The organism is Aeromonas sp. S18(2024) (genome assembly GCF_041402525.1).
GTDB lineage: Bacteria > Pseudomonadota > Gammaproteobacteria > Enterobacterales > Aeromonadaceae > Aeromonas > Aeromonas enteropelogenes.
The window spans coordinates 115,344-173,014 of the sequence record NZ_JBGLQV010000003.1 but is presented as its reverse complement, the minus strand read 5'-3'; the positions used below and the strand labels follow the sequence as shown (position 1 = coordinate 173,014).

48 protein-coding genes and 1 tRNA gene (1 of these 49 only partly in view) are annotated in these 57,671 nt (G+C 61.2%); 21 read left to right on the top strand and 28 right to left on the bottom strand.

Annotated elements, in window-relative coordinates:
• Nucleotides 1–522: 522 nt before the first annotated feature.
• The 11 genes from hybO (at nt 523) to ACB034_RS06960 (ending at nt 11,616) form a co-directional block, all read left to right on the top strand.
• The gene (hybO, locus tag ACB034_RS07010; RefSeq protein WP_042026457.1) at nt 523–1,656 is read left to right on the top strand and encodes a hydrogenase 2 small subunit; all 1,134 of its coding nucleotides are present in this window, start codon (nt 523–525) and stop codon (nt 1,654–1,656) included.
• A 2-nt stretch (nt 1,657–1,658) separates the two neighbouring features.
• Entirely contained in the window at nt 1,659–2,684 is a 1,026-nt protein-coding gene (gene hybA / locus ACB034_RS07005; protein WP_042026456.1) for a hydrogenase 2 operon protein HybA, read from the top strand.
• A complete protein-coding gene (gene hybB, locus ACB034_RS07000) occupies nt 2,677–3,864 on the top strand; it encodes a Ni/Fe-hydrogenase cytochrome b subunit (RefSeq protein WP_026457707.1) in 1,188 nt (395 codons plus the stop codon). Before hybA ends, hybB begins: the two co-directional genes overlap by 8 nt.
• Nucleotides 3,861–5,564 (top strand): hydrogenase 2 large subunit, encoded by a 1,704-nt coding sequence (hybC, locus tag ACB034_RS06995; RefSeq protein ID WP_342009788.1) that lies wholly within the window; start codon nt 3,861–3,863, stop codon nt 5,562–5,564. The genes hybB and hybC overlap by 4 nt, the downstream gene beginning before the upstream one ends.
• The gene (locus ACB034_RS06990) at nt 5,564–6,094 is read left to right on the top strand and encodes a HyaD/HybD family hydrogenase maturation endopeptidase (RefSeq protein ID WP_371172455.1); all 531 of its coding nucleotides are present in this window, start codon (nt 5,564–5,566) and stop codon (nt 6,092–6,094) included. Before hybC ends, ACB034_RS06990 begins: the two co-directional genes overlap by 1 nt.
• Nucleotides 6,076–6,609 carry a hydrogenase-2 assembly chaperone gene (gene hybE, locus ACB034_RS06985; RefSeq protein ID WP_342009790.1) on the top strand — a complete coding sequence of 178 codons (534 nt, stop codon included), beginning with the start codon at nt 6,076–6,078 and terminating at the stop codon, nt 6,607–6,609. Before ACB034_RS06990 ends, hybE begins: the two co-directional genes overlap by 19 nt.
• A gap of 108 nt (nt 6,610–6,717) precedes the next feature.
• Nucleotides 6,718–8,328, top strand: a complete 1,611-nt coding sequence (locus tag ACB034_RS06980) for an ABC transporter substrate-binding protein (RefSeq protein WP_371172454.1) — start codon at nt 6,718–6,720, stop codon at nt 8,326–8,328.
• Nucleotides 8,313–9,317, top strand: a complete 1,005-nt coding sequence (locus tag ACB034_RS06975; RefSeq protein ID WP_371172453.1) for an ABC transporter permease — start codon at nt 8,313–8,315, stop codon at nt 9,315–9,317. Before ACB034_RS06980 ends, ACB034_RS06975 begins: the two co-directional genes overlap by 16 nt.
• Entirely contained in the window at nt 9,307–10,119 is an 813-nt protein-coding gene (locus ACB034_RS06970) for an ABC transporter permease (protein WP_201979095.1), read from the top strand. The genes ACB034_RS06975 and ACB034_RS06970 overlap by 11 nt, the downstream gene beginning before the upstream one ends.
• Nucleotides 10,120–10,189: 70 nt before the next feature.
• The gene (locus ACB034_RS06965; RefSeq protein WP_026458563.1) at nt 10,190–10,978 is read left to right on the top strand and encodes an ATP-binding cassette domain-containing protein; all 789 of its coding nucleotides are present in this window, start codon (nt 10,190–10,192) and stop codon (nt 10,976–10,978) included.
• On the top strand, nt 10,978–11,616 hold the full coding sequence (locus ACB034_RS06960) for an ATP-binding cassette domain-containing protein (RefSeq protein ID WP_371172452.1): 639 nt from the start codon (nt 10,978–10,980) through the stop codon (nt 11,614–11,616). The genes ACB034_RS06965 and ACB034_RS06960 overlap by 1 nt, the downstream gene beginning before the upstream one ends.
• 328 nt (nt 11,617–11,944) lie before the next feature.
• On the opposite strand, the gene hypB is transcribed toward ACB034_RS06960, so the two are convergent.
• From hypB to ACB034_RS06870, 18 genes are all read right to left on the bottom strand, one after another.
• The gene (hypB, locus tag ACB034_RS06955) at nt 11,945–12,820 is read right to left on the bottom strand and encodes a hydrogenase nickel incorporation protein HypB (RefSeq protein ID WP_371172588.1); all 876 of its coding nucleotides are present in this window, start codon (nt 12,818–12,820) and stop codon (nt 11,945–11,947) included.
• 220 nt (nt 12,821–13,040) lie between these two features.
• Nucleotides 13,041–13,382: a hydrogenase maturation nickel metallochaperone HypA gene (gene hypA / locus ACB034_RS06950; protein ID WP_371172451.1), complete on the bottom strand. Its 342-nt coding sequence runs from the start codon at nt 13,380–13,382 to the stop codon at nt 13,041–13,043.
• A gap of 9 nt (nt 13,383–13,391) precedes the next feature.
• Nucleotides 13,392–14,396, bottom strand: a complete 1,005-nt coding sequence (gene hypE, locus ACB034_RS06945; protein ID WP_371172450.1) for a hydrogenase expression/formation protein HypE — start codon at nt 14,394–14,396, stop codon at nt 13,392–13,394.
• Nucleotides 14,397–14,481: 85 nt separating this feature from the next.
• Nucleotides 14,482–15,594 (bottom strand): hydrogenase formation protein HypD, encoded by a 1,113-nt coding sequence (gene hypD / locus ACB034_RS06940; protein WP_371172449.1) that lies wholly within the window; start codon nt 15,592–15,594, stop codon nt 14,482–14,484.
• Entirely contained in the window at nt 15,588–15,839 is a 252-nt protein-coding gene (locus tag ACB034_RS06935) for a HypC/HybG/HupF family hydrogenase formation chaperone (RefSeq protein WP_026458475.1), read from the bottom strand. The genes hypD and ACB034_RS06935 overlap by 7 nt, the downstream gene beginning before the upstream one ends.
• A gap of 144 nt (nt 15,840–15,983) precedes the next feature.
• Nucleotides 15,984–18,383: a carbamoyltransferase HypF gene (gene hypF, locus ACB034_RS06930; RefSeq protein WP_371172448.1), complete on the bottom strand. Its 2,400-nt coding sequence runs from the start codon at nt 18,381–18,383 to the stop codon at nt 15,984–15,986.
• Nucleotides 18,380–20,278 (bottom strand): selenocysteine-specific translation elongation factor, encoded by a 1,899-nt coding sequence (selB, locus tag ACB034_RS06925; protein ID WP_371172447.1) that lies wholly within the window; start codon nt 20,276–20,278, stop codon nt 18,380–18,382. Before selB ends, hypF begins: the two co-directional genes overlap by 4 nt.
• 4 nt (nt 20,279–20,282) lie before the next feature.
• Nucleotides 20,283–21,695, bottom strand: coding sequence for an L-seryl-tRNA(Sec) selenium transferase (gene selA / locus ACB034_RS06920; protein WP_371172446.1), 1,413 nt, complete (start codon nt 21,693–21,695; stop codon nt 20,283–20,285).
• A 215-nt stretch (nt 21,696–21,910) separates the two neighbouring features.
• Nucleotides 21,911–22,002: transfer RNA gene (locus tag ACB034_RS06915), tRNA-Sec, on the bottom strand.
• Between the two features lie 192 nt (nt 22,003–22,194).
• Nucleotides 22,195–22,686 carry a hydrogenase maturation peptidase HycI gene (gene hycI / locus ACB034_RS06910; RefSeq protein ID WP_371172445.1) on the bottom strand — a complete coding sequence of 164 codons (492 nt, stop codon included), beginning with the start codon at nt 22,684–22,686 and terminating at the stop codon, nt 22,195–22,197.
• Nucleotides 22,686–23,099 carry a formate hydrogenlyase maturation HycH family protein gene (locus ACB034_RS06905; RefSeq protein ID WP_329268564.1) on the bottom strand — a complete coding sequence of 138 codons (414 nt, stop codon included), beginning with the start codon at nt 23,097–23,099 and terminating at the stop codon, nt 22,686–22,688. Before ACB034_RS06905 ends, hycI begins: the two co-directional genes overlap by 1 nt.
• Complete coding sequence (locus tag ACB034_RS06900; RefSeq protein WP_005301886.1) at nt 23,092–23,907, bottom strand: NADH-quinone oxidoreductase subunit B family protein; 816 nt, start codon at nt 23,905–23,907, stop codon at nt 23,092–23,094. The genes ACB034_RS06905 and ACB034_RS06900 overlap by 8 nt, the downstream gene beginning before the upstream one ends.
• Nucleotides 23,907–24,464, bottom strand: a complete 558-nt coding sequence (locus tag ACB034_RS06895; protein WP_371172444.1) for a formate hydrogenlyase complex iron-sulfur subunit — start codon at nt 24,462–24,464, stop codon at nt 23,907–23,909. Before ACB034_RS06895 ends, ACB034_RS06900 begins: the two co-directional genes overlap by 1 nt.
• Before the next feature lie 9 nt (nt 24,465–24,473).
• Entirely contained in the window at nt 24,474–26,192 is a 1,719-nt protein-coding gene (locus ACB034_RS06890) for an NADH-quinone oxidoreductase subunit C (RefSeq protein WP_226031825.1), read from the bottom strand.
• A gap of 80 nt (nt 26,193–26,272) precedes the next feature.
• Nucleotides 26,273–27,226, bottom strand: coding sequence for a respiratory chain complex I subunit 1 family protein (locus ACB034_RS06885; RefSeq protein WP_371172443.1), 954 nt, complete (start codon nt 27,224–27,226; stop codon nt 26,273–26,275).
• A 1-nt stretch (nt 27,227) separates the two neighbouring features.
• The gene (gene hyfB, locus ACB034_RS06880; protein WP_371172442.1) at nt 27,228–29,099 is read right to left on the bottom strand and encodes a hydrogenase 4 subunit B; all 1,872 of its coding nucleotides are present in this window, start codon (nt 29,097–29,099) and stop codon (nt 27,228–27,230) included.
• The gene (locus ACB034_RS06875) at nt 29,099–29,764 is read right to left on the bottom strand and encodes a 4Fe-4S dicluster domain-containing protein (protein ID WP_371172441.1); all 666 of its coding nucleotides are present in this window, start codon (nt 29,762–29,764) and stop codon (nt 29,099–29,101) included. Before ACB034_RS06875 ends, hyfB begins: the two co-directional genes overlap by 1 nt.
• Before the next feature lie 386 nt (nt 29,765–30,150).
• Nucleotides 30,151–31,899, bottom strand: a complete 1,749-nt coding sequence (locus ACB034_RS06870; protein WP_371172440.1) for a DUF6119 family protein — start codon at nt 31,897–31,899, stop codon at nt 30,151–30,153.
• A gap of 632 nt (nt 31,900–32,531) precedes the next feature.
• Here ACB034_RS06870 and ACB034_RS06865 point away from each other — a divergent pair.
• The 5 genes from ACB034_RS06865 to fdhD all read left to right on the top strand — a co-directional run bounded on the left by ACB034_RS06865 (nt 32,532) and on the right by fdhD (nt 39,136).
• Nucleotides 32,532–33,137, top strand: coding sequence for a 4Fe-4S binding protein (locus tag ACB034_RS06865; RefSeq protein ID WP_371172439.1), 606 nt, complete (start codon nt 32,532–32,534; stop codon nt 33,135–33,137).
• 44 nt (nt 33,138–33,181) lie between these two features.
• On the top strand, nt 33,182–35,326 hold the full coding sequence (gene fdhF, locus ACB034_RS06860; protein WP_371172438.1) for a formate dehydrogenase subunit alpha: 2,145 nt from the start codon (nt 33,182–33,184) through the stop codon (nt 35,324–35,326).
• A gap of 99 nt (nt 35,327–35,425) precedes the next feature.
• Nucleotides 35,426–35,842, top strand: coding sequence for a hypothetical protein (locus ACB034_RS06855; protein WP_026458725.1), 417 nt, complete (start codon nt 35,426–35,428; stop codon nt 35,840–35,842).
• A gap of 369 nt (nt 35,843–36,211) precedes the next feature.
• Nucleotides 36,212–38,308: a sigma 54-interacting transcriptional regulator gene (locus tag ACB034_RS06850; protein WP_371172437.1), complete on the top strand. Its 2,097-nt coding sequence runs from the start codon at nt 36,212–36,214 to the stop codon at nt 38,306–38,308.
• Between the two features lie 12 nt (nt 38,309–38,320).
• The gene (gene fdhD / locus ACB034_RS06845) at nt 38,321–39,136 is read left to right on the top strand and encodes a formate dehydrogenase accessory sulfurtransferase FdhD (protein ID WP_342009807.1); all 816 of its coding nucleotides are present in this window, start codon (nt 38,321–38,323) and stop codon (nt 39,134–39,136) included.
• A gap of 258 nt (nt 39,137–39,394) precedes the next feature.
• On the opposite strand, the gene asd is transcribed toward fdhD, so the two are convergent.
• The 5 genes from asd to ACB034_RS06820 all read right to left on the bottom strand — a co-directional run bounded on the left by asd (nt 39,395) and on the right by ACB034_RS06820 (nt 44,547).
• Nucleotides 39,395–40,507: an aspartate-semialdehyde dehydrogenase gene (asd, locus tag ACB034_RS06840; protein WP_223377571.1), complete on the bottom strand. Its 1,113-nt coding sequence runs from the start codon at nt 40,505–40,507 to the stop codon at nt 39,395–39,397.
• 308 nt (nt 40,508–40,815) lie between these two features.
• Nucleotides 40,816–42,081: a D-amino acid dehydrogenase gene (locus tag ACB034_RS06835; protein ID WP_371172436.1), complete on the bottom strand. Its 1,266-nt coding sequence runs from the start codon at nt 42,079–42,081 to the stop codon at nt 40,816–40,818.
• Nucleotides 42,082–42,438: 357 nt separating this feature from the next.
• The gene (gene cdd / locus ACB034_RS06830) at nt 42,439–43,332 is read right to left on the bottom strand and encodes a cytidine deaminase (protein WP_371172435.1); all 894 of its coding nucleotides are present in this window, start codon (nt 43,330–43,332) and stop codon (nt 42,439–42,441) included.
• 175 nt (nt 43,333–43,507) lie between these two features.
• The gene (locus ACB034_RS06825; protein WP_124238175.1) at nt 43,508–44,194 is read right to left on the bottom strand and encodes an LrgB family protein; all 687 of its coding nucleotides are present in this window, start codon (nt 44,192–44,194) and stop codon (nt 43,508–43,510) included.
• Entirely contained in the window at nt 44,191–44,547 is a 357-nt protein-coding gene (locus ACB034_RS06820; protein ID WP_026457331.1) for a CidA/LrgA family protein, read from the bottom strand. The genes ACB034_RS06825 and ACB034_RS06820 overlap by 4 nt, the downstream gene beginning before the upstream one ends.
• Before the next feature lie 168 nt (nt 44,548–44,715).
• On the opposite strand from ACB034_RS06820, the gene ACB034_RS06815 reads away from it, so the two are divergent.
• The gene (locus ACB034_RS06815) at nt 44,716–46,425 is read left to right on the top strand and encodes a glycoside hydrolase family 36 protein (protein WP_371172434.1); all 1,710 of its coding nucleotides are present in this window, start codon (nt 44,716–44,718) and stop codon (nt 46,423–46,425) included.
• Between the two features lie 69 nt (nt 46,426–46,494).
• Here ACB034_RS06815 and ACB034_RS06810 read toward each other — a convergent pair whose 3' ends face one another.
• From ACB034_RS06810 to ACB034_RS06790, 5 genes are all read right to left on the bottom strand, one after another.
• On the bottom strand, nt 46,495–46,995 hold the full coding sequence (locus ACB034_RS06810) for a hypothetical protein (protein WP_124238540.1): 501 nt from the start codon (nt 46,993–46,995) through the stop codon (nt 46,495–46,497).
• A gap of 144 nt (nt 46,996–47,139) precedes the next feature.
• Nucleotides 47,140–48,567, bottom strand: coding sequence for an exodeoxyribonuclease I (sbcB, locus tag ACB034_RS06805; RefSeq protein ID WP_061477435.1), 1,428 nt, complete (start codon nt 48,565–48,567; stop codon nt 47,140–47,142).
• Between the two features lie 336 nt (nt 48,568–48,903).
• Entirely contained in the window at nt 48,904–49,674 is a 771-nt protein-coding gene (locus tag ACB034_RS06800) for an ABC transporter substrate-binding protein (RefSeq protein WP_061477437.1), read from the bottom strand.
• Nucleotides 49,675–49,725: 51 nt separating this feature from the next.
• Nucleotides 49,726–50,541, bottom strand: coding sequence for a carbon-nitrogen hydrolase family protein (locus ACB034_RS06795; protein ID WP_371172433.1), 816 nt, complete (start codon nt 50,539–50,541; stop codon nt 49,726–49,728).
• Between the two features lie 8 nt (nt 50,542–50,549).
• Nucleotides 50,550–51,701: a methionine aminotransferase gene (locus tag ACB034_RS06790; protein ID WP_371172432.1), complete on the bottom strand. Its 1,152-nt coding sequence runs from the start codon at nt 51,699–51,701 to the stop codon at nt 50,550–50,552.
• A 115-nt stretch (nt 51,702–51,816) separates the two neighbouring features.
• Between ACB034_RS06790 and ACB034_RS06785 the strand changes: the two genes are divergently transcribed.
• The 4 genes from ACB034_RS06785 to ACB034_RS06770 form a co-directional block, all read left to right on the top strand.
• Nucleotides 51,817–52,707, top strand: coding sequence for a LysR family transcriptional regulator (locus tag ACB034_RS06785; RefSeq protein WP_371172431.1), 891 nt, complete (start codon nt 51,817–51,819; stop codon nt 52,705–52,707).
• A gap of 148 nt (nt 52,708–52,855) precedes the next feature.
• Nucleotides 52,856–53,278, top strand: coding sequence for a CBS domain-containing protein (locus tag ACB034_RS06780; protein WP_342009817.1), 423 nt, complete (start codon nt 52,856–52,858; stop codon nt 53,276–53,278).
• A 213-nt stretch (nt 53,279–53,491) separates the two neighbouring features.
• On the top strand, nt 53,492–57,391 hold the full coding sequence (gene hrpA / locus ACB034_RS06775) for an ATP-dependent RNA helicase HrpA (protein WP_371172430.1): 3,900 nt from the start codon (nt 53,492–53,494) through the stop codon (nt 57,389–57,391).
• A 96-nt stretch (nt 57,392–57,487) separates the two neighbouring features.
• On the top strand, nt 57,488–57,671 hold the beginning of the coding sequence (locus tag ACB034_RS06770) for a hypothetical protein (RefSeq protein ID WP_371172429.1). It continues 665 nt past the right edge of the window; 184 of the gene's 849 nt are visible here — the first part of the coding sequence; its start codon is at nt 57,488–57,490; the stop codon falls past the right edge of the window.

The window sequence follows — 57,671 nt, the reverse complement described above, 5'->3', positions numbered from 1 at the left end:
CCCTTGTGGTTGCCACTTAATATCTACTATTCATGGTTGTCGCCCTCATCTGGAGCAGTTTGTTAGAGGGCGAAAAGTCGTGCCAGGATGCGCTGAATACCAGGTTTGGCAAGGCCTTAGGCGCTGTCCGTCAGCCATGGAGTGAGGAGGTACAAGCCTTGGCTGCGGGCGGTGGCATATATGCAGCATAATGGCTAAAGGTATATATCATTAGCTAGTTATGGCAAGAAAACAGTCTGTTAAATAAGCCTGTTTGAACCACTTTTCGATGTGTTAAATAAAATAAAAAAGAACAAGTTTTGCCTCTTTGATTAATTAATTAATATCCAATTAAAATTATAAAAACCACGAGGTATTGAGTATCCCTTTGGGGGTAAATGAGGTTATTTGTGATGTAACTCGCCCGGAATATATGGGTAACCCCAAGGGAATTGATGGAGATCAATATAGCAGAGGGAGTGAATCCTTAGCATTTCCGTTACTAAGCATTTAAACAAGTGCTCACAAACGGGAATAAGAAGAATGGTCGAGGATAATTTTTTATCGGCTCATGGAATTAGTCGCCGTGATTTTATGAAATTGTGCGCCGGGATGGCCGCAACCCTGGGATTAAGTCAACATGCGGTGGCCCAGATGGCCACGGCACTCACCAGCCCCGAGCGGCCACCGGTGATCTGGATCGGCGCGCAGGAGTGTACTGGTTGTACCGAATCGCTGCTCCGTGCCACTCACCCCACCATAGAGAACCTGATCCTCAACACCATTTCGCTCGAGTATCACGAGGTGCTCTCGGCGGCCTTCGGTCATCAGGCGGAACAGAACAAGCACAACGCCATCGAGCGTTACAAGGGCAAGTACGTGCTGGTGGTGGATGGCTCCATTCCGCTCAAAGATGGCGGAATCTACTGCATGGTGGCCGGTGAACCCATCGTCGATCACATTCGCCGCGCCGCAGCCGATGCGGCCGCCGTCATCGCCATCGGCTCCTGCTCCGCCTGGGGCGGGGTACCCGCCAGCGGTGGCAACCCCACCGGTGCCGTGAGCCTGGAAGAGGCCCTCGGCAATATCGGCACTCCCATCATCAATATTCCGGGTTGCCCGCCCAACCCCCACAACTTCCTCACCACGGTGGCCTACTACATCACCTACGGCAAGCTGCCGGCGCTGGATGCCAAGAAGCGCCCGTTGTTTGCCTACGAGCGGCTTATCCACGAGAACTGCGAGCGTCGCCCCCACTTCGATGCCGGCCGCTTTGCCAAGGAGTTTGGCGACGAGGGTCACCGTCAGGGCTGGTGTCTCTATCACCTGGGCTGCAAGGGCCCCGAAACCTACGGCAACTGCTCGACTCTGGAGTTTTGCGACATCGGCGGCGGCATCTGGCCGGTGGGTATCGGCCACCCTTGCTACGGCTGCAACGAGCAGGGGGTGGGTTTTAGCAAGGGGATCTTCCAGCTTGCCAAGGTGGAAAATCCCACCCCACGGGCAGAGAAGCCCGATGTGGCCATCCAGGAAGGGGGGCACATCACCCCGACGGCCAGCGGCCTCATCGGTGGCGCCCTCGGGGTGCTGGTCGGGGTGAGTCTGATGACGGTGCGTGAACTCGGACGCCAGCAGAAGCGCCACGAAGCCGGGCAGCACCCATCACGGGAGGAGTAACCGTGAACAGACGCAATTTCCTCAAATTCGCCTCAGTCGGTGCACTGGCGGCGGGCACCACCGTTTCCGGCAACGCCCTCGCGGGCGCCCAGAACAACCCGCCCATACCCGGGGCGCTGGGCATGCTGTACGACTCCACCCTCTGCGTCGGTTGTCAGGCCTGCGTGGCGGAGTGTCAGCGCCTGAACGGCAACCCGGCCAATCCGGCCGGCGATCAGATCTGGTCCAACAACGACAAGCTGACCCCCTACACCAACAACATCATCCAGGTGTGGCGAAGCGGCACCGGGGAGCACAAGGATCAGCTGGTGGATGGCTACGCCTACATCAAGAAGCAGTGCATGCACTGCGTCGATCCCAACTGTGTCTCCGTCTGCCCGGTGCAGGCCCTGAAAAAGGATCCCAAGACCGGCATCGTCCACTACGACCCGGACGTCTGTACCGGTTGCCGCTACTGCATGGTGGGCTGCCCCTACGACGTACCCAAATACGAGTACGACAACCCCCTGGGCGCCATTCACAAGTGCGAGCTGTGCAACCAGAAGGGGCTTGAGCGGATCGATCAGGGCAAACTGCCCGGTTGTGTCGAGGTGTGCCCCACCGGCGCCGTTATCTTCGGTACCCGTGAAGAGCTGCTGGCCGAGGCCAAGCGCCGTCTGCTGGCGCCCCCCGGCAGCGAATACGCCTATCCACGCCAGACCCTGCAGGCCAATGACCCTTACCTGCACCAAGTGCCCAACTACCAGCCCTACGTCTATGGCGAGAAAGAGGGCGGCGGCACCCAGGTGCTGGTGCTGGCCGGCGTGCCCTACACCAAGCTCGACATGCCCGATCTGCCGGAGCTCTCTTCCGGCGCCCGCTCCGAGCATATCCAGCACACCCTCTACAAGGGGATGGTGCTGCCCATGGTGGTGTTGACCGGCCTCTCGGTGCTGATCCGCCGCAATACCAAGAAGAACGGCCACGATCACCATCATGATGCAGGCCACGATCAGGGTAGTGACAAGGGAGGCAAGGATCATGAGTAATCACAAGGCGCATCCGCTCGGCGGCAAGCTGGTCAGTTGGCCGGTGCTGGTGCTGGCGCCCTTCGCCGTGCTGTGCGGCATGCTGATCTTGAAGCGACTGTTTTTCGGGCTGGGCTCGGTCACCGATCTCAACGGGGGCTACCCCTGGGGTCTGTGGATCTCCTTTGATCTGCTGATCGGCACCGGTTTTGCGTGCGGTGGCTGGGCGCTGGCCTGGGCCGTCTACGTCTTCAACCGGGGCGAGTATCACCCCCTGGTGCGTCCGGCGCTGCTGGCGAGCCTCTTTGGTTACTCCCTGGGGGGGCTCTCCATCACTATCGACGTGGGTCGTTACTGGAACTTGCCGTACTTCTACCTGCCGGGTCACTTCAACACCTCCTCGGTGCTGTTCGAGACGGCGGTCTGCATGACCATCTACATCGGGGTGATGGCCCTGGAGTTCGCTCCCGTGCTGCTGGAGAAGTTCGGCTGGAAGACCTCCATGGCGCGGCTCAACAAGATCATGTTCTTCATCCTGGCGCTCGGGGCCCTGCTGCCCACCATGCACCAGTCCTCCATGGGCTCATTGATGATAGTGGCGGGGGAGAAGATCCATCCGCTCTGGCAAAGCTACGAGCTGCTGCCGGTCTTCTCGCTTCTGACCGCCTTCATCATGGGCTTCTCTATCGTCGTGTTTGAGGGATCCCTGGTGCAGGCGGGACTGGCGGGGCGCGGCCCCAACGAGAAGCCGCTCTTCTACAAATTGACCCAGGTGATCGACATCTTCCTGATCCTGTTTGTGGCCCTGCGCTTTGCGGAGATCGTCATCCACGACAAGTCGGAGTATCTCTCCGAGTGGAGTCGCTACTCCATCATGTTCTGGAGCGAGATTGCGCTGATGATCTTCCCGCTGCTGGTGTTCCACTGGGACAAGAGCCGCCGCGACTCGCGCATGTTGTTCCTGGGGGCCCTCAGCATGTTGCTGGGCTCGGCCCTCTGGCGACTGGATTACTCCCTGCTCGCCTTCAACCCCGGCAATGGCTATCACTACTTCCCCAGCACCGAGGAGGTGCTGATCTCCCTTGGCTTCGTTGCCATCGAAGTGTGTGCCTATTTGCTGCTGATCCGGCTGTTGCCGGTACTGCCATCACTTGAACGTGTTCACCAAGATTATCAGGCCCGAGGGAAAGCCAACGTATGAGCCAACGTATCACCATAGACCCCATCACCCGCATCGAGGGGCACCTGCGTATCGACTGTGAAATCGAAGGCGGAAAAGTGACCAAAGCCTGGTCATCCGGCACCATGTGGCGCGGGATGGAAGAGATCGTCAAGGGCAACGACCCGCGCGATGCCTGGATGATAGTGCAGCGCATTTGCGGGGTCTGTACCTCGATCCACGCCATCGCCTCGGTGCGGGCGGTGGAGAATGCCATCGGCGCCAAGGTGCCGGTCAATGCCCAGTACATCCGCAACCTCATCATCGCGGCTCACAACATTCACGATCACATCGTTCACTTCTACCAGCTCTCCGCGCTGGACTGGGTGGACATCACGGCGGCCCTGCAGGCCAACCCGCAGAAGGCGGCGGACATGCTCAAGGGGGTATCGACCTGGTCCCTCAACAGCGCCGATGAGCTGACCAAGGTGCAGGACAAGATCCGCGCCCTGGTGGCGAGCGGCCAGCTCGGCATCTTTGCCAACGGCTACTGGGGTCACAAGGAGATGAAGCTGAGCCCGGAGGTGAACCTCATCGCCGTGGCCCACTACCTGCAAGCCCTGGAGTGCCAGCGCGATGCCAACCGCATTGTCGCCATCCTGGGGGGCAAATCCCCCCACATCCAGAACCTGGCGGTGGGCGGTGTCGCCAACCCCATCAACCTGGATGCGCCGAGTGTGCTCAACCTCGAGCGCCTCATGTATGTGAAGAGCTTCATCGATCGCCTCGGCGAGTTTATCGAGCAGGTCTACAAGGTGGACGCCGCCATCATCGCCGCCCACTATCCCGAGTGGCTGACCCTGGGGCAGGGGGCCAAACACTACCTGAGCGTGCCTGAGCTCCCCACCGACGGCAACGGCGGCAGCTTCCTGATGCCGGGCGGCTACATCGAGAACGGCGATCTGGCGAACTATCGTCCCATCGAGAGTCACCAGGATGCCTGGCTGATGGATGGCATCGCCGAGAGCAACAAGCACGCCTGGTACCAGGATGACGAACCCCTCAAGCCCTGGGAGGGCAAGACCGAGCCGAACTACACCGGCTGGCAGGATGACGGCAAGTACTCCTGGGTCAAATCCCCCACCTTCTACGGCAAGGTGGTGGAAGTAGGGCCGCTCGCAGACCTCTTGGTGAAACTCGCGGCCAAGCACCCGGACACAGTGGCCCATTTTGATCAGCTCAATGGGGTCTACAAGACCCTCACCGGGGCGGCCATCAAGCCCGAGCAACTGCACTCCACCATGGGCCGCATCATAGGCCGGGCGGTGCGCTGCTGCGTGCTCAAAGACACCCTGGCGCACCAGTGGCAGGCGCTGGTGGAGAACATTGGCAAGGGGGACACCACCGCCTATATCAAGGCGGAGATCCCGGCGGACAAGGAGTTTCGTGGCGTGGGCTTTGAAGAGGCCCCGCGTGGCATGCTCTCCCACTGGGTGGTCATCAAGGAGGGCAAGATCGCCAACTATCAGGCGGTGGTGCCTTCGACCTGGAACTCGGGTCCGCGCAACTTCAACGATGAGCCCGGCCCCTACGAGCAGTCCCTGGTGGGCACTCCGGTGGCCGATCCCGCCAAGCCTCTTGAGGTGGTGCGTACCATCCACTCCTTTGACCCCTGCATGTCCTGCGCGGTCCACGTAGTGGATACCCAAAATGGCGACGTGACCCAGGTGAAGGTGCTGTGATGAATACCCTGATTCTGGGAGTGGGCAACCTGCTCTTGAGCGACGAGGCGGTGGGGGTGCGCATCGTCGAGACGCTGGGACGCGAATACCGCTTCGCCCCCGGTATCGAACTGCTCGACGGCGGCACCGCCGGCATGGAGCTGCTGGAGGCCATGGCGAGCCGCGATCACATCATACTGGCGGATGCGGTGCGAAGCGGCAATCCGCCGGGCACCGTGGTGACCCTGAAGGATGAGGAGATCCCGACCCTGTTTGGTCGCAAGATCTCCCCCCATCAGTTGGGGCTGGCGGATGTGCTCTCGGCACTGCACATGACGGGGGAGTCGCCCAAGCGGCTCACCCTGATCGGGGTCGAACCCGAGTCCCTCGAACCCCATATCGGCCTCACCCCTGTGGTGACGGCCGCGATGGAGGAGGCCAAGGGGCGGATCCTGACCCTGCTGGCCGAGCTCGGTACCCCGGCCATCGCGCTATCTGAAGAGGAGCGGGCAGAGATGCACAAGGAGGGCCTATGGCGCAGTCCCATTTAAGCGAGGCGCCCGCCTGCGTGGCCGAGTTTGCCGGTTTTGCCGAAAACCCGGCTCCCTTGCTGGTGGCCCAGTACCAGCACATCGCCCGGGACGAGATGCAGACACTGCCCTTTTATCGCCAGGGCATGCCGGTTGTGGCCGAGTGCGTGGCGTTTGAGGGGCAGTGGCTCGGCTGCGTGCTCACCCCCTGGATGCTGAGCGTGGTGGTGCTGCCCGGGGCGGATCAGCTCTGGCCGCTGCGCCCCGTCGCCTCGCGCCTGGCGCTGCAACTGCCCTGCGGCAACATGACCTTTATGGTGGGGGAGTTGCCCGAGACGGGGCAACTGCTGGCCTGCTCGCTCATGTCTCCCCTCGATCCTCACCTGGGGGCCGACGAGGGGCGGGCACTGGTGAGCAGTACCCTCAAGATGCTGCTCTCGCTGCCGGTGCAACAGGGCGGTAGCGCCGTGGATCTGGGGCGCCGACGGCTGTTTGGTGGCCGGCGCCTGCCGGGTGCCGCTGGCGCCGAGCGTTAGGTTTCATCCGTCATCAGGTTTAGAATAGGGGCCGTTTTGGCCCCTCACTCGCATCTTTCGCCGGCGAATTGTTGTCCGCGATGAGTGACAAAACAGAGAAGGGATCACATGACAATGCAAGGTTATGGTCAGGTCAGCGGTTTGCGTCGCGGCGCAGCCGCCCTGCTGACCCTGTTGCTGGGGGTTGGCTCTCAGGCCGTTCTGGCTGCCTCCCAACCCGTCCCCGCCGAGCTCAAACTCGCTATCGGGGCTGAGCCAACCGAAGGGTTTGACCCCCTGCTTGGCTGGAGCCACGGCAGCTACCTGCTACTGCACAGCCCGCTGCTCAAACAGAATGCGGACTTGAGCTGGCAGGGTGTGCTGACCGAGTCGGTGACCCCGAGCAAGGATGGCACGGGGTGGCTCGTCACCTTGAAACCCAACTTGAAATTCTCCAACGGCGCGCCGCTCACCGCAGAGGACGTGGCCTTCACCTACAACAGCGCGGCCAAAGGCGGCGGCAAGATCGACATGGGCAACTTCGTCTCGGCCAAAGTGGTGTCGCCCACCCAGGTGGAGATTGCTTTGAGCGCCCCCCAGAGTACCTTCGTCAACGTCTTGGGCTCTTTGGGTATCGTGTCGAAGAAGGATTACGATCCCAAGGCTTACGCCCGCCATCCCGTCGGCGCCGGTCCCTACCGGCTGGTGAGCTTCCTGCCCGGCCAGCAGTTGGTGGTGGAGGCGAACCCCTATTACGCCGGTGGCAACAACGACTTCAAGCGGCTGGTGTTTGTCTTTATCGATGAAGAGAGCGCTTATGCCGCCGCCCGGAGCAGTCAGCTCGATCTGGTGCGCATCGCTCCTTCGCTGGCCCCCACAGTGCCCGACACCCTCAAGCTCTGGGTGCGCCCGAGCGTGGAGAACCGCGGCATCGTCTTCCCCATTCCGCCTGCGGGTAGCAAGGATGCCAATGGCAACCCCGTCGGCAACGACGTGACCTCGGATGTGGCGGTGCGCCGCGCCATCAACTATGCCATCGATCGCCAGCTGCTCGCCGACCAGCTGCTGGAAGGGCACGCCATCCCTGCCTACAGCGCGGTGGAAGGGTTGCCCTGGCAGGGCAAGGCGACCGCCTTCAAGGACGGGGATGTCGCCCGTGCCAACGCCCTGCTGGACGAGGCGGGCTGGCAGGTAGGGGAAGACGGCATTCGCCGCAAGGGCTCCCAGCGCGCCGCCCTCACCCTCTGGTATACCAGCGGCGACAGCACCCGCCGGGATCTGGCCGAGGCGGTGCGGGCCATGCTCAAACCCATCGGCCTTGAGGTGAGCCTCAAGTCCGGCAGCTGGGAGCAGGTGGAGCGCGAGATGCACGCCAATCCTGTGCTGATGGGGTGGGGGAGCCTGGATCCCATGGAGCTCTATCACCACTACCAGAGCGCCTCTGCCGGGGTGGAGTTCTACAACCCGGGTTATTACCAAAATCCGGTGGTGGATGCTCATCTCAAGCAGGCGCTGGATGCCCCAGACTGGCAGGCGGCGGTGCCATTCTGGCAGCAGGTGGAGTGGGATGGCAAAACCGGCGCCGGAGTGCAGGGGGATGCCGCCTGGGCCTGGCTGCTCAATGTGCAGCACACCTATCTCGCCAATAGTTGCATCGACCTTGGCAAGGGGGCGCCGGAGATCCACGGCAGCTGGTCTTTGCTGGGCAACCTGCAAGATTGGCGGTGGACGTGCCGCTAAGTTCGTTTGCCATGCTGAAAATGGCGAGCAAAGCCCTGCTGCGTCTGGCAGGGCTCCTGTGTCTGGTATCGCTCGGAACCTTCGTGCTCCTGAGCTATTCCCCCATCGATCCCGTCAAGGCCTATATCGGTAACGATCTGTTGCACGTGCCCCCCGAGCAGTACGCCCGCATCGCCGCCCGCTGGGGGCTGGATCAGCCCCTGTGGTTGCGCTACTGGCACTGGTTTACCCAGGTGCTCAAGGGGGATCTGGGCTACTCCATGCTCTACAACGCGCCTGTGGGTGAGGTGATCGGCAGTCGCTTTGCCGCCTCCTTCCTGCTGCTGGGGGGGGCCTGGTTGCTGTCGGGCTCGCTGGGCATATTGCTGGGCCTGTGCGCCGGCCGCTACCTCAACCGCTGGCCGGATCGCCTCATCTGCCGTTTTGCTTACCTGCTTGCCTCCTTGCCTACCTTCTGGGTCGGCCTCTTGCTGCTGGCACTGTTTGCGGTGCACTGGCCTTGGCTTCCGGTCTGCTGCGCCTGGACCCCGGGTCTGTCGGCTGATGAGGTGGACTGGGCCATGCGAGCTAGGCATCTGGTGTTGCCGGTGGCGACCTTGACCCTGCTGGGACTTGGCAATATCGCCCTGCACACCCGGGGGCGGGTGGCCGAGGTGCTGGAGAGCGACTTTATTCGCTATGCTCGCGCGCAGGGGGATGGTGGTTGGCCCATGCTGCGCTTTCACGTGCTGCGCCACGCCCTGACCCCGGCCCTCTGCCTGCAGTTTGCCTCGCTCGGCGAGCTGATTGGCGGGTCGTTGCTGGCGGAGAAGGTCTTCGCCTACCCGGGGCTCGGTCAGGCCACCGTGGATGCGGGGCTGAGGGGGGATATCCCCTTGCTGATGGGCATAGTGCTCTTTTGCACCCTGCTGGTTTTTTTGGGCAACAGCGCCGCCCGCCTGCTGGTGGCACGCATGAATGTCGGCTGGGAGGGGGAACATGTTGTTTAATCCGCTTCCCTCCTTGCTGCGTCTGGGGTTTGCGCTGGTCGCCCTGGCGCTGCTGGCCGGTTACGGCTGGGGGCTCTCGGCCCACGAGGTGCCCATGGATCTGCTGGCCCGCCATCAGCCGCCGTCCCTGGCTCACTGGTTCGGGACTGATCAGATGGGGCGGGATCTCTGGCAGCGTGCCTTTCAGGGTACCCTCACCAGCCTCGAACTTGGCCTCGGCACGGCCCTGTGCAGCGGCCTGCTGGCCATGGTGGCGGCGAGTGTCTCGCTGGTTCATCCGCGCTGTGATGTGGCGGTGCGGCTGATCATCGACGCCATGCTGGCATTGCCTCATATGCTGCTGCTTATCCTTATCTGCTTTACCGTGGGGGGCGGCATGCGCGGGGTGATCCTGGCGGTGGCGCTGACCCACTGGCCCAAGCTGGCACTCATTCTTTGCGCTGAGGCACGGCGCATCGCCAGCAGCGACTATATGATCCTGGCCCGCTGCCAGGGGATGGGACCCTGGCGCCGCTGGCGGGCCCACCTGCTGCCTGGACTCTTGCCCCAGTGGTTTATCGGCACCCTGTTGATGTTCCCCCACGCCGTGCTGCACAGCGCCGCCCTGAGTTTTCTCGGGTTTGGCCTCTCGGCTCACGAGGCATCGCTGGGTCTGCTGCTGGCGGATGCCCTGCGTTATCTCGCCGGGGGTGGCTGGTGGCTGGCCCTCTTCCCCGGTCTGATGCTGCTGTTGCTGGTGCTGCTGTTTGATCAGGCCACCCGCGCCCTGCAGCGGCTCTGGTTCGGGGGGGAGGGATGCTGATCCCGTTGTGCGACCTCACTCTGATCACGTGGCGGCAGAGCAATCATCCAACCGTTTTTGGGAGTAAACGATGCTGACCTTCGACAAGGTGACCATAGAGGCGGCCCACTACTCCTGGTGGGGGCGGCGCCAGTGGCGACCGCTGCTGACCGATATCAGCCTGCAACTGGCCCCCGGCGAAATCGTCGCGCTGGTGGGGGGGAGCGGTGAGGGCAAGAGCCTGCTGCTGCAAAGCGCGCTCACCCTGCTGCCGGACAACCTGCGCATGCGCGGCACCATTGCCCTTGACGGCGATCCCCTGTGCGACGAGAGTCGGGCCCGCCTGCGCGGTCACACCCTCTGCTATGTACCGCAGGGGGTGAGCGCCCTCAATCCGCTGCTGACGGTGGAGCGCCAGCTGGGCCGTGCTGCCAGGTTGTGCGGCCAGCGCGGTTCCCGTGAGCAGCTTGGCGCACAGCTTGCGCGCTACCAGCTGCCCCCCGCGACCCTGGCGCGCTATCCGCGCCAGCTATCCGGCGGCATGGCCAAGCGCATCCTGGCCTGTACCGCGGCCTTGAGCGGCGCCCGCTTTATCCTGGCGGACGAGATCACCGCCTGGCTCGACGAGGAGCTGGCTTGTCAGCTGTTGGCCCAGCTGCGGGAGATCGCCAGCCAAGGCAGCGGCATCCTCTGGGTTACCCACGATCTGGCGCTGGCCTCGCGCTTTGCCGATCGCATCGTGGCGCTCCATCGGGGGCGGGTGAGCGATACCTTGAGCAGCCACCACCTGCGCCAGGGGCAAGGGAGCGAGATGCTGCGGGATCACTGGCAGGCATTGCCGGAGTTCAACGCGCTCTTTTCTGCGCCGGAGGCATCCTGATGTTTGAAGTACGAGACCTGACCGTGCGTCAGGGGGATCGCGCGCTCTGGCAGGCGATGAGCCTCACCATCCAGGCCGGCGAGCGAGTGGGGATTTCCGCCCCGAGCGGCCATGGCAAGACCACCCTCGGGCGGGTGCTGGCGGGCTGGCAGCCGGCGAGCGAGGGGACCCTGCTGCTCGATGGCAAGGCGCTTCCCCGGCAATGGAAGGGCTACCACCCCATCCAGCTGGTGCCCCAGCACCCCGAGCTCACCTTCAATCCCCACCGCAGCACGGGGCAGGCGCTGTGGGATGTGTGGCGCCCCGACGAGGCCATGCTGGCCCGTTTTCTGGTCAAACCCGAATGGCTTGGCCGAAAACCCAGCCAGCTCTCCGGCGGCGAGCTGGCCCGCATCGCCCTGCTGCGGGCTCTCGATCCCCGCACCCGGCTGCTGATCGCCGACGAGGTGACCGCCCAGCTCGACCCCAGGCTGCAACGCCAGATCTGGCGCGAGCTGATACGCGAGTGCGAGAACCGGGGGCTTGGCATGCTGATCTTCAGCCATCAGCAGGCGCTGCTGCGCCAGATCTGCCATCGCATCATCCGGGTTGGCGAGGAGCCGCCGCTGGCAGAGCAAAGAGCCCATCAGGCAGCCTGAGTGGCCGTGTTCCCCCCTCATCCCCGACCCTTCTCCCGCCAGGGGAGAAAGGGGGGGAATGTGCCTCGACGCCGAGCTCGGGGTTTGGGAAACATGGCTGGCCATTGTGCCTGGAGACTCTCCCGGGATCTGTGCCTATTTCGAGCATGTTGCCGGGATCCACGAACCGGTTCCCTCTCCCCGGGGAGAGGGCCAGGGTGAGGGGGCGAGTGTGAGACTCTGGTCATTCTGGACAGAGAGAACCGTTGGCAAGGTGCGCAGATAAAAGAGAGGGAGGCATCAGCCTCCCTCTTTTGTTTTCTACCGTTATCGGCGGCGTTTAACCGGTTCAGGCGCTGGCCAGCCAGCTTAACCAGGCTTCCATCCCTTCGCCCGTGGTAGCGCTCACCTGGATCACCTGGATATAGGGGTTGACTCGCTTGGCGTTCTCGATGCAGCGGGCCACATCGAAGCTCACGTAGGGCAGCAGGTCAATCTTGTTGATCACCATCAGCTGGGCGGCGGCGAACATGTCCGGGTACTTGAGGGGCTTCTCTTCCCCCTCGGTGACGGAGAGGATCGCTACCTTGTACTTCTCGCCGAGATCGAAGCTGGCGGGGCAGACCAGGTTGCCCACGTTCTCGATAAAGAGAACGCCGCCATCCAGGGTCGGCAGCTGGTGGCAGGCGTCGTGCACCATCTTGGCATCCAGATGGCAACCCTTGCCGGTGTTGATCTGGATGGCGGGCACACCGGTGGCACGGATGCGATCGGCATCCGCGCTTGTCTGCTGATCCCCCTCGATGACGGCGCAGGGGCGCTTGTCCGCCAGCTGGCGCAGGGTCTCGCACAGCAAGGTGGTCTTGCCCGAGCCCGGGCTCGATACCAGGTTCAGCACCAGCTGGTTGGCGGCCTCGAAGTGTTCGCGATTGTGGGCCGCCAGCAGGTTGTTCTTGGCCAGCACATCCATCTCGATGGCGATCAGCTGGCGCTGTCCCATGCCGGGCACCGACAGTCCCGCTTCCCCCTTGCCGTAGTGCAGATCACCATGCTCATGCTCATGCTCATGCTCATGCTCATGCTCATGCTCATGCTCATGTTCGTGAGAGTGACTGTGATGTTGATGGGGGTGAGCATGATGGTGCAGATGGGCATGATTATGGTGATGGTTGTGAGGGTGATCATGGGTGTGCCCGTGGCCATGATCATGAGGCACCGGCTCCATGGGGGAGCGCACACCGTGGTAGTGGTGATGGACATCCCCCTGATGGTGGTAGTGGTGGTGAACGATCAGGGTGCGCGGTGCATCTTGTCCGTGATCATGCTCGTGATGGTCGCCATGGCTATGGCGATGATCGTGCTCATGGTGGTGGGAGTGAGCATGGTCGTGTTCATGTTCGTGACCGGCGATCCGCGCCTGGCCGCATCCGCATACGCTACACATTTCAACTTACCTCGATATCGGTGATGCGCAGGCTATCGCCCTGCGCGACGCGTAACTTGTATCCGCCACAGTCGGGGCAGGGCTGGCCCCGCTCGCTGAGCTGCACCGTCTTGCTGCAGTCGTAGCACCAGCCTTCGGCTATCTTGTGCTGAAAATGCAGGCGGGCACCCTCGACGACGGTCCCCTTGGCGGCGGCCTCGAAACAGAAGGCAATGGTGCTCTGATCGACACAGGAGAAGCTGCCGATCTCGAGCCAGAGGGCGGTGACCTTGTGAAAGCCCCGCTGGGTGGCCTGCTCGGCCGCCAGATCGATGGCGGCCATGGCCAGAGACATTTCGTGCATAGGGATTCCTTAACAGATCCGCGGGAGCAGTTCCCCTTGCGGCAGCTCCAGATAACGGCGGCTGCCCCAGGGGTTGCTCAGGATCACCTTGTGCTGCGCGCTGGTCTGAGCCACGCCAATCTGGCTGGCGGAGTGGTTGAATTGCTGCAAGATGGCCAAGGCGTCTTGCGCCTGCTCGGTGGGCAGGGCCAGCACCATGGTTCCCTCGTTGGCGAGATCATAGGGTTCGAAGCCGTAGAGCTCGCACAGACCGCGCACCGGATCGCACACCGGAATGGCGGACTCTTCCAGCTCGATGGCCACCTGGGAGGCGCTGCTCCATTCGTTGAGCACGGCGGCGAGGCCGCCCCGGGTGGCATCGCGCAGGGCGTGGGGGGTGAGGCCCGCGTTTAGCAGCGCCTCTACTTGCGGCCAGAGGGTGGTGCAGTCGCTCTTGAGATCAGATCCCAGCTGCAGGGCGTCACGGGCCATCAGGATGCAGGCGCCGTGGCTGCCGATATCCCGCGACACCAGGATGGCGTCACCGGCCTTGATATTGCGCACCGAGATGCCCCGGCTCTGTTCTGGCAGCGGGAAGCTGCCGACCCCGCTGGTGTTGATAAAGATCTTGTCCGCCGCCCCCTTGGGCACCACCTTGGTGTCGCCGCAGACGATGCGGGCACCGCTCTTGGCAAGCTCCCGGGCCATGGATTCCACGATGCGGGCGAGGTCGGCGTAGGGGAGGCCTTCCTCGATGATAAAGCTGCAACTGAGGTATTCCGGCTTGGCCCCCATCATGGCCAGATCGTTGACCGTGCCGGCGATGGCCAGCTTGCCGATATCGCCCCCCTCGAAGAAAATCGGTGAGACGGTGAAGCTGTCGGTGGTGAAGGCAACGGGGCCCTCCACCGGCAGCAGGGCGGCATCTTCGCCGCGCAGCAGGATCTCGTTGCCAAAGTGGTGGAAGAAGAGCTGGTTGATCAGCTGATTCATTTCCACCCCGCCACCGCCGTGGCTAAGTTGAATTTCTCTCATCGGGGCTGGCTCTCCACAAGATTGACGAAACAGACGGATTCATCTCGACCGCTCACACGACCGCCGTGGCTTAACTGAATTTCTCTCATTGGATTCCCATATATCGGTAGTAGGCATTGCAGGCCCCCTCCGAGCTCACCATGCAGCTGCCCATGGGCTGGGTCGGGGTGCAGCCACGACCAAAGACCTTGCACTGGCTTGGCTTGGCCAGTCCGCGCAGGATATCGGCGCACTGGCACGCCTTGTGATCGTCGATGGGGGTCTGATCAAGCTGGAAATGACGCTCCGCATCACGCCTGGCGAAGTCATCGCGCAGACGCAGGGCGGAGGCGTTGATATCCCCAAGTCCGCGCCAGCGAAAGTGCTCGCGGGTCTCGAAATAGCGCTCGACCAGCCGCTGGGCTGCCTGATTGCCGCTGGCGGTCACCGCCCGGCTGTACTGCACCTCCAGGGCGCAGCGTCCCTCCACCTTCTGGCGCACCATCATCAAGAGCGCCTCCATCACATCCACCGGCTCAAAACCGCTCACCACCACCGGCACCCGGTAGCGCTCGACGATGGGCAGATAGATATCGGCGCCCGTGATGACGCTCACATGAGAGGGGCCAATAAAGGCGTTGACCCGGGCCACCCCGTCGGCCATCACGGCGTGGATGGCGGGGGGCACCAGCACATGGTTGATATGAAACAAGAGGTTCTCAATCCCCTCTGCTTCAGCGGCAGCCAGCAAGGCGGCGGTCATGGGGGTGGAGGTCTCGAAACCGATGGCGAAGAAGACCACGGTCTTGTCCGGGTTCTCCTTGGCGATGCGCAGGGCATCGAGGGGGTCATAGACGGGGCGGATATCACTCCCCTTGGCACGCTGCTGGGCCAAGGAACCCCTGGAGCCCGGCACCCGGATCATGTCCCCCAGGGTCACCAGGATGACATTGGGCTCGCGGGCCAGCGCCATGGCCTGATCGATGCGCTCCTTGGGCATGATGCAGACCGGGCAGCCGGGGCCGTGAACGAACTCGATGTTAGCCGGCAAGAGCTGGTGCAGGCCGTACTTCATGATGGTGTGGGTATGGCCGCCGCACACCTCCATCACCCGCAGCGGCTCGGGCAGATCTTTTGCAAGCTCGGTGATTTGGGCTGCGAGGGCGCGGATCACCTGGGGCTGACGAAAGCCCTGGAACAGATCATTCAAGGTCAGCATGGCAGCGTCTCTTGCTCAGGCATCAGGGCCACCATCTGGCGGAAACTCTCGAGGCTCGCCTGCGCCTCTTCTTCATCAATCTTGCTCATCACAAAACCGATGTGGAGCAGCACATAGTCCCCGATCCCGAGGGGCTCATCGAGCAGCATGCAGCTGACCCGGCGTTGTACCCCCAGGGTGTCGACGGTGACACAGTTGTCTTCGGGGTGCAGTTGCACCACCTGGGAGGGAATGGAAAGGCACATATCAGGACTCCGAAATGCAACGGGTGAAGGCAAGGCGACGGGCCCGCAGCACGGCGATGCGGGCCGTGCGCGCGTCGGGCTCGCGCTTGTCGTGAAGAGGGGGGTGAACAAGGAAAAGGCGCATCGGGTGCTCGTTCTCGGCTCTCACTCATCAAGGCTGGTGGCGCCGGTTTGCGCCGCCCTGTGGTGGATGGCAAACCAGAGCTGACCGGCGGCGATGCCACCGTCGTTGAGCGGCAGGATCTCGCTGGTCAACACCTCGCACCCGGCCTCTTCGAGACGGGGAATGAGGGCATCCATCAGCACCCGGTTTTGAAACACGCCGCCGCCAAGCGCCACCGGGTAGCCTGAAAAGCGGTCGGCCAGGGTAGCGACAAGATCGCTGATGGCCCGGATAAAGCCGGCGGCCAGGCTGGCAATCGTGGCGCGCTCCCGGGCCTTGATCAGCGCATCGATCAAGGGGGCCCAGTCGATCAGAATTGGGCCATCGGGCTGCTCCATCAGTTCAAAATGGAGCGGCCAGGGCTGCTCGTCTGGCGAAAGCTGTAGCGCCGCCGCCTCCAGCAGGAGTCCCGCTTCCCCCTCGTAATCCGGGGTGTCGACAAGGCCGAGCAGCGCCGCGACAGCATCGAACAGCCGTCCCATGGAGCTGGTGTGGGGGGCGTTGCGACCCAGGTGCCAGAGCTGGTGCAGGTTGCTGATCCGCTCTATGGGTAGTTTGTTGATCAGCGGAATATCGAGCTGTCTGATCTCCTCGACGCCATACGACTCAAACAGCAGTCCCAGCAGCTGGCGCACCGGCTCGCGGATGGCAGCCTCACCGCCGATCAGCCGAAATGGCTTGAGGTGTGCCACCCGTTCAAATCCCTGTACGTCTGCGATCAGCAGCTCGCCACCCCAAAGCGTCCCCTCATCACCAAGGCCGGTGCCATCGAAGGCAAAACCCAGCACGGGGCCGGTCAGGTTGTGCTCGGCCATCACCCCTAGCAGGTGGGCATGATGGTGTTGCACCTCAAGGTGAGTGGCGTTGTGCTCGCGGCAATACACTTTGGCCCACTGGTGGCTGAGATAACCGGGATGGCGATCCGAGACCAGCAGTTCGGGTTTGAGATCGTACAGCCCCCGGAAGGTGGCGAGGGTCTGCTCGAAGTGATCCTGCATCGGCAGGCTGTGCAGATCGCCGATATAGGGGCTGTAGATGCGCTGGCGAGCGAAGGCCAGCGCCAGCTGGTTCTTCTGCTGTGCCCCGACCGCCAAGAGCGGCACCTTGACCGCCTCCTTCAGGCTGGGGGTGCAGGGGGCATAGCCCCGGGCGAGGCGCAGGGTCTGGCGCCGACCACCCGCCCACTGCACCAGGCTGTCGTCGCAGGGGTGCAGGATGGGGCGGTTGTGAGCTAGGATGCCGTCGATCTGATGGCCCAGCTCGCGCACCACCGCCTCGCATTCGACAAGGATGGGACTGCCGCGCCCATTGGCGCTGGTGGCCACCAGCGGGATGGCGCACGCATCGAGCAGCAGCTGGTGGAGCGGGGTATAGGGGAGCATGACCCCGAGATAGGGGATGCCGGGGGCTATCCCCTCGGCCAGCGGCACCGCTGGTTGTTGGGATGGCCGCTCATCCTTGGTGCGCTTGCGCAGCAGGGTAATGGGCCTGGCCTGGGAGGCGAGCAGGCTCCACTCTTCTTCACTGCCGGTGACATGCAGTTGGGCCTCTGCAAGGGAGCCCATCATCACCGCCAGCGGCTTGCGCTCGCGCCGCTTGAGCGTTCTCAATCTGGCAACGCTCTGTTCATTACGGGCATCACATATCAGGTGATAGCCGCCCATCCCCTTGACTGCGATAAGCGCGCCTCCTTGAAGGGCGCGGGCGGCGGCTTGCAGGGCATCCTCGCGCTCGGCCAGGGCATCCCCCGTGCCGGTACGCCAGGTCAGGTGCGGGCCGCACTCGGGGCAGCTCACCGGCTGGGCGTGATAGCGCCGATCCAGCGGATCTTCGTAGGCTGCCGCGCAGCGCGGGCACATGGCAAAGCCCGCCATGGCGGTATGGGGTCTGTCGTAGGGGAGGCGGCGGATGATGGTGTAGCGCGGTCCGCAGTGGGTGCAGTTGGTAAAGGGGTAGTGGTGGTGGCGATCAAGGGGGTTGGCCACATCGCTGGCGCACGCCTCGCACATCCCCTGATCCGGCGAGATGGCGACCGTGGCCGCGCTCTGCTGCTGGCTCGCTTTAATTCGAAATTGGCCATGAAACAGGCCGTCGTAGTCGGGATCATGGACGAGGGGCAGTTCCCGCTCGCTGAAGTGATCGATCCGGCTGAGCGGCGGCGCCAGCTCCCGCAGTTCGCGGGCAAAAGCGGCCAGCTGCTCGGGCGACCCTTCGGCGCCAATGGTGACGCCGCTTGCGTCATTCAAGACATAGCCGGTGAGGTGGTGGCGCAGGGCCAGGCCATAGACGAAGGGGCGAAAACCGACCCCCTGCACGATACCGTCGAGATGAAACTCAAGGCGCTGGCGGGCGGTGGTCTGGATGTCGGGTTGCGCCGTCATGCCGGCACCTCGTGAGCGCGCGCTGGCATGCGCAATACCCGGCGATCGTTCTCTTCCCGGCGCACCCAGCCGTCCATCTCCATGCGAAGGCAAAACGGGATGGCGTATTTGCGCGACAATCCGGTGACTTGTTTGAGTGACGCCATGTCGATCAGATCTCCCACCTGCTGGCCAGCCAGCACGGTTTCTACCATTTGGTTGTAAAGCGCAGCGTCGTAGTAGATGGGTCCTTCCAGCTGCACCAGATACTTGAGTCTGGCCAGATTGCGCAGCTGTTTTTGCAGCGCTCCCTTTTGTTGCAGGCGCTGGCGCAAACTGGCTGGCAGGGAGAGCAGTGGATCCACCGTCACGCCGCCGGGGCCCAGTTTACCGGGCTCATACCCCTCCTTGCCTTGATCTCGCACCAGTTTGAGCACCAACTGTGCCTCTTCTTCCAGATCATCTTCCGACTCGCCGCTGCCCGGCTGCCACTTGTCGTGATGAAGGCGCACAAGCTGCCCGGCTTTGAGTTGCAGCAGCAGGACCTGGAGAACCGGCAGGGCAATGCCAAGGCGGGCGGCAAGCTCGGCGGCGCTCAAGGGCTCGCTTGCCAGGGTGCCAAGAAGCTCGTCACGGCGCTGGGCCAGCCAGGTGCGCTCCAGTACCCAGTCGCCCAGTTGCACAAGATGGGCAGGAAGCTCGGTAGCAAGGGTGCCAAAACGGTTTGCTGCCACATAACCGTTGAGCCCGAGCTCAAGGTTGGCGGGGTGGTAGTTGGTGAGATCATCCGGCAGATTGCCCAGCAGGGCGTGCAGTGCCTTGCGTCTGGCGGGGTGAATATCACCGCACCAGAGGATGCGGCCGCCGTGCAGCAACTCGCTGCTGCCGTGGCGGATGATGGCAAGCGGCTGGCCAAAGAAGCAGGGGATGGGATCGGTAAAGATAAGCCGCGCCAGCCGGGTATCCTTGATTGGAACGAAACGGGCCCGGCCATGCCAGCTGCCGAGAGCCACTTCCACCTCTTTGTTGTGCAGAGGGGCGCGCTGCTCCCGGATGCCGGTGCCAACCTCTGCAAGTCGTACGATAAGATGGGTGGCCGCCTCGCACTGGCCATCGGCGCGGGTAAGGCAGTGACCACGGGCCACCTCCTTGTGGGGCACCTTTTTAAGGCCCACCGCCACCCGGCAGACGGCGCCGATCTCATCAAGGTTTTGGTGATAGGCCTGCAGGGAACGGATCTGCACCTCCCGATCGGCGGGGTAGAGGCGCAGCTTGTCTCCCACCTTGAGGCTGCCCTGCTGCAGGGTGCCGGTAAGCACGGTACCGGTGCCGCTGGCGGTAAAGACCCGGTCTACATACAGTCGCGGGGCATCCTGATCGTGAGCCGCGTGCGATGCTGGCAGATCGGCAAGCTGGCGCAGGATGGTGGCGTGCAGGGCGTCGATATGCTCACCGGTTTTGGCGCTGACGCTGACGATATCGGGCACCATGCCGCTCTCGTCCATCACCTGCTCCAGCAGGTGCTCTTCCAGCAGCGCCAGTTCATCGGCGCTCACCAGATCGCACTTGTTGATACAGACAACAAGGCGTGGCACCCCCATGGCCTTGAGCAGGCGCAGGTGTTCGCCGGTCATCGGCATCCACCCCTCGTCGGCGGCGATCACCAGCAGCACCAGATCCAGGCTCCAGAGCCCCGCCACCATGTTGCGGATATAACGCTCATGGCCCGGCACATCGATAACGCCAATGGTGTTGCCCTGGCCATCGTCAAAATGGGCAAAACCGAGATCCTGGGTCATGCCGATGGCCTGTTCGTGGGTGCGGGCCGTGGTGATGCCGGTGAGGGCCTTGATAAGCTGGGTCTTGCCGTGATCCACGTGGCCGGCAAGACCGATAACGGCGCGATAGGAGGTCATGGGATCAGGACTCCCGTGGTGCAGGAGTGAGCAGGTCGGCCAGCTGGGCAATCAGGGGGGCCATGTCCTCTTCGAGCAGGGTGGCCATATTGAGCAGCACCTTCTGCTGGCGCACGGTGGCAATCACCGGCACCGGGAGTTCCCGCAGGGCATCGAGCAGCTGCTGGGCCGGACGGGGATCCCGGCAGGCCAGTGCAGGGGCGGGGTAGAACTCGTCCGGCAGGGTGCCGCCCCCCACCACCAGCTGGGCGGGCAGGGCGTCAAAACAATCGGGCAGGGCGGCCATCAGCTGGTCGGCTCTAGCCTGCATAGCGGCCGGGTTGCTTAAAGTCCGTTGGGCTATGCCCTCGCCAAGGGGGGACTTGTTGAGCTTGTGGATGAGCAGGCGTTCCAGCAGGGAGTGGATGATGCGACTCGGGCGGAAGGTACGCATCATGGGGTGTTTTTCCAGCCGCTTGATAAGGTCTGCCCGGCCGCTGATGATGCCGCACTGGGGCCCGCCCATCAGCTTGTCGCCGGAGTAGCAGACCAGATCCGCCCCCGCCTTGAGGTATTGACGCACCGGGGTTTCATCCGGCGCAAACTCCTCCGTGGTCAAGCCCGAGCCCTGATCCACCGCCAGCACCACATGATCCGGCAGGGCGCGGGCCAGCTCGCCGATATCGGGGGATTCGGTAAAGCCGCGAATGGCGAAATTCGATCTGTGCACCATCAGCACCATGGCCGTCTCATCGGTGATGGCGTCGAGGTAATCCCTGGCCGTCGTGATATTGGTGGTGCCCACCTCCACCAGCTTGGCGCCGGAGAGCGCCAGAATATCGGGGATGCGAAAGCCGCCGCCAATCTGGATCTGCTCGCCGCGGGAGACGATCACCTCGCGCCCGCGGGCCACTTCTTGCAACAGCAAAAAGAGGGAGGCGGCGTTGTTGTTGACCACCAGCGAATCCTCGGCCTGGGTGAGGCAGGTGAGCAAAGTGGCTATCAGCCCTTTGCGCCCGCCGCGCTTGCCGGTGGCGAGATCCAGTTCGAGATTGTTGTAGCCGGTGTTGAGGTCGCGCACCTCATCCCACAGCTCGTGACTGAGTGGCGAGCGCCCCAGATTGGTATGCACCAGGGTGCCGGTGGCGTTGATCACCCGGGTCTGGCGCCGGCGCACTTGCTGCTGGCAGCGTTTGGCAATGAGTGCCTCGAGGTGGGCGGGGGTCACCCCGTGCTGGCGAAATGCCTCGCTCTGGCGCACTTCGCTCAAAGTATCGCGCACCACCCTGGTCACCAGCGGCCGGCTTAAGCAGGCGATATGGGGGACGAGGAAGGCTTGCTGCAGCAGTTGCTCCACCTGGGGCAGGCGATGGGTCGACTGCTGATGACGTGGTAACGGATCGTCGAAGGCGGCATGAGTCAAAGCATGGTCTAGCATGGGAGTCCCCCGAAGAGTGCGTGGCTGGGATACACACGCTTCACCGATAGGGAACCAAGCAAGATGGATATATTGACGCAGCCAAATGATTCAGAATATTAATGATGCGACATATTCTGACAAATTAATGGGTGGTCAAATTGAAGCTGCCCGGAATGATATTGGCAAGCGGTGTTGATTCGATTTACCTAATATATGATTTTAATATATGAAAGTGGCGGAAGAGGCAGGAATCGAACCTGCCAGAGCCTTCTCGGCTCACATCGGTTTTGAAGACCGAGGGGGCCACCAGACCCCATCAACTTCCGCGTCGGCCGCCATTTTGTGCCAATCTGTACGTGCTGGCAATGCTTTTCTGGTCGTGGTGAGACAATATTTTGCAAATTTCAGATTGAATTGTTTTATATCAAAAATAGGACAATTAGCCCGATGTCATTCATTTAACATCGGGCATTGATTAAATATTGTGACAGGTGTCTTTTAACACTCCGTTAAATATTCAGATGGTATCCTGAGCCATATTCCACTGAGCCAGTTGATTTATTAACAAACCGCTATCCCGGGCGCAATCAAGATGCTGATGCAAATAATCCATGGCGCCGCTCACCATCCCGGTCATCGGGAAGGAGAAGGCGACGATGGCCGGTTGCACCCCGACAAAGATCACCTCGGGCACAAAGGTCTTGAGCTCGTCGATCAGGAAATTGAGCGGCATATTGTGGGTCGAGAAGATAAACATCTCGGCGATGGTATCGGGGGGGATCACCTGCAGGGTCCCCGCCTTCTCGCCGATCTCGGCGGCATCCACCAGCACCACCCGCTCCGGTTGCAGCTCCCGCACCTTATGGACCACATTTTCCGGCGCGATGCCGCCGTCGATATGAGTCCAGCCGGGCAGGGGGGTGGCCTGCAGCTTGTCGGCGAGATAGGGGCCGGCACCGTCGTCCCCCATCATGGCATTGCCCACGGTCAACACGAGATTGCAGCCCATCAGCGGCTCCTTACCATCAGGTACATATGGGGGGCGTTAAAGAGGGCGGTGAGCTGATCCATAAAGGTATTGGTCCAGCCCAGCTCCTGCTCATCGAGCACGCCTTCGGCTTTGCGCAGTCGATCGAAGGCGCAGGCCAGCATATGGCAGTGCTCGCGATAGATGGTGATCTCGCCAAAGGTGAGAAACCCCTCCATCTTGCGGCGCGCCTCGCTCCCCTCTGGCAGCTTGGCTACCCAGTCGCGATAACCGGTCAGCGAGCAGACCAGGTCTGCTCGCAGGCAATCGACGATGCCGAGGTGGTGGCCGATGGCGAGGCTGTAGTAGATCACCTCCCTGGCTTCTTCCGGCACGTCGAACTGCTCGTCGACGAACTTGCGCGAGAGGCGATAGAAGGAAACCTGGTCAGCCATGCACCGCCTCTCCCTTGCCGGCCGCCCGGTTGAGGCAGGCGTTTGCGAGGTTGTTGACGATCTCCGCCAGGCGCGGATCGTCGTGCTGATCGAGGTAGCTCTGGATGCGCAGATCCACATCCTGCTGGGTTGCCCCTTCGAGCAGGGCCATGAATTCGTCGGCGATGATCCGTCCCTGCCGGTAACCTGCCATGCGGCGCGCTTCGCGCTCGATCATCACCCGGATTTCGTTGGGGATGCCGGTGTGACGCAGCTCGACCCGCTCACCCGGTTGCACCTCGTGGCTGGTGGCTTTGAGTTTCTGTTCCAGCAGGCCGAGCGCCACGGCAAAGCCGTAGATGGTGGCCGCCGGTGTGGGGGGGCAGCCCGGGATATAGACGTCCACCGGCACGATCTTGTCGGTGCCGCCCCAGACGCAGTAGAGGTCGTGGAAGATGCCACCGTCACAGCCACAGGCGCCGTAGGCGATGCAGATCTTGGGATCGGGCGCCGCCTCGTAGGCGCGCAGGGCTGGCACCCGCATCGCCCGGGTCACCGCGCCGGTAAAGAGCAGGATGTCGGCGTGGCGCGGGGAGGCGACCACCTTGATGCCGAAGCGCTCGGCATCGAACAGCGGGGTGATGGTGGCGAAGATCTCGATCTCGCAGGCGTTGCAGCCGCCGCAATCGACCCGGTAGACATAGGCCGAGCGGCGAATGTCCTTGAGCAGGGTCTTCTTGAGTTTGGTGATCTCGGGATCCTGTGCCAGCGGCACGGCGCGGGTATGGGCATGGCCGACAACCGGTTCTATGCCTTTGATCTTGCTCATCACATCAACTCCTTTTGTGCAGCTATCGGTGTGGCTATCGGTGTGATCAGGGCAGAGTCAGGCTGGCTCAGCATGCTCTGTTTTCGTTTGCAGTCGGGGCAATGGTGCAGCCTTTCCGGGGGCGCCAGCGGCGTGCCTGCCTGCTTTAGGGTGTCCTCCACCAGCGCCACCAGCTTGCTCGGGGCAAAGTAGGTGCCGCACAGGGTGCAGGGGGCCAGCGCGAAGCGGGCCTCCTCATAAAGGTCGGCCTTGTTGGTTACCGCCAGCTCGAACTCGGGTGAGAGGGCGATGGCGTGGGTCGGGCAGACCTCCTCGCAACGGCCGCAGAAGATGCAGCGGGCCATGGAGATCTCCCAGCGCCGTTCGCCGGTCTCCATGTCCACTTCCATCACCAGCGCGTTGGCCGGGCAGGCCTTGGTGCAGGCGGCGCAGGCGATGCACTGATCCGCCTGATATTTCGGTTTGCCGCGAAAATCCCGGTTCACATCAATAGGGGCGAAGGGGTACTTGGCGGTCGGGGTGCCAGCCTTGAGGATGGTCTTGAACAGCTTGATCATGATGACCCCTTATTTCAGCGGAGAGTTTTTGCGATCGATGCCGTAGCGCTCGATCTCCTTGTAGGAGACCACGGTGGATTTGCCCTTCCTGGGGTCGACCAGGGTGACCCGATCGGTACAGGAGTAGCAGGGATCCAGACTGCCGATGATGAGCGGCGCATCCGCCACGGTATTGCCGCGCAGCATGTAGCGCAGAGCAGGCCAGTTGGCGTAGGTGGCGGCGCGGCAGCGCCAGCGGAACAGCTTCTGGTTATCCCCCGTCATGCTCCAGTGGACGTTCTCGCCGCGCGGCGCTTCGGTAAAGCCCAGCGCAAACTTGCCCGGCTGGTAGGTGAACCCTTCGGTCAAAAGTGGCCCCTCCGGCAGGTGCTCAAGACCAAACTCAATCATGTCGAGGGAGTCGTAGAGCTCGTGGATGCGCACCAGCACCCGGGATTGCACATCGCAACCCGCCTTGGTCTGGATCTCCATCGGCAGCTCGCGGTAGCCGGCAAAGTCGTGGACCCGGCGCACGTCGCGCTTGAAGCCGCTCGCCCGCACCATGGGGCCGACGCAGCTGAAATCGCGGGCAATCTGCGGGTCGAGCTTGCCGATACCGATGAGGCGGGAGGAGATGTTGGCGGTATCCAGCAGCATGGCCACCAAGGGTTTGAGCTCATCACGGAGCTCCCGCACCAGCTGGGCACCCTTGATGCGATCTTCCTTGAAGATGTCGCGGCGCACCCCGCCAATCAGGTTGAGGCCATAGGTCTTGCGGGCGCCGGTCAGCAGCTCGGCCAGGGTCATGGATTTTTCCCGCACCCGGAAGAACTGCATGAAGCCGGTGTCGAAACCGGTGAAGTGGCTCGACAGACCGATGTTGAGGATATGGCTGTGCAGGCGCTCCACCTCCAGCAGCACGGCGCGGATCATCTTGGCCCGCTCGGGCACCACAATGCCCATGGCGTTCTCCACCGAGGTGGTGTAGGCGACACTGTGGGTAAAACCGCAGATGCCGCAGACCCGGTCGGTCAGAAACGCCACTTCGTTGTAGCCCATGCGGGTTTCCGCCAGCTTCTCCATGCCGCGATGGACATAGAAGAGGCGGTAGTCGGCATCGATGATGTCTTCGCCATCGACGAACAGACGAAAGTGCCCCGGTTCATCGGAGGTGATGTGCAGCGGGCCGACCGGCACGATGCGGTTGGCATCACTGCCGAGCTCGTTGACGAAGGGGTAGGTCTCGGTGTCGGTGGTGGGCATCGGGCGCTGGCGATAATCCATGGCATCCTTGCGCAGCGGGTGGATATCCTCCGGCCAGTCATCCGGCAGTACCAGACGGCGTTCGTCCGGCAGGCCGATGGCGCGCAGGCCGTACATGTCGCGGATCTCCCGCTCGCCCCACACCGCCGCCGGAATGGTCGGGGTGATGGAGGGGTACTCCTGGGTATCGGCATCTACCAGCACCTTGACGGTGATCCAGCACTTGGTGTCGCCCTCCATGGAGAAGACGTGGTAGACGGCGAAGTGGCCGTTGAGGCTGCGCTCGTCATTGGCAAAGGAGAGCGGAAGCCAGCCCCCCAGCTGATGGAAGATCAGGCTGGCGGTCTCGACCAGACTGGTGGGCTTGACGGTAATGGTGGCCTGATCGGCGGTTTGCCACTCCTCGTCGACGATGGCGTGGGGCAGTTGTGCTCGCACCTGCTGGATGTAGTCGCAGCCGATGCGATCCGAAATGGCGATGGTCATGCAGTTCTCACTTTAATGTTCGGGAATGAGCATTCACAAATGATGAAATCGGAAAAAGTTGCTGTGCTGGCGGGCATGGCTCAGATCCCGACCAGATAGGCGAGCAGCGCCAGCAGGGCCAGCCCCAAGCCGTAGCGGGTGAGCTTGTGGGTGCGCACGAACTGGGTGCGGGCCATGGCGTTTTCGATGATGCCAGCCAGCAAAAAGGCCACCAGCAGCTTGCAGGCGAGGATCAGCGCCGCGCCGATGAGCGCAGGCAGACTCCAGTTGGCCGCCTTGCCGAAGGGCAGGAAAATCACCAGAAAGAGCTGCACCACCACCAGTTGCTTGAGGCCCATGCTGAGCTTGAGCAGGGCCAGCCCCGCACCGGAGTACTCGGTGAGTGGCCCCTCCTGCAACTCCTGCTCGGCTTCGGTGCAGTCAAAGGGCAGCTTGCCCATCTCGACAAACACCGCGAAGGCGCAGGCAGCGCCAGCCAAGAGGGTGGCAACCGGCGCGGCCAGCGGCTGGGTCGCCACATAGCTGCTGATATTGCCCAGATCCGAGCTGCCCACCATCATCGCCATGATGAAGCAGGCGAGCACCAGAATGGGCTCCACCAGAATGCCGAGGGTCAGCTCGCGGCGGGCGCCGATCCCTGCAAACATGCTGCCGCTGTCCAGACCTGCCAAAGAGAAGAAGAAGCGGAAGATGGCGAACAGATAAATATCGGTGATGAGATCCCCGGCGATGGGAAAGGGGGACTCGTGAGTGAGGGTCGGCAGCGCCATCCCTACCAGCAAGAGAGCGGCGATCAGCAGCGCAGGCATCAGGTTGAAGATGATGCCGGCAGGCTCGGGGGTCACCTCTTGGCGACGCAGGAGCTTGGCGATATCCCGGTAATCCTGCAGCAGGCCCGGCCCCTGACGGGAGTGCATCTTGGCCCGCAGCACCCGGTTGAAACCGGTGGCGAGCGGCGCCAGCGCCAGCATGGCGATGGCTTGGGTCAGGGCGAGGGCAACCATGCCCCAGCTCGGCATTTCAAGAACAGGCATATCAGACTCCTACAGCCATCAGGATAAAGAGCGCCAGCACAATGGCGTGCAGCAGCCAGCCGGTGTTGCCGGGGGTATCGCTCACCCCGTGCAGGGCGCTGGCCAGATCGAGCTGCGGCTGCTTGCGATAGAGCGGCGCGCAGAGTTGGCGCAAGGTGTGAGTGACACCGCCAGAGGTGAGGCTCATGCGCTCCTCATAGGCGTAACCACAGGCCCACGGCGTGCCGGCGTGACGACGACCGAGCTTGGGCCCCTTGAAGATGGCCAGTACCAGCAGCGGAATGAGGAACAACCCCAGCAGGGTGATGGCGATAACGGGCGGGGAGAGGATCGCCTGGCTGCTATCCAGCGGCAGCAGGGTCGCTCCAGTGGCCACGTTCATCTGGTCGCTTACCAAGGCTTGGCCATAGCTGGCGATATGGGGGGCAATCCAGGGGGCGCCCAGACCCAGCACCAGACAGACCGCGGCCAGCAGCAGGGTGCCAGCCACCATGGCGCCCGGCACTTCGCGGGCGTGGCTCGCGTGTTCGCTGCGAGGTGCGCCGCAGAAGCAGATGCCATACACCTTGACGAAACACATCACCGCCATGGCGCCGGTTACCGCCAGCATCACTACCGCGAGCGGCGCGACGACAGAGGTGCCGAGTTTGGTCATGGAGAGCAGCGACTGGTAGATAAACCACTCGCTGACAAAGCCGTTCAGCGGCGGCAGCGCCGAGATGGCCATGGCACCGATGAGGAACGCCAGCGCAGTCCAGGGCATCAGCTTGGCCAGCCCCCCCATCTTGTCCATGTCGCGGGTGTGCAGGCGGAACATCACAGAGCCGGTGCCCATAAAGAGCAGGCTCTTGAAGATGGCGTGGTTGAGCAGGTGATAAAGCGCGCCGAGCAGCCCCAGCACCACCAGTGCCGGTTGCTGGTTGGCGATGCCGATCATGCCGATCCCCATCCCCATCAGGATGATGCCGATGTTCTCCACCGTGTGGTAGGCGAGCAGCCGCTTGAGGTCATGCTCGGCCAGCGCAAACAGCACCCCGAGCACTGCCGAGCAGGCACCGAAGATCAGCACCACATAGCCCCACCAGAGCTGGCTGGCGCCGAGAAAATCGATGCTGACCCGCAAGATGCCAAAGAGACCCAGCTTGACCATCACGCCGGACATCAGCGCCGAGATATGGGACGGCGCGACGGGCTCGGCCACCGGCAGCCAGCCGTGCAGCGGCACGAAACCGGCGCGCAGGCCAAAACCGCAGAAGCTGAGCAGGAACACCAGGGAGGCCAATCCGCCCGCCAGATGGTGCTCGCGCAGCGCGGCGAACTCCAGCGAGCCGCTTTCGCGGCAGAGCAGCCAGAAGGCGACCAGCACCAGCGCCATGCCGATATGGTTCATCACCAGATAGAGACGGCTCTGTTTGGCAGCATCCGGATTGGTCTTGACCAGCCAGTAGGTGGTGAGGGTCACCAGCTCGTAGCAGAGCAAGAAACCGAGCGCGTTGTCGGCCAGCACCATGCCCACCATGGCGAACAGGAAGAGGTTCATCAGCGCGCCGATGGCCACATCCCCCTTGCCCTGATACTCGCGAATATAGGCAAAGGAGTAGAGGGCGACTGCGATGCCGACTGTACTGATCACCAGCAGCATCAGCGCGGCAAGCATGTCGAGATGAACCGAGCCCAGCAGCCAGAGCTGGCCGTCGACGGGGGCGCCTTGAGCAAAGATCTGGATGGCGGCGACCAGGCCCGCGAGCGAGCCCAGCAGGGCAAGGCCACTGTTGAGGCGGTTAGCCAGTGCGGGCAGCTTTTGCAGGAGCAAACCGACGGCGGCGCCCAGCAAAAAGAGCAGGAGCGTGGCCATAACAAGGGGGGACAACATCAGCACGCTCCCTCTGTGGTGGATAAATCGGATGCAGGGATCGCCGTGGCGGGCGCCGAGAAGGCAGAGGCCCCTTGCGGGTTGGTGTCGGCCGCTTGTTGGCGACGGATAAGTGCGGCGCGTTCGGTGTCGCCGTCATTGACCAGCTTCAGCGCCTGGGAGGGGCAGGCACCGACACAGGCCGGGCCGTCGGTGCGAAATTCACAGAGGTCGCACTTGACGGCGATGCTGCGCACGCCCGGCTCCCAGCTCAGCAGATCCTCGCCAAAGCAGCGCAGGCCGGCGGAGGTGGAGGGGTTGCTGGAGCGGATGGAGCAGGGGATATAGGTGTCGTAACTGGTGGCCACGGCCACCGGACGGCTACCGCCGCTCTGGATGGCGCCAAAGGGGCAGGCCACGGCGCAAAGGTTGCAGCCGATGCAGAGCGACTCGTTGAGTTGCACGCAATCGCCGGTCTGGCGAATTGCCTCGACCGGACACACCTTGCTGCAGGGGGCATCGTCACAGTGACGGCACTGAACCGGCATGGTCGCCTGTTCGTGTCGCATAACGGTTAAACGGGGGGCTTGTTGCAAACCTTGCGCCTTGTGTACCTCGCTGCAGGCCGCCATACAGGTGCCACAGCCGATACAAAGCTTGGGGTCAGCGATAACGAAGCGGTTCATAGCCTACCTTGTCGTGTCGCGAAGGAATGGAGTAGGCGCTGGGTGGCAAAATGCGGGCCAATATGGATTTGGCGTGAATTATCACTATAAGCTTATGTTTTTAAATAAATTTATTTTTAGGTGAGAGCGCAGCAAGAAGGCTGGTAGATGTCGAACTGTGACGTTCGTCACTTGTGACGAAGGGAAAAAGCAGTGATCGACACAGGGAGTCTCAATAGGAAGGGGTCAGCACGTGGGACTGATTGCGAAATGGGAGATAAGGGTAGGGTGCAATGAACGAAGTGAATTGCACCACTTATCAAAAGAGCTTAAAGCGGTGCAATGCGCTGCGCTTATTGCACCCTACGGCTACGGCACTAAGGTCGCTCATGTTTACAGGCTAAAAATTAGCTCGCACTAGGTTTTTTATTAACTAATCTAATTGCATATGATAACTCGACACCTCTCTCATCAATTAAATATTTGTGTGTTTTTGCTAATTCGTATTTAATCATAAATGGAAGGTTGTTAATGTTGTAATTTGTATTAAAGGTAAGAATACATAGTACGACAGAGTAGCTTGAAGCATGAAGGTCTTGGCGTTTTTCAGGTATTAAAGATAGAAATAATGATTTATTTTTATTTTCATTCTCTAGGTTATGATTGGTTTTGATAAAATTTCGCATAGATAACCGCGTTTCATAGTCTTTAATAAAGGCATCAGTGTAAAATCTGGCCTGAAGAAAGAGATGACTTAGTGAGTTTGTTCCATTTTTTAATACTTTCACATGGATAAACTCTTTTTTTGAGTGAAATAGGTCACATATTTCATATTGTTTGTTACCAGCTATTTTTATTTTCGCTTTATCAAATAAATAAATATCTTTATCATTAGCAGCAACGTATGAATTATAAACATCTTCTCTATATCTATTTTTTGTTACCCCATTTTCTTCCACTTGGCAATAAATGGATATATTACTTGGTAAGTAATTATCATTTTTTTCACTTATTTTTTCAGAAATGTATTTTTCAATGTTTATTTTGAAGTCAGAGTTGACACTGCGCCAAGTTCCAGCGCTTAAAATAAAAGTTATACCATTGGATTCAATTTCAAAATTCAAGCAGTCATATGCTCTTGTGCTTGATATATTATCAGTGGCTGTTACTGAATATATTCGCCAACCTTTTATTGTATTGATAGAGGACTTTATATTGAAGGGTGCATGTGAATCCAATAAGTCATGTGTATTTAATGTCTCAAATCTTATTGTGTCTGGGATACTATCAGGGTCCTCATATGTGTAATGTTCAATGTCGTCTGGTTCTATGCTATTAGGAGATAAGTGAATGTTTGAAAGTTGTTTTTCTTTTAAACACTGAAACAATATTGAGTCAAGTTGCTCAATTTTATCTGTATCGCTAACATAATCTAATCTACCGTATGTAGGAAATTTTTCCTTGTATAAATCAGAATAATAGGCGCTATCTAGGCTCAATAGAATTTCAATTAAATCATCTTTACTTACTAACACGCTATTTTTGAGGCTAATTGTGATTGAATTTTTACCGGAAAATGATTTTATATATGGGTAGTTATCATAAGTTAGTCCTGATATTGCGCGGAAAAATTCTTTTTCATCATTGATATCAAATATATCTAAACTGGCCCCTTTGCTTGCTTGGCGATCCGTCATGGTTGATATTGTTGAGTGTGTTGTTGTATTCACTTTTCTCAAATTGTTTTGATCACAGATATTCATTGCGACTTTGATTCCAAAGTCACTAACTAGATAGTCAAGATTTATAAACCTTGATGTATGCATTCCAAAAGTAAGTAAAAAGAATTTAGTCTTGATGGTACTGCTTGATATTTTTATACCTAATACTGCAGAGGGCGTTTTATTTGTGGTGGAAAATTTAAAATCGAAGGCTTCATCTAAACCATTAACCATTGTCATCCACGGATAGTCTGCATCAGTTTTATTAATGCCACCAACCTCGCTATATTTTATTATGAATTCAATATCAATACTTTTGTATTTGTATTTAAATTTTGGTAATGATTCTGTTGTCACATCGAAAATAAATGAAAAACTTTTAACCGAGTCCTTGGCTTTATATATTGTCATTTTTTCTAATTTCTTATTACTCAAAATAAACGCTCCATTGTTAAGTTAATTTATAATTATTTTTTAGATAAAACATTCAAGTTGGCAATCAACATAGAAAATTTTTTAAAAATCTAAAACTTGCTGGAAAGAATCAATATTTGTTAGTGAACAAGGTAAATCAGCCATCTAGTGACGAACTCCTAGTTTGTAACTGACGATGCTCTACTTTTCATATTCATGACGCACCACCAATTAATATGATTGTCAAGTGAGTCATAGTAACTGGTCGGATAAAAAACAGAAGTCGGTGGTGTCAAAAACTAGCTCCAGATCAACAAACCCATCAGTAAAGAAGTTCTGTCTCGCATTCTTGTTCATTCTGGTCTACGTAGTTTTTCCTCCCGATTATCGAACTAAGTATGTAGACACCCAGTGTCGACCTCGTCACTTTTGTCATGTCGAGCAGGGAGCTGGCCCCTTCGTCACCCTCGTCAGTTACGGCAAATGCCATGTTTATCATCCAGATTACCTCTTTATTTTCATAGGTTTGTGATTTTATGGTGGGCCATCCGTCCGTGTTGGTCTGATAAATGCTTTGTGGGGGCAGACCGCGTTGTCGCCTGCCTGGTGGGTGAGGGCGGTCGGGTGTAACGAACCATTTAGGATCCCTCTCTATGAACAGCTTCGTGATTGCCGATCCCGGTCTCTGTATTGGGTGTCGTACCTGTGAGGTGGCGTGCGCCGTTTCACACCAGTCAGGGTCTTGCAGCGGGACCCTTGCGCGGGAGGGCGGCCTGCATCTTGCCATCGAGGATGGACATCTGGTCTCCAAAGACAGCCATTTTCAGCCGCGCCTGAAGGTGATCGTGGGCAGCAAGGTGACCACGCCGGTGCTCTGCCGTCAGTGTGAAGACAAGCCCTGTGCCATGGCCTGCCCGAACAACGCCATCGTCAGCGAGGATGGCTGCGTCAAGGTGCTGCAGGCGCGCTGCATCGGCTGCAAGTCCTGCGTGGTGGCCTGTCCTTACGGCGCCATGGCGGTGGTGGTGAAAGAGGTGACCCCCACGGCCGATTCGCTCTTCAAGCGGCCGCAGACCAAGGCGCAGGCGCTCAAGTGCGATCTCTGCCAGCACCGCGAGGCGGGCCCGGCCTGTGTCGAGGTGTGCCCGACCCAGGCGCTGCGACTGGTCACCCCGGAGAGCCTTGAGACCCTGAACCGGCAAAAGCAGCTGGCCAGTGCCGAGGCGCTGCTGGCAGGCCATGTCCCGGCGCAGGTCTGAGCGGGCTTTACCGAACATTTTTCGTTAATAAAAGAGTGTGAGTCATGAAAAAAGTCATTACCGTGTGCCCCTATTGCGGCACCGGTTGCAAGATCAACCTGCTGGTTGAAAACGACAAGGTGGTGGGGGCTGAAGGCGCCAACGGCCGGACCAACGAGGGGCAGCTCTGCCTCAAGGGCTATTACGGTTGGGATTTCTTGAACGACACCAACCTGCTGACCCCCCGTCTCAAGAGCCCGATGATCCGCCGCGAGCGTGGTGGCAAGCTCGAAGCCGTCTCCTGGGACGAAGCCATCGAGTTTGCCAGCAGCCGCCTCTCTGCCATCAAGGCGAAATATGGCCCGGACGCCATCATGACCACCGGCTCTGCCCGTGGCCCCGGCAATGAAGCCAACTATGTGATGCAGAAATTTGCCCGCGCCGTGCTTGGAACGAACAACGTCGACCACTGCGCGAGGGTGTGACACGCACCCTCAGTCTCCGGTCTGGAGACAACTGTAGGCAACGGCGCCATGAGCAACGCCATTCCCGAAATTCAAGAGACCCAATGCCTGCTGGTGTTTGGGTACAACGCTGCTGACTCTCACCCCATCGTTGCCCGCCATATCCTCAAGGCGAAGGCAAACGGGGCCAAGGTGATTGTGTGTGATCCGCGCATGGTGGAGACCGCCCGCATCGCCGATCAGTGGCTGCCGCTCAAAAACGGTTCCAATATGGCGCTGGTCAACGCCTTCGCCAACGTGTTGATTAACGAAGGGCTTTACAACAAGGAGTTCGTCGCCAACTACACCGAAGGGTTCGACACCTTCAAGGCCACGGTGGCCAAGTACACCCCGGAATACGTGGAGGGGATCACCGGCCTGAAAGCCGCGGATATCCGCGCCGCCATTCGCACCTATGCCGCATCGCCTGCTTCCATGATCCTGTGGGGCATGGGGGTGACTCAATACGGTCAGGCGGTGGACGTGGTCAAGGGGCTGGCGGGTATTGCGCTGCTGACCGGCAACTTCGGTCGCCGTGGCACCGGCTGTGGGCCGGTACGCGGTCAGAACAACGTGCAGGGCACCTGCGACATGGGGATGCTGCCGCACCAGTTCCCGGGTTATCAGTCGGTGAGTGACCCCGAGATCAGCGCCAAGTTTGCCAGGGCGTGGGGCGTGGAGTCGCTCTCCCAAAAGCCCGGCTATCGCCTGACGGAGCTGGGCCACAAGGTGGAGGAGGGCAAGTGCAAGGCCTTCTACATCTTCGGGGAAGATCCGGCCCAGACCGAGGCAGACCTCGGTCAGTTCCGCCGTACCCTGGCGGGGATGGAGCTGGTGATCGTGCAGGATATCTTTATGACCCAGACGGCCGAGATGGCCGATGTCATTTTGCCCGCCACCAGCTGGGGCGAGCACGAGGGGGTCTACAGCTCGGCGGATCGCGGCTTCCAGCGTTTCTACAAGGCGGTGACGCCCCTTGAGAACGTCAAACCCGACTGGGCCATCTTCTCGCTGATGGCCACCGCCATGGGTTATCCCATGGAGTACCACAACACCGAAGAGATCTGGGACGAGCTGCGCGCGCTCTGCCCGCTTTACGCCGGGGTCAGCTATGACAAGATGGCGGATCTCAAGTGCGTGCAGTGGCCCTGCCCAACCGAGGATCACCCGGGCACCAGTACCCTGTTCGAGGGCAATGTGTTCAGCACCCCGAGCGGCAAGGGTCAGCTGATTGCCGCCGAGTGGCGCGCGCCGCTGGAGCAGCCCTGCGCCGAGTATCCGCTGGTGCTCTCCACCGTGCGCGAAGTTGGCCACTACTCCTGCCGCTCCATGACCGGCAACTGCTCGGCGCTGCAGACCCTGGCCGATGAGCCCGGTTATGTGCAGATCCACCCGAGCGATGCCCAAAAACTCGGGGTGAAGGATCAGGCGCTGGTCTGGATCTCGTCGCGGCGCGGCAAGGTCATTACCCGGGCCAACTACAACGAGCGGGTCAACGCCGGGGTGGTCTACATGACCTACCAGTGGTGGATCGGGGCCTGCAACGAGCTCACCATCGAGCACGTGGACCCCGTCTCCTACACGCCGGAGTACAAGTACTGCGCGGTGAAAATTGAGCGCATCGCGGATCAGGCCGAGGCGGAAGTCTACGTCCAGACCGAGTACAGCGCGCTCAAGGCAAAATTGCGCAGCGCCGCCAAAGGGTAATTGGCAACCACTCTCTTCGGGGAGATAAAAAATAAGGGACCGACTCATCTTGTGAGTCGGTCACCCTTGTCTTGGTTAAATTTCAATATGGGTGAGATCATGCAACATGATATCAACCGGTTATTCGGTATCTTTTATATTTGCGGCTATTTCGTCGCAATATTGCTGGGTATTGGCTGTTATATCTGGCAAGACGAGATGATATTTCTGTTGGGCTTTGGTTTTTTCGGCTGTTTCATGGCGGCGCGGCTGGCCATGCGCGGGGTATTTTCCGCGCTGAGTACCACTATCGCCTGGCTGATCGCCTTCGTCTCGACCACCTTGATCAACACCATGCTGCTGGGGCTGATCACTTTACTGGTCTACCTTACGCACCGGACGGTGGCGCAGGAGCTGGCCGACAACGCCAGCTGGCTGCTGATGGCCTTTCAGGGCTGTTCGGCGCTCTTCATCCTGGGTGGACTGAAAAGCGGACATCTGCAGTGGCAGCAGGGCCAGGGTGATCAGTGCCAGTGAGCCAGATTGCTCAGCGTCAAATAATTCGGGCGGCACTCTTGAATTAATTATCAGTTATTTAATCGCGGGCTTGATTAAATGTGGACAAATGCGCGAGAAAATATTCAGCCTGATTTGTAATGAACCCGCTGCTTCATTATGATGGCACGCCAGCTTTGAATATATCGACGCTGACGATGTTATCTTTTGTTATTGTTCGTTACGTGCCCGTTTTGAATTGCAACATTTGATAAAGCATCATGCCATTCAATATTTGTCAGCAGCATGAGGGCGACCCCTTGTTGTTATATCCGGTCGCTATGGCGAATCAGTATGCCACGGCATGGCAGGCTGGCTCTGTGACTGACACTGATCCAATGTGAGGCCGTAATGCTGAATGTGAGTGCCATCCCGCTGGACGAGATCTCCCCCATTTGGGATGACGGTTTCCTCCTGCTCTCAAAAAGCCTGCTGTCGGCCGTGACGCTCGATGACTTCATCAAGAAACTCAACAAGATAGACGTCTGTTTCGACGACGTGATCCGGGTCAACCTGATCCTCAACCAGGGGACGGGGGAGGAGGCCATCTTCTGCTACATGGGGGAGAGGGGCCCAAGGCACCTCGTCTGCCGCAAGGCAGACCTTCACTTTTCCAGGGAGCAGGCGATCATTCTACCCGCCGCCCGCTTTGAAAACCGCTGCGCCCTGTTGGCGAGCACCCCCGTCTATGATGACCTGCAATCCTACTGCCAACTGCCCATCACTACCGCTCGCAGCCACCTGGGCGGGGTGGAGTTCATCAGCCGCGAGGCTCGCGCCTTTCCCATGGAGGTGCTGGCCAAACTGACCCAGCTGGCGGCCATCATCGCCATCGCGCTGGAGAACGTGCAGGACAAGGAGCGCACCCTGGAGCAGGCCCACTCCCTGCGCCTTGAGCGCGACAGCTGCAAAATTTTGGTGGACGTAACCAATGCGGTGATCAAACTGGTGCGCATCGCCGAGCTGCCAAGAAGCCTGTTTGCCATCCTGCAGCACCATTTTGCCATCAGCAGCCTCTGTCTTGCTGAATACAACGCCACCTCCGACAGCTTCAAGAGCTATCTGGTGAACGAAAGCCAGAGCGAGCAGCCCGGCATTATCGACCACTCTTGTTTCGAAAAGAACTGCCTGCAGGGGGCCCTGGGTCACAGCGAACCCTATTTCATCTATCGCGAGCATGGCCACGGCTGCAATGCCCACTGCCGTTTCGCCACCCAGATCCTGCCCCCCGAGGCCAACAGCTCCTGCATCTTGCCGCTGCGTTATCGGGGCAACCTGCTGGGAGTGTTGATCCTCTCTCACCCGGAGGTGGATTTCTTCGTCGATATCGACATTTCCCTGCTCGAACAGGTGGCGGCGCGCACGGCGATCGCCATGAACAACGTGCAGTCGCAGCAGGAAATCTCCAACACCAACGGCGCGAAAGAGAAGACCCTTCGCATTGGCGAACCCGCCGTGCGGGGAGAGTTCTCCCACATCATCTACCAGAGCCCCGTGATGGCGAGCGTAATGGAGAAGGTGCGGCTGGTGGCCGAGAGCGACTGCACCGTGTTGATTTTGGGGGAGACGGGCACCGGCAAGGAGCTGATCGCCCAGGCTATTCATCAACTCAGTGCCCGCAGCAGCCGGGAGATGGTGAAGGTGAACTGCGCCGCCATTCCCACCGGCCTTATCGAGAGCGATCTGTTCGGCCACGAGAAGGGAGCCTTCACCGGCGCCCTGACCCAGCGTATCGGCCGCTTCGAGCGGGCCCACAAGGGCACCCTGTTTCTCGACGAGGTGGGGGACATGCCCATCGATCTGCAACCCAAGCTGTTGCGGGTGTTGCAAGAGCACGAGCTGGAGCGAGTGGGCAACAGCAACCCCATCGCCGTGGACGTGCGGCTGGTGGCGGCCACCAACTGCGATCTGCTCTCCATGGTCAAGAATAAGCGCTTTCGAAGCGACCTTTACTACCGGCTCAACGTCTTTCCCATCGAGCTGCCGCCCCTGCGCGAGCGGCGCGAAGACATACCGCTTTTGGTCAACTTCTTTATCAAGAAGATCGCCAAGCGGATGCGCCGCACCATCACCGCCATTCCGGCCGATGCCATGAAGATGCTGGTGTCGCTCCCCTGGTACGGCAATATTCGCGAGTTGGAGAACATCATAGAGCGGGCCGTGGTGATGACCCGCGGTCAGGTGCTCAATCTCTCCCCCGACGAGCTGCTGCCTCTCAAGGGCTATCACAAGATTGAGACCATGGTTTATGACGAGCCCGATGCCCCCCTGTTCCGGCAGGGGCCGGAGGATGAGCGCGAGGCGATCATCGCGGCGCTCAAGGAGAGCAACGGCATCGTCGCCGGTGCCCGGGGGGCGGCCCAGCGTCTTGGCATGAAGCGCACCACCCTGCTCTCGAAAATGAAGCGGCTCGGTATTTCGGCAAAGGATCCCAGGATCATCGAATAAGGCGGCAACAAGATGTGGCAAGAGAGTGACGTGTTCCGGTGCACAGCGCCGCGCGAGGTGGTGCACTATCAGGGGCGTGAGGTGACCACCGACAGCGCCATGCAGCTGCCTTGCGAAACCCCGGTGGCGCTGGTCTACAACGGCATCGCCCACAGCGTGATGATGTGTTCGGCCGCCGATCTCGAAGATTTCGCCATCGGCTTCTCCCTCTCTGAGGGGATCATCGACGGCCTGCACGACATTCACGACATCGAGCAGGTCAATGGCTGTCAGGGCATCGAGCTGCACATCACCCTGGCCAATCGCTGCATCTATCGCCTGAAAGAGAAGCGGCGCACCTTGGCGGGACGCACCGGTTGCGGCATCTGTGGCAGCGAGAGTCTGGAGCAGGTGGTGCGCACCTTGCCACCCTTGCCGGACAGCCAGCGCTTTGCGATAGGCCTTATAGACAAGGTGCTGGATGGGCTGCGCCCCCTGCAGTTGCTGGGGCAGTGCACCGGCGCCACCCACGCCGCCGTCCATGTGGACGGGGCGGGCAACATCCTCGCCATTCGCGAAGACGTGGGGCGCCATATTGCGCTCGACAAGCTGGTGGGCCACCTGTGTCGCACCGGCCGGCGCGATGGCGCCATCCTGGTGACTAGCCGCGCCAGCTTCGAGATGGTGCAAAAGGCTGCCAGCGCCGGGGTGGAGATCCTGCTCGCCATCTCGGCTGCCACCGAACTGGCGGTGGCGCGGGCCGAGCAGACCGGTCTCACCCTGGTGGGGTTCTGTCGCCCGGGGCGCGCCGAGATCTACAGCGGCTGCCAGCGTATCGTGCTGGCATAAGTGCGGGCCTGGATCCTGACTACTTCGCCAGGGTGGGCACAGGCATCAGTAGTGACATTCAGTGCTGACATTGGCGTTGAGTGGGTGGAACAGAACTGGAATACACCCACAGGGATGGGGCAGAAACGCTAAGGCGTAATGGGCGTGGCTTGCCCTGTGCCATCAGGTGCGAGTGACGGACAAAGGAGCCACCAGCAAGGGACCGTAAAAAAGGGCGGGGAGTGTGGCTCCCCGCCCTTTTGGCATTGGCGCGGCGAATTAGCGGGCCAGCAGGATACGCAGCATGCGGCGCAGGGGCTCGGCGGCGCCCCACAGCAGCTGATCACCCACGGTGAAGGCGGCCAGGTACTCGGGGCCCATGTTGAGTTTGCGCAGACGACCCACCGGGATGCTGAGGGTACCGGTGACGGCAGCCGGGGTCAGCTCGCGGGCGGTGATGTCGCGATCGTTGGGGATCACCTTGACCCAGTCGTTGTGGGCGGCCAGCAGGGATTCGATCTCTGCCAGCGGCACATCCTTCTTCAGCTTGATGGTGAACGCCTGGCTGTGGCAGCGCAGGGCGCCGATCCGCACGCACAGACCATCCACCGGGATGGCGGCATCCTGGATCCCCAGGATCTTGTTGGTCTCGGCCTGGCCCTTCCACTCTTCACGGCTCTGGCCGTTGTCGAGCTTGGTGTCGATCCAGGGGATGAGGCCGCCGGCCAGCGGCACGCCGAAGTTGTCCACCGGCAGGGTGCCGGAACGGGTCTTCTCGGTGATCTTGCGCTCGATATCGAGAATGGCGGAGGCGGGATCCGCCAGCTCTACCGCCACTTCGTCGCGCAGGATCCCCATCTGGGTCACCAGCTCGCGCATGTGGCGGGCACCGCCACCGGAGGCGGCCTGATAGGTGGCCACGCTCACCCACTCCACCAAATCGGCCTTGAACAGGCCGCCCAGGGCCAGCAGCATCAGGCTGACGGTGCAGTTGCCACCAACGAAGGTCTTGATGCCATCGTTCAGCGCCTGCTCGATGACGTCACCGTTGACCGGATCCAGAATGATGACGGCGTCCTGCTCCATGCGCAGGGAAGAGGCGGCGTCAATCCAGTAACCCTGCCAGCCGGCGGCCTTCAGGCGCGGATAGACATCCTTGGTGTAATCACCGCCCTGAGCGGTGATGATGATATCCTGCCTGGCCAGCGCTTCGATATCGAAGGCGTCCTGCAGAGTGCCGGCATCGACGCCGAAGTTGGGGGCGGCCTCACCGGCCTGGGAAGTGGTGAAGAAGGTAGGTTGAATATGGGCGAAATCCTGCTCTTCCTGCATCCGGCTCATCAGAACCGATCCCACCATGCCACGCCAACCGACCAAACCTACTTTTTTCATAATGTCCTACCCTGGATAGCTGCTTAATAAAGCGTTGTGGATCCCGTGACCCCTTGTATGGCGCCGGCCATTTACAAGCTGGTTACAAAATACGAGTTGCGAAAAATGTGTCTGTCCACATTACGGATTGTGGCGGCGGGCGCAAGTCGAATTGCGCAATATTCTGTGTCGTTCGCTGCAATATCCAGCGGTGTGAACACCGTAGGGAGGCGGAAAAAGCGGCGCAGAAAAGAAGCGGGGAGAGGCGGGGGTGAAAAAACAGGCAGGCCACCTGCATAAGGTGGCCTGCCGATGGAGTCTGGGGCGACTCAGGCGTAGCGAGCCAGGGTCAGCCCTTCGTCGCTGATGGCGGTTGCACTGCCGCTAATCAGATCGCAGAGCAGTTGGCCAGAACCTGCCGCCATGGTCCAGCCCAGGGTGCCGTGGCCCGTGTTGAGCCAGAGCCCGGGGATGGGGCTTGGGCCCACCAGCGGGGTGCCGTCCGGCGTCATGGGGCGCAACCCGGTCCAGAACTCGGCGCGGCTGATGTCCCCCCCTTCGGGGAAGAGATCGCCCACCACCATGGCCAGGGTGTCGTGGCGTTTGGGGTTGAGCACCAGGTTGTAGCCCGAAAGCTCCGCCATGCCGCCGACCCTGATCCGCTCGTCAAAACGGGTAATGGCCACCTTGTAGGTTTCATCCAGCACTGTGCTGCGGGGGGCCGCATCCGGATTGGTCATCGGCAGGGTGAGGGAGTAGCCCTTGACCGGATAGACCGGCAGCTCCAGCCCGAGCGGGCGCAGCAGCGGACGCAGGAAGCCAGTGCCGTAGCTGCCAAGGGCGCAGACGATGGCCTCGGCACGGTATCGTTGCTCACCGGCGCGCACTGCCACGGCGCGGCCATGGGCGACCTCAATCTCATCGATATCGCAGTTGAAGATGAATTTGACCCCGAGTTTCTGCGCTTCCAGCGCCAGCGCCTTGGTAAAGCGGAAGCAGTCGCCGGTCTCGTCGCCAGGCAGACGCAGGCCGCCCACTATCTTGCCGCGCACCCGTGCCAGGGCCGGTTCGGCCTCCTCGCAGCCGCTGTCATCCAGCGACTGGTAGGGGACGCCATACTCTTCCAACACCTCGATGTCGCGTTTGCTGGCATCCAGCTGGGTCTGGCTTCGAAACAGTTGCAGGGTGCCGAGCTGGCGTCCTTCGTAGTCGAGTGCCAGTTCATCGCGCAGCACCTTCATGCAATCGCGGCTGTACTCGGCCAGGCGCACCATGCGCCCCTTGTTGGTGGCATAGGCCGCCGGGGTGCAGTTGGCCAGCATCTTCAGCATCCAGCGCAGCTGGAAAGGGTCGGCGGTGGGGCGCACCGTGAAGGGTGCATGCTTTTGCAGCATCCATTTGGCCGCCTTGAGGGGAATGCCGGGGGCCGCCCAGGGGGCAGCGTAACCGGGGGAGATCTGGCCGGCATTGGCGTGGCTGGTTTCAAGCGCCACCCCCTCTCGCCGCTCCAGCAGGGTCACCTGATGGCCCGCTTTTGCCAGATACCAGGCGCTGGTTACACCAATGACGCCACCCCCGAGTACCACTATCTCCATACGTCTTTCCTTGACTGATGCCTTGATAAGGCCCCCACCTTAATCAGCCGCCACAGTATATTCAACTGGGTAAGATATAATTGGCATAAATATCTATTTACATTTATTTAACTGGTTTTCAATGTTGTTGATGATTGGTTTTATGGCATTAAGTGCGACAGGTTGGGCGCCTTTGCATGGCGTCACTTGCAAGTGGCCGGAACAGGCGTGCGACACCCGCCGTGACGGCGATTCAGTTGAACTCCGGACATGAGAGGCAACGGAGTTCGTTGAGTATCAAAGGGGGCGGATCCAGATAAAAAAGGCCCCCGCATCCGGGATGCGGGGGCCTTGGCGATAGAGAGGCAAAGTGGCCGGTTAGACAGCCAGGTACTCCAGCTCCACCGATCCCAGTGCCTTGAGGGTGGACTGGGCAGCATCGCGCTGGCTGATCTGGCCGTTTTTGCTCTCCAGCAGCACGGCGCGACGGATGGTGGCGAGATCTGCGCCGTTCAGCACCGCATGGGCGCAGGCCATCTGCATCGGCGGCAGGCTGGGGTTGAAGGCGGCGTTCTCGGCGTAGCGGCCACAGAAGAGGCGGCCATCGGCAAATTGCAGCGCCACCGCGGCATAACCCTGGCTGTAGGGCGCATAGCTTTGGCGAGCGGCGGCCAGAGCAGCCTGCCAGAGGGGATCTTCACTCTCCAGGGCCAGCTCGTCGTGGGACTGCGGGCTCATCAGGGCATCTGTGATGTCGAGATCTGCCGGCCCGAAGGAGTGGGGCAGGAAGGATTGCAGGGCACTGAGATCATCGGGCAGGGAAACCTGCAGGGTCTTGGCGGTGCTCAGCTCGTTCATGAACTGGCGGCAGTGGCCGCAGGGGGTGTAGTTGACGGTGATTTCAGAGATCCCGGTCTCACCACCCAGCCAGGCATTGGAGATGGCGGACTGTTCAGCATGTACCGAGTGGAACAGCCCCTGGCCTGCAAACTCCATGTTGGCGCCGAAATACCAGGTGCCGCTCAGGCCGCAGGCGATGGCGCCGACAAAAAACTTGGAGATGGGGGCGACCGAGCAGGCGGCGGCCAGCGGCAGCAGAACCAGGCGCAGGGCGCGATCATCAAGGCCGCTGGCGGCTTTCAGGGTAGCGACCTGATCCGAGGTAAAACGGGCATTGAACGCACTGCCGTCGGCAGGGTCGAGCATGGGCAGCAGCGCCGCTTTGAGCGGGGCGGGCAGGGTATCGAGTGGCTTGGCAAAACGGGGATGCATAGTGTGTCCTCAAAGGCCAATTGGGGGGCCATTGTAGGGAGCAAGCTCGGTGAATTGTGTGAGCTTGCTCACGCCCTGACGGGCAAACTGAGCGGGATAGTAATGGAAACGTTTGTCTTGTGCAAATTGTGCGGCAGGTCGCACGGGCGGGCCGGTAGGCCCGCCTGACGAAGGCTTAGCTCAGCCAGTGATAGAGGGTGAACAGGAGTGGCGCGACGGCAGCGGTGAGAATGCCGCACACCACCATGGCGAGCGACGAGAAGGCCCCCTGGACTATGCCCTGTTCGGCGGAGGTGGCGGTGCCGATGGCGTGGGCACAGGCGCCCACAGCCAGCCCCTGGGCCTCGGGGTCAGTGACCCGCATCAGCTTGAGCAGCGGATAACCAATCAGGGCACCGATGATCCCGACCACCACCACCACGGCTGCGGCGATGGCGGGAATGCCGCCGAGGGACTGGCTCACGCTCATGGCCAGCGGCGTGGTGATGGATTTTGTGATCAGGGACGCAAGTAGTGCCGGGTCGGCGCCCATAAAATGACCGATCAGCAAGGTAGTACATACCGAGATCAATACCGAGGCCAGGGTGCAGACTAGGATGGGCTTGAGCCTGGCCCGGATCTGGCGTGCCTGCTGATAGAGCGGCAGGGCCAGCGCCACCACGGCGGGCTCCAGCAGCGCCGTGATGGGGCGGGTGCCGCTTTCGTACTGCTCAAGGGGCAGGTCAAGCCAGAGCAGCAGGCCGATGATGACGGTGGTGGGCACCAGCACCGGATTGATGATGGGCCAGGGCAGACGGCGATGGAGCGCCCGGGTGGCAAAATAGAGCGCCAGGGTCAGGGGAATGGCGAGCCAGAAGATCATTTGTTCATCCTCTGGTAAAGGTGCCCGACGGTGCCGAGGATCAGCACTATGCCCACCACGATGCAAAGCATGATGAGGCCCAGGGATTGGCGCAGGGGTTCCAGCCAGGCCACCAGGCCCACGGCAACCGGCACGAACAGGACCCCCATATGGCGCAGCAGCAGACCGGCGCCGAGCTCGACCCACTGCAACTTCACCAGTTGCAGCGAGAGCAGCACGAACAGCAGCAGCATGCCGATGATGCTGCCGGGGAAGGCGAAGGGCAGGATGGCTGCCACGGTTTTGCCTGCCAGCAGGCAGGCGACGATGACCATAAAGTCACGAAGGTATAGCAAGGCACGTTGCGCGATCACGTGAGCCCCTTCTTGGTAACTGTGAAGAAAAGCGCAGTTTACCAGAGAGGCCGGGTCGCGGCATTAAAACAATAACAGCTGAAATCAGTTCGTTTGAAGCTGATTTAATTGAAGTTTCGTTTTTGAAAATTGTCTGATAGAACCCTTTTCGAACTACAAGGAGTAGTGATGACATCCCTCTTGTCCCGTATCCGCCAGCTGGCGACCGATAATGATCTGCCCGCGCACTTGTTGCAAACCCGCCAATGGGATGGCCCCCTTTGTCGGGTGCGCCTCGACAACACGGGGCGTGACGATACCCCGGTGGGGCGCTGGGTGCTGTTTGACGGCAAGCTCGGCCTCTCGCCCGATGTCTCCATCTATGGGGAGGGGTTCCAGATGCTGGCCCAGACCATGGGCAGCTGGCAATCGCCACAGTCGGTGGGGCGTTGCCCCGATGCCAGCGTCTATCGCATCACGGGTGACGAAGGCTTTCACACTGTGCACAACCTGCTGCTGGTAGAGCACGGCAAGGGCTGGCTGCTGCTCGCCTTCGCCAGCTGCCACCGCTTTGGCGGCGAGTTTCGCCTCTATCCCGATGGTCGCCTGCAGATCCTGATGAACTGCGAGGATCGTCTGCTGCCTGCCGGCCAGCACTGGCAGAGCGAGGCGCTGATTTGCCTGGAAGGGCCGGAGCGTGAGGATCTGCTGGCCGAGCTGGCGACTCTGATCGAGGCTGAGCATGGCTCGTTGATCGACCAGGTAACCACTCGCCCCAGCGGCTGGTGCTCCTGGTATCACTACTACAGCGATGTGAGCGCCGCCGATATTCGCGAGAACCTGGCGGTGCGCGCCGAGCGCTTCCCGGCCCTGCGCTACGTGCAGATAGACGATGGCTATCAGGCCAAAATGGGGGACTGGCTCACCCCTTCCGCGAAATTCGAGCAAGGGGTGGCGACGCTGGCGGCAGAGATCCGCGCCGCCGGCTGCGAGCCCGCCCTCTGGGTCGCCCCCTTTATCGCCGAGCCCACCTCGCAGGTCTTTCAGGATCACCCCGACTGGTTCGTGAAAGGAGATGACGGCTTGCCGCTGCCTTCCGAGCGGGTCACCTACGGCGGCTGGCGCTGCACTCCCTGGTATGTGCTGGACGGCACCCATCCCGAAGTGCAGGACCATCTCGAACGGGTGTTTCGTACCCTGCGCGAGCAGTGGGGCATCCACTACTTCAAGCTCGATGCGAACTTCTGGGGCGCCATTCACGGCGGCCAGTTCCACGACCCGTCCGCCACCCGGGTCGAGGCCTATCGGCGCGGCATGGCCGCCATCTTGCGCGGGGCGGGCGAGGGGGCCTTCCTGCTCGGCTGCAACGCCCCCATCTGGCCGAGCCTGGGGCTGGTGCACGGCATGCGGGTGAGCGATGACGTGGAGCGCCACGGCCCCCGTTTTCGCCAGATAGCCCGCGAGGCATTTTGCCGTGCCTGGCAAAACGATCGGCTGTGGGCGCTGGATCCCGACTGCATTTGCCTGCGGGATCTGCCGAGTCAGCAGGCCAGCGCCACCGATTACCACTTCCATCTGGCGGCGCTGGTGGCAAGCGGCGGCATGATGCTGGCGGGAGACAGGCTGCAGGATCTTGACGAGGCGCAGGGGGCGCAGCTCAAGCGGTTGCTGGCTCTGTGTGCGGCCCGCGCCCCTTCCGCCCGTTTCGAGGCGATGGACTTTGCCTGCGGCGAGGTGAGCCTGCCAGGTGGCGGGACTTTGCTCTGCCTGTTCAACTGGGAGGCACTGCCCCAGGAGTTTTTGCTGCCAGAAGGCGGAGTGGATTTTTGGGATGAACAGCCGGTTGGCACCTCGATCACCCTGCAAGGGGGCGAGGGGCGAGTGATCCGCTACCTCTGATCAAGACGCAGTGACAAACAAATCAGGCTCCGTGAGGAGCCTGATTTTTCTATGAGATTTTCAATGGGGTCAGTAATGCCACTCAAAACCGACGGCGTAATTGGCGGAGCCATAGCCCGGAATATCGTTGTTGGAGACGATGGCCTTGAGGGTCAGTTGCGAGCTTAATGGCACGCCGAGACCAAAGCCGATGGCCAGCTGATCGTTGGGGTTGCCGATAAGATCCACGCGCATCACCCGATAGAGGGACATGTCCTCACTCAGGTGCACATAGGCCTGGGAGGCGCGGTTGTAGGCCTGCCCGAACACCTCCAGCTGGAAGCCCGAGTGGGCGCTGATGGCCAGCGGTACCCCGACAAACTTGTAGAGGGGGGAGTCGTTGAAGTAGCTGTTGGTGATCTGGGGGGTAAAATCGGTCTTCTCGTAGAGGGTGTTGAAGCTGTGGGCCACGATTTGGTAGGTCTGCTCCGGCAGTCGGGCAAGGTAGTCCGGCATCTCGAAGCGATAGGCGCCCTGGGCAAACAGGGGCAGCAGAGCCAGTAATCCAGACAGCGCGCGCAAAGAAGGCATAGGCAGACAGGTATCCGGTTGACCGGGTCTCACCATCATGGCGAGACGTTCACAAGATATTGGTACTTGAGGAAAATTCCCCTTCGTCATTATTGCGCGATGAAGGGGAACCGTGGGGGAGATTTATGTGAAATCACTCACAACTCATAACTCTTCCAGATAGCGATAGAGACTCTTGAGAATCGCAAAGTTCCGTTCGTTACCCTGATTTTGTTCTGCCAGCGCTTCGAGGCGAGGGGCGTAATCAGGCAGATGATGGTTGAAGTAGTCGCTGCAGTGCAGACGCCAGCGCTTCTGTTCCGCCTCGCTCAAGGTATGGGGCCAGTTGCGGGCGCGGTAGCGGAACAGCATCTCCGGCAGGCGGGCGTCGCTGAAGGCGAATTCCCGTTCCCCCAGCAGATCCGGCGGGGTGGCGCGCACCAGATCCATGGTGGATTTGTCGCCATGGCCGAAGAAACCGGCGTAGAGCTGGGTATCCGGATCCTTGTCGGTGCTGCCGGCAAATTCCTGATTGAACACCTCCACCAGCTTTTCCCGCACCTCGGGGTGGGCGCGCAGCAGATCCAGGCTCTTGCGGCACTGCTCCCGATCGATGCCAAGCTGGTCGGCGCGCTCTGCCGTCAGGGTGGCTGCCGGTGCCAGCACAGGGCACTTGTTAATGTGCACCAGCTTGACCGGAATGCCGGCCAGATCCCCCAGCTCCTCTTTTTTGGTGTAGAGCCGTTCGCGGATCTCCTCGCTCGACAGCTCGATGAGTGGAGTCGGATCGCGGGTCAGATCCACCATGATCACCGCGTTCTGGTTAGTGGGGTGCCAGGCGAGCGGCGATACCCAGCTCACGCAGCCCTGCCAGGGGGAGAACATGCCAGAGACATGGACCAGCGGCTTCATGGTTACCACATCGATGAGGGCCTTGACCTTGTTCTTGTTGCGAAGGTCAAACAGGTAGCTAAACAGCTTGGGCTGGGCCTTTTTAACCAGTTTGGCCATCTCGATGGTGGCCAGGACGTCGGAGAGCGCGTCGTGGGCATTGGCGTGGGCCACGCCGTTGGCCACCGTCAGCTTTTCGAGCCGAAAACTCGGTTTGCCCTCTTCATCAAAGGCCCACTCGATCCCCTCCGGGCGCAGGGCGTAGCAGGCCCGCAGCATGTCGAGGATGTCCCAGCGGGAGTTGCCGTTCTGCCAGCTGTAGGCATAGGGGTCGTAGAAGTTGCGATAGAGGGTGTAGCGGGTCACCTCGTCATCGAAACGGATGCTGTTGTAGCCCAACACGCAGGTGCCCGGGGTGGCAAACTGCTCGTGGATCTGGCGGATGAAGTCCGCCTCGCAGAGCCCATCCTTCATCGCCTTTTGCGGCGTGATGCCGGTCACCAGACAAGCCTCGGGTTGCGGCAGATAGTCCGCCGGTGGCTTGCAATAAATCACCAGCGGCTCGCCGATGAGGTTGAAATCCGCATCGGTGCGAATGCCGGCAAACTGCGCCGGTCTGTCCTTGGCCGGACTGATGCCGAAGGTTTCGTAATCGTGGAAGTAAAAGGTGGGCTCGCTGCCCGGGTGCGCTGTCTTGCTCATGTTGTTCGAGATGGGGTATCCGGTGACGGCGGCGCCTGGCGCCAAGGTGGGCGGTGCCAGGCACCACAATTGCCTGCATGGTAAACCATAGTGCCGCCAGAGCGAAGCTTGGGGGAATTGTCCGCTGGTTTAATCGGCAGGGGGAAAATGGGGGAGGTACTTGGGAGTGTCGGCAGGCAGGGCGTCCTGACCATCTGCAACGGCGAATGTTGCCTGCGGGCATGTCTTGCGCTTGCCACGGCATTGAGGGGCGGTGAGCACTCCCAAAAAGACCATGCCAGTCGGGTTGCCCGACCGGCATGGCAAGTTGTGGCCTAGGGTCCGCCAGTTGAGCGCTTAGAGCAGATCTTCGAGCTGGTACTTCTTGAGCAGTTGCTCGAAGGTGCCGTCGGCCTTGACGCTCTCGATGGCGGCATCGAACTGGCTCTTGAGCTGGTCGTCGTGCTTGCGCAGCGCCACCGCCACCCCCTCGCCCAGGATCTTGTCCTGGGTGCCGTTGAACTGGGGACCGACGAAGGCGAACTGCTTGCCCATCTCCTTGTCGAGGAAGCCCACCTTCAACTGCACCATGTTGCCGAAGGTGTAGTCGGCGCGACCGGACTGCAGATCCAGCATGGGGGACTGGGCGTTGACGTAGCGCTTGATCTTGGCCACGTCGCCGTAGCGGGCGGTGACGAAGTTGTCCTGGGGCGTGCCCTCCTGCACCGCGATCACCTTGTCCTTGAAGTGCGCCGGCTCGTCGGCGAAGTCGGCGGCCTTGTCGCTGCGCCCCACGAAGCGGTTCTGCATCATGTAGTAGACCTGGCTGAAGTCCACCTTCTGGCGCCGCTCGTCGGTGATGTTCATGGAGGACATGATGGCGTCGTACTTGCGCACCTGCAGGCCGGGGAGCAGGGCATCCCAGGGCTGGTTGATCACCTCGCACTCGGTCTTCATGGCCTCGCACAGGGCGTAGGCCAGCTCGACCTCGAAGCCGCCGAGCTTGCCGCTGCTGTCGACCATTTCGAAGGGGGGATAGGTGGCGTCGGTGGCGATCACCAGGGGTTTGGCGGCGGCCTGGCCTGTGGTGGCCAGGGCCACCAGCATCATTGCGGTGTTGAGTTTCATAGTCAGTCCCTTGAGTGTGGCGTCGTGTCGATGGTCGTAACGAGTGTCGGCCTAGGGGCCGACGGCTATCTTGCGATGGGCGAGGGCCGGTAGCTGGCTGCGCACCGTGCGCTGGGCTGCCAGATCCAGGGTGGCGATGGCCATGCCCTGACCCTCCTCGACCCGGGCCAGTACCCGGCCCCAGGGGTCGATGATCATGCTGTGGCCGAAGGTGCGGCGCCCGCCGGGGTGGTGTCCCCCCTGGGCCGAGGCCAGCACGAAGGCCAGGTTCTCCACCGCCCGGGACCGCAGCAGCAGTTCCCAGTGCGCGAGCCCCGTGGTGTGGGTGAAGGCGGCGGGCAGGGCGATGACGTCGGGGGCCGGCCCCAGCCGGAACAGCTCCGGGAAGCGCAGGTCGTAGCAGATCCCGAGGCGCAGCAGTCCCCAGGGCAGGGGATGGCTCACTACCGTCTCCCCCGGGGTCATGGTCGCGGCCTCGTCATACTGCTCCTGCCCGGTGCAAAAGCCAAACAGATGCAGCTTGTCGTAGCGGCAGGCCAGGCGGCCCTCGGGGTCGACGAGCAGGCTGCTGTTGTGCATCTTGCCGGGCTCGTGGCTGGCCAGTGGCAGGGTGCCGGCCAGGATCCAGATCCCGAGTTCCCGGGCCAGCCCCTGTACCCAGGCCAGCAGGGGGTGATCGCCGACGGGGGCGGCCAGGGCGACCCGTGCCCGCTCATCTTCTGGCATCAGGTAGAAGTACTCGGGCAACTGGGCGAACTCGGCCCCCTCGGCCGCCGCCTGGCGCAGCAGCGCCTCGGCCTGGGTCAGGTTGTGGTCGAGGTCATCCCCGGAGACCATCTGCAGCACGGCGACGCGTACGTTCTCCATGTGGCCTCCTAGACGCGGCACAGGCGCTCGGCGCCGGCCAGCAGGGTGTCGTCATCCTTGGAGAAGGAGAGGCGGATGACCCGTTGATCTGTGCCGTCGTGATAGAAGGCGGAGACGGGGATGGTGGCGACCCCGTGATCGCGGATCAGCCGCTGCACGAACAGGCTGTCGGACTCGTCGCTGATGCGCTCGTAACTGGCCAGCATGAAGAAGCTGCCGGCGGAGGGGAGCAGGGTCAGACGCGACTCTGCCAGGGCCGAGGTCAGCAAGTCGCGCTTGCGCTGGTAGAAGGCCGCCAGCCCCTGATAGTGGGTCGGTTGCTGCAACAGGTGGGCGAAGCCGTACTGCATGGGGGTGTCGGCGGCGAACATGGCGAACTGGTGCACCTTGCGGATCTCCTCCATCAGGGAACGGGGGGCCACGCAGTAGCCCACGCGCCAGCCGGTGACGTGGAAGGTCTTGCCGAAGGAGAAGACGGCGACCGAGCGCTCCACCAGCTCCGGGTAACGGATGACGCTCTGGTGCAGGGCGCCGTCGAACACCACGTGCTCATACACCTCGTCCGAGAGGATCAGGATGTCGGTACCGCGCACCAGGCGGGCGAGGTGCTCCTGATCCGCCGCCTGCCAGACGGTGCCGGTCGGGTTGTGGGGGGTGTTGAGCACTATCATGCGGGTGCGTGGGGTGATGCGGGCGGCCACCTCCTCCCAGGGGATGGCAAAGTCCGGCGCCTTGAGGGCGATCACCACGGGGGTGGCCCCCTGCAGCTGGATCATGGGGCGGTAGCTGTCGAACGCCGGCTCGAACATGATCACCTCGTCACCGGGGTGAACCAGGGCGGTGATGGCACAGAACAGGGCCTCGCTGGCGCTGGCGGTGATGGTGATCTCCTCGCCGGCGTCATAGTGGTGGCCATAGCTGGTCGCAATCTTGGCCACCAGCTGCTCGCGCAGGGCGGGCAGCCCGGTCATGGGGGCGTACTGGTTCTCGCCGGCCAGCATGGCCTCGTGGGTCACCCGGATGAGCTCGGGATCGCAGGGGAAGCTCGGCGCCCCCTGGGAGAGGTTGATGCTGGGGTGGCGGGCGGCCAGATCCCCGATCACGGTGAAGATGGTGGTGCCCACCTGGGGCAGTTTGCTGAGAACCTGGGGGGAAGACATGGCGCCGTCACCTGAGTGTGGGAATGAGCCCCTGTTTTAGCCCCCGGGGCGCTTGCCGGACAACGGATTATTCGGCATGGTATGCATGAGTTTTTCTCAAGCATGGAGGCTTGTCATGTTGTTCACCCCGCCGCGCACCCAGCTGCCCCTCTACGGTTTGCAGGTCTTCGAGTGCGCCGCCCGTCACCTGAGCTTCACCCTGGCCGCCGACGAGCTGTGCGTCAGCCAGGGGGCCGTGAGCAAGCAGATCGCCCAGCTGGAGGCGCGCCTGGGGCACTTGCTGTTCGTGCGCGGCACCCGCAGCCTGACCCTGACTCCGGCCGCCGAGCGCCTGCTGCCCTTCATCCGGGAGGGGCTGGTGCGCATGGGGGAGGGGCTCAGCGCGCTGCAGGCCCTGCCCCACGAGCAGGCCATCAGCATCAAGGTGCCCTCCTGCGCCAGCCGCTGGGTGCTGCGGCGGCTGCAGGCGTTCGAGGGGGAGGCGGTGGAGGTACGCGGCAGCCACCACCACGGCATCGACTTCTCCCGGGAGCCGTTCGATCTCGCCATCGTCTACCAGCCCTGCCTGGGGCGCTATCCCAACAGCCAGCCCCTGTTCCGGGAGCGGCTGACCCCGGTCTGCGCCCCGACCTTCGCCGCCAAGCACCGCCTGTTCGAGCGCTCCCTGGAGGAGCTCCCCTTGCTCCCCCTGATCCATGCCAGCGTCGATCGGCGGGACTGGCGCAACTGGTTTGCCGCCTTCCTCGACATCCCCTGGCAGTCCCAGGGGGGGCAGCTGTTCGACACCCTGGACTTGGCGATGAACGCCGCGCTGCAAGGGTTTGGCCTCTCTCTCGGGGATCCCACCATAGTGGCCGAGGAGCTGGAGAGCGGCGCCTTGGTGGCCCCCTTCGCCCCCGTGCTGGAGACGGATCACGAATACGCCCTGCTTGCCCGCCCAGGCAACCCGCCTCCCGGCGTAACCCGGGTCTGCCAGTGGTTGCTGGGCGAGCGCCCCTCTTTCTGACAAATATAATTCTGACTCTTATATGTGATGTAATGCTGCCTTGGTACAAGGTGGCGACAAGACCATACTGTGGTGAGCGGGCTATGCTTGGTATAAGCCGTGCATAGTGCCGGTATCTGCGCGCAAGGCGCCGATTGGGGGAATGGATATGGAATCGCTAAAAGCCAGGGATTATATGCAAAACAGGCCGATCACCTTCAAGGCGGACATGATGGTGCAAGCGGCTGTGGAGAAATTCTTGAACAGCCACCAGCTGGGGGGGCCGGTTGTTGATGACAAGGGACACCTGATCGGCTGGATCTCCGAACAGGATTGCATCGCCGTCATGCTCAGGGAGGCCTATCACTGCGAGCAGGTGGCCCAGGTCAAGGATGTGATGCGCAAGGAGGTGCTGACGGTGGGGCCGGATACCAGCATTCTGGCGCTGGCGGAGATGATGATGGGGCAAAAACCCAAGATCTATCCGGTGGTGGAGGATGGGCATCTGGTGGGGGTGATCAACCGCCACAACGTGATGCAGGCTATCCATGCCCAGCTGACAACCTGCTTCGTTCATCATGCGCACGGCTAAGCCGCTACACGTGACTATCTCAAAAGCAGGCCGCTGGCCTGCTTTTTTGTCTCTGATATGGATTGCCCTTGGCTTGCGGCCATTTTTGGGCAGTTAGCCTTGAACCATTAACGCCAGATACTGAAAGGCTTGCACCACTCATTCCCGCTCTTTAGGATCACCCCCAGCTATCGATATGGCCCTTGATGGGCACTCTTTTAAGGAATTCGTACCTTGTCTCTCTCTATCGAGGCGCTGCGCCGCCGTCTATCTGCCTGCATGAACCTCGACGCCCGCCGTCTCTCCAGCCGTCTGCACGGGGCCAAGAAGCTGCCGGAAGCCAAGCAGGCCGCCGTGCTCGAGACCATTGCCGCCGATCTGGATGTGGCCGAGGCGCGCTATCAATCCCGTCTGGCGGGCGTCCCCAGGGTCACTTATCCGGACAATCTGCCGGTCAGCCAGAAGCAGGCGGAAATCGCCAAGGCGATTCAAGAGCATCAGGTGGTGATCATCGCGGGGGAAACCGGCTCGGGCAAAACGACCCAGATCCCCAAGATCTGTCTCGCCCTCGGGCGCGGGGTGAAAGGCTTTATTGGCCACACCCAGCCGCGGCGTCTTGCTGCTCGCACCGTGGCGGCGCGCATCGCCGAGGAGATGGAGTCCGAGCTCGGTCACTACGTGGGCTACAAGGTGCGCTTTACCGATCAGGTGAGCGAGCAGACCCACATCAAGCTGATGACCGACGGTATCCTGCTGGCCGAGATCCAGAATGACCGGATGCTGACCCAGTACGACACCATCATCATCGACGAGGCCCACGAGCGCAGCCTCAACATCGACTTCATCCTGGGTTACTTGAAGCAACTGCTGCCGAGGCGCCCCGACCTCAAGGTCATCATCACCTCGGCCACCATAGACCCGCAGCGTTTCTCCCGCCACTTCAACAAGGCGCCGGTGATCGAGGTCTCCGGCCGCACCTACCCGGTAGAAGTACGCTACCGCCCCCTCGTCAGTGACAAGAGTGAGGGGCTGGAGGAGCGCGACGAACTGCAGGGGATCTTCGATGCAGTCGAAGAGCTGGCCCGCGAAGGGCTGGGGGACATCCTCATCTTCATGAACGGCGAGCGGGAGATCCGCGATACCGCCGATGCCCTGCGCAAGCTCAACTTGCGCGACACTGAGGTGCTGCCGCTCTACGCCCGCCTCTCCAACGTCGAGCAGAACAAGGTATTCCAGCCCCACGCTGGGCGGCGCATCGTGCTCGCCACCAACGTGGCGGAGACCTCTCTCACCGTGCCTGGCATTCGTTACGTGATCGATCCGGGGACCGCCCGCATCAGCCGTTACTCCTGGCGCACCAAGGTGCAGCGCCTGCCGATCGAGCCGGTCTCCCAGGCCAGCGCCAACCAGCGTAAAGGGCGTTGCGGCCGGGTAGCGGACGGCATCTGTATCCGCCTCTACTCGGAGGAGGATTTCAACGGCCGTCCGGCTTTTACCGATCCCGAGATCCTGCGCACCAACCTGGCGTCCGTCATCCTGCAGATGCTGGCGCTCGGCCTTGGCAACATGGAGGCCTTCCCCTTCGTCGAGCCGCCGGAGTCGCGCCATATCAAGGATGGCCTGACCCTGCTCAAAGAGCTGGAGGCGGTGCGCGAGCTGCCTGCCACGGGCGATCGCGAGGCCAAGCTGCAACTGACCGAGACAGGTCGCCAGCTTTCGCGTATCCCCCTTGATCCGCGTCTGGCGAAAATGGTGATCAGCGCGGCGCAAATCGGCTGTTTGAGCGAGGTGATGGTGATCACCGCCGCCCTCAGCATTCAGGATCCCCGCGAGCGGCCCATGGAGAAAAAGCAGGCCGCCGACGAGCAGCACAGACGCTTTGAAGACAAGGATTCCGACTTCCTCGCCTTCGTCAATCTGTGGAACTACCTGAAAGAGCAGCAGGATGCCCTTGGCAGCAATCCGTTCCGTCGCATGTGCCAGAAGGAGTTTCTCTCCTACCTGCGAGTGCGCGAGTGGCAGGACATCCACTTCCAGCTGCGCCAGACGGTGAAAGAGTTGGGTTTTAAAGCCAACCAGGAGCCGGCGGATTTCAAGACGGTGCACTGCGCCCTGCTAACGGGCCTGCTCAGCCATATTGGCAACAAGGATCTGGAGAAGCCGGAGTTTCTCGGCGCCCGCAATGGCCGCTTCCATCTGTTCCCGGCCTCGGGTTTGTTCAAGAAGCCGCCCAAGTGGGTGATGGCCGCCGAGCTGGTGGAGACCTCGCGCCTCTACGCCCGCATCAACGCCAGGATTGAACCCGAGTGGGTGGAGCCGCTGGCGGGCCACCTCATCAAGCTGCACCACAGCGATCCCCACTGGTCGAAGAAAAACGGCGCCGTCATGGCCAAGGAGAAGGTGACCCTCTACGGCCTGACCCTGGTTGCCGAGCGCACCATCAACTTCAGCCGCATCGATCCGGCCCTGTGCCGCGAGCTGTTTATCCGCCGCGCCCTGGTGGAGGGGGATTTCGAGACTCGCCATCGTTTCTTCAGTGACAACCGCAAGCTGCTGGCGGAGGTGGAGGCGCTGGAGCACAAATCCCGTCGGCGCGACATTCTGGTGGATGACGAGGACTTGTTCCGCTTCTACGATGCTCGCCTGCCGGAGGAGGTGATATCAAGCCGCCACTTCGACAAGTGGTGGAAAGAGGCGCAGAAGCAGGACGCCGAGCTGCTCAACTTCGAAAAAGAGATGCTGATGAAGGGGGATGCGGCCCACATCAGCGATCTCGACTACCCCAACTTCTGGCAGCAAGGGCGCCTCAAGCTCAAACTGACTTACCAGTTCGAACCGGGGGAGGCCGCCGATGGCGTGACCCTGCATATCCCGCTGCCGCTCTTGAACCAGGTGGAGGTGAAAGGGTTCGAGTGGCTGATCCCGGGGCTGCGTCACGAGCTCTTGGTGGCCCTTATCAAGTCGATGCCAAAGCCGATGCGCAAGAACTTCGTACCGGCCCCCAACTATGCCGATGCCCTGCTCGCCAGCATCAACCCCGAGCAGGGGCCGCTGCTGGATGAGATGGAGCGCCAGCTGCGGCGCATGACCGGCGTGGCCGTGCCCCGCGAATCCTGGGATTGGACCGCGGTTCCCGATCACCTGAAACTCACCTTCCGGGTCGTGGACGACAAGCACAAGAAGGTGGCGGAAGGCAAAGACCTGGAGGCATTGAAAGAGTCCCTGCGCGGCAAGGTGCAGGAGACCTTGTCGCAAGTGGCGGACGACGACATCGAGCAGTCCGGCCTCACCCTCTGGAGCTTTGGCGAGCTGCCGAAGGAGTACAGCCAAAAGCGCAGCGGTTTCGAGGTGAAGGCCTATCCGGCGTTAGTGGATCAGAAGGATTCGGTCGCCATCCAGCTGGTGGAGAGCCAGGTGGTGCAACAGCAGCTGATGTGGGCCGGTCAGCGCCGTCTGGTGCTGCTCAACGTGCCATCTCCCATCAAGTATCTGCAGGAGAAGCTGCCCAACAAGGCCAAACTCGGGCTCTACTTCAATCCGTTTGGCAAGGTGGCGGAGCTTATCGATGACTGCATCGCCTGCGGCTGCGACAAGTTGATTGAGCAGCACGGCGGAATGGCCTGGGACGAGGCCGGTTTCGAGGCGCTCAAGGAGTATGTCCGCGCCGAGCTCAACGACGCCGTAGTGGAGGTAGCCAAACAGGTGGAAGCCGTGCTGACCCTCTCCCATGAGATCAAGAAACGGCTCAAGGGCAAGATGCAGCTCGACACCGCCTTTGCCATGTCCGACATCCAGCAGCAGCTCGGCAACCTCATCCACAAGGGCTTTGTCACCGAGACCGGCTGGCAGCGGCTGCCGGATCTCTTGCGCTACCTGCGTGCCATCGAGCGGCGCCTGGAGAAGCTGGCCATCGATCCCAACCGGGATCGGGTCTACATGCTCAAGGTGCACAGCGTGGAGTCGGAATACAAGGCGCTGCTGGCCAAGATCCCCAAATCCCAGCTGGTGCCCACCGAGGTGGCCAACATCCGCTGGATGATCGAGGAGCTGCGGGTGTCGTTCTTTGCCCAGAATCTGGGGACCCCCTATCCGGTCTCCGATAAACGGGTGCTAAACGCCATCGCCCAGTGCTAAGCTGCTATTTGTCTGAATTAACAAGATGATATATGTCGTTGACAAGGGGAGGGTCAGGGTTGGCCGCCCCGTTGCCAAACCAGTCTGGGAGGCAGGATGCTGGGGATCTGGTTGAGTGTGGCGCAGGTGGTGATCAGCGGTTACCAACCTATTGCCGAACAAACCTGGGTACAGTTGAACCCGGAATATTATCCGCTGGGGCGCACCCCCCCCGCCATGTTCGTGGCCTGGCATGGCAACCAGTTTCCGCCGCTGGCGCAAAGGCAGAAAAACGGGCGCT

Coding starts and splice junctions, on each gene's coding strand:
- hybO (WP_042026457.1), top strand. CDS start 523: ATGGTCGAGGATAATTTTTTATCGGCTCATGGAATTAGTCGCCGTGAT.
- hybB (WP_026457707.1), top strand. CDS start 2,677: ATGAGTAATCACAAGGCGCATCCGCTCGGCGGCAAGCTGGTCAGTTGG.
- hybC (WP_342009788.1), top strand. CDS start 3,861: ATGAGCCAACGTATCACCATAGACCCCATCACCCGCATCGAGGGGCAC.
- ACB034_RS06990 (WP_371172455.1), top strand. CDS start 5,564: ATGAATACCCTGATTCTGGGAGTGGGCAACCTGCTCTTGAGCGACGAG.
- hybE (WP_342009790.1), top strand. CDS start 6,076: ATGGCGCAGTCCCATTTAAGCGAGGCGCCCGCCTGCGTGGCCGAGTTT.
- ACB034_RS06980 (WP_371172454.1), top strand. CDS start 6,718: ATGACAATGCAAGGTTATGGTCAGGTCAGCGGTTTGCGTCGCGGCGCA.
- ACB034_RS06970 (WP_201979095.1), top strand. CDS start 9,307: ATGTTGTTTAATCCGCTTCCCTCCTTGCTGCGTCTGGGGTTTGCGCTG.
- ACB034_RS06965 (WP_026458563.1), top strand. CDS start 10,190: ATGCTGACCTTCGACAAGGTGACCATAGAGGCGGCCCACTACTCCTGG.
- ACB034_RS06960 (WP_371172452.1), top strand. CDS start 10,978: ATGTTTGAAGTACGAGACCTGACCGTGCGTCAGGGGGATCGCGCGCTC.
- hypB (WP_371172588.1), bottom strand. CDS start 12,820: ATGGAGCCGGTGCCTCATGATCATGGCCACGGGCACACCCATGATCAC.
- hypA (WP_371172451.1), bottom strand. CDS start 13,382: ATGCACGAAATGTCTCTGGCCATGGCCGCCATCGATCTGGCGGCCGAG.
- hypE (WP_371172450.1), bottom strand. CDS start 14,396: ATGAGAGAAATTCAACTTAGCCACGGCGGTGGCGGGGTGGAAATGAAT.
- hypD (WP_371172449.1), bottom strand. CDS start 15,594: ATGCTGACCTTGAATGATCTGTTCCAGGGCTTTCGTCAGCCCCAGGTG.
- ACB034_RS06935 (WP_026458475.1), bottom strand. CDS start 15,839: ATGTGCCTTTCCATTCCCTCCCAGGTGGTGCAACTGCACCCCGAAGAC.
- hypF (WP_371172448.1), bottom strand. CDS start 18,383: ATGACGGCGCAACCCGACATCCAGACCACCGCCCGCCAGCGCCTTGAG.
- selB (WP_371172447.1), bottom strand. CDS start 20,278: ATGACCTCCTATCGCGCCGTTATCGGTCTTGCCGGCCACGTGGATCAC.
- selA (WP_371172446.1), bottom strand. CDS start 21,695: ATGCTAGACCATGCTTTGACTCATGCCGCCTTCGACGATCCGTTACCA.
- hycI (WP_371172445.1), bottom strand. CDS start 22,686: ATGGGCTGCAATCTCGTGTTGACCGTGGGCAATGCCATGATGGGGGAC.
- ACB034_RS06905 (WP_329268564.1), bottom strand. CDS start 23,099: ATGGCTGACCAGGTTTCCTTCTATCGCCTCTCGCGCAAGTTCGTCGAC.
- ACB034_RS06900 (WP_005301886.1), bottom strand. CDS start 23,907: ATGAGCAAGATCAAAGGCATAGAACCGGTTGTCGGCCATGCCCATACC.
- ACB034_RS06895 (WP_371172444.1), bottom strand. CDS start 24,464: ATGATCAAGCTGTTCAAGACCATCCTCAAGGCTGGCACCCCGACCGCC.
- ACB034_RS06890 (WP_226031825.1), bottom strand. CDS start 26,192: ATGACCATCGCCATTTCGGATCGCATCGGCTGCGACTACATCCAGCAG.
- ACB034_RS06885 (WP_371172443.1), bottom strand. CDS start 27,226: ATGCCTGTTCTTGAAATGCCGAGCTGGGGCATGGTTGCCCTCGCCCTG.
- hyfB (WP_371172442.1), bottom strand. CDS start 29,099: ATGTTGTCCCCCCTTGTTATGGCCACGCTCCTGCTCTTTTTGCTGGGC.
- ACB034_RS06875 (WP_371172441.1), bottom strand. CDS start 29,764: ATGAACCGCTTCGTTATCGCTGACCCCAAGCTTTGTATCGGCTGTGGC.
- ACB034_RS06865 (WP_371172439.1), top strand. CDS start 32,532: ATGAACAGCTTCGTGATTGCCGATCCCGGTCTCTGTATTGGGTGTCGT.
- ACB034_RS06855 (WP_026458725.1), top strand. CDS start 35,426: ATGCAACATGATATCAACCGGTTATTCGGTATCTTTTATATTTGCGGC.
- ACB034_RS06850 (WP_371172437.1), top strand. CDS start 36,212: ATGCTGAATGTGAGTGCCATCCCGCTGGACGAGATCTCCCCCATTTGG.
- fdhD (WP_342009807.1), top strand. CDS start 38,321: ATGTGGCAAGAGAGTGACGTGTTCCGGTGCACAGCGCCGCGCGAGGTG.
- asd (WP_223377571.1), bottom strand. CDS start 40,507: ATGAAAAAAGTAGGTTTGGTCGGTTGGCGTGGCATGGTGGGATCGGTT.
- ACB034_RS06835 (WP_371172436.1), bottom strand. CDS start 42,081: ATGGAGATAGTGGTACTCGGGGGTGGCGTCATTGGTGTAACCAGCGCC.
- cdd (WP_371172435.1), bottom strand. CDS start 43,332: ATGCATCCCCGTTTTGCCAAGCCACTCGATACCCTGCCCGCCCCGCTC.
- ACB034_RS06825 (WP_124238175.1), bottom strand. CDS start 44,194: ATGATCTTCTGGCTCGCCATTCCCCTGACCCTGGCGCTCTATTTTGCC.
- ACB034_RS06815 (WP_371172434.1), top strand. CDS start 44,716: ATGACATCCCTCTTGTCCCGTATCCGCCAGCTGGCGACCGATAATGAT.
- ACB034_RS06810 (WP_124238540.1), bottom strand. CDS start 46,995: ATGCCTTCTTTGCGCGCGCTGTCTGGATTACTGGCTCTGCTGCCCCTG.
- sbcB (WP_061477435.1), bottom strand. CDS start 48,567: ATGAGCAAGACAGCGCACCCGGGCAGCGAGCCCACCTTTTACTTCCAC.
- ACB034_RS06800 (WP_061477437.1), bottom strand. CDS start 49,674: ATGAAACTCAACACCGCAATGATGCTGGTGGCCCTGGCCACCACAGGC.
- ACB034_RS06795 (WP_371172433.1), bottom strand. CDS start 50,541: ATGGAGAACGTACGCGTCGCCGTGCTGCAGATGGTCTCCGGGGATGAC.
- ACB034_RS06790 (WP_371172432.1), bottom strand. CDS start 51,701: ATGTCTTCCCCCCAGGTTCTCAGCAAACTGCCCCAGGTGGGCACCACC.
- ACB034_RS06785 (WP_371172431.1), top strand. CDS start 51,817: ATGTTGTTCACCCCGCCGCGCACCCAGCTGCCCCTCTACGGTTTGCAG.
- ACB034_RS06780 (WP_342009817.1), top strand. CDS start 52,856: ATGGAATCGCTAAAAGCCAGGGATTATATGCAAAACAGGCCGATCACC.